This window comes from Clostridium magnum DSM 2767 (assembly GCF_001623875.1).
Classification (GTDB): Bacteria; Bacillota; Clostridia; order Clostridiales; family Clostridiaceae; genus Clostridium_AM; species Clostridium_AM magnum.
The window spans coordinates 230,687-288,357 of sequence record NZ_LWAE01000005.1; the positions used below are offsets into that span (position 1 = coordinate 230,687).

General features: G+C 32.4%; 45 protein-coding genes, 1 other RNA gene and 6 pseudogenes (1 of these 52 cut by a window edge). 39 read left to right on the forward strand and 13 right to left on the reverse strand.

Translation table 11 applies throughout. The features are described 5' to 3' along the window. On the forward strand, nucleotides 1-978 hold the 3' portion of the coding sequence (locus CLMAG_RS20070) for an aldo/keto reductase (protein WP_066626684.1). The gene continues 177 nt to the left of window position 1, outside the view; only the last 978 of its 1,155 coding nucleotides appear in the window; its start codon lies off the left edge, out of view; the stop codon is at nucleotides 976-978. Nucleotides 979-1,110: 132 nt separating this feature from the next. Here CLMAG_RS20070 and CLMAG_RS20075 read toward each other — a convergent pair whose 3' ends face one another. Then, nucleotides 1,111-1,992, reverse strand: coding sequence for a LysR family transcriptional regulator (locus CLMAG_RS20075; RefSeq protein WP_066626685.1), 882 nt, complete (start codon nucleotides 1,990-1,992; stop codon nucleotides 1,111-1,113). 117 nt (nucleotides 1,993-2,109) lie between these two features. On the opposite strand from CLMAG_RS20075, the gene CLMAG_RS20080 reads away from it, so the two are divergent. Genes CLMAG_RS20080 through CLMAG_RS20095 form a run of 4 tightly spaced genes read left to right on the forward strand, consistent with a single transcriptional unit; the run spans nucleotide 2,110 to nucleotide 8,078 of the window. Beyond that, nucleotides 2,110-3,234, forward strand: a complete 1,125-nt coding sequence (locus CLMAG_RS20080; protein ID WP_066626686.1) for a 2-methylaconitate cis-trans isomerase PrpF family protein — start codon at nucleotides 2,110-2,112, stop codon at nucleotides 3,232-3,234. Between the two features lie 18 nt (nucleotides 3,235-3,252). Next, nucleotides 3,253-5,517 (forward strand): hydratase, encoded by a 2,265-nt coding sequence (locus CLMAG_RS20085; protein ID WP_066626687.1) that lies wholly within the window; start codon nucleotides 3,253-3,255, stop codon nucleotides 5,515-5,517. A 19-nt stretch (nucleotides 5,518-5,536) separates the two neighbouring features. Further along, nucleotides 5,537-6,889, forward strand: a complete 1,353-nt coding sequence (locus CLMAG_RS20090; protein WP_066626688.1) for an MmgE/PrpD family protein — start codon at nucleotides 5,537-5,539, stop codon at nucleotides 6,887-6,889. A gap of 31 nt (nucleotides 6,890-6,920) precedes the next feature. Next, a complete protein-coding gene (locus tag CLMAG_RS20095) occupies nucleotides 6,921-8,078 on the forward strand; it encodes an isocitrate/isopropylmalate family dehydrogenase (protein ID WP_066626689.1) in 1,158 nt (385 codons plus the stop codon). Between the two features lie 128 nt (nucleotides 8,079-8,206). On the opposite strand, the pseudogene CLMAG_RS20100 reads toward CLMAG_RS20095, so the two are convergent. After that, nucleotides 8,207-10,959, reverse strand: a pseudogene (locus CLMAG_RS20100) (efflux RND transporter permease subunit). A 13-nt stretch (nucleotides 10,960-10,972) separates the two neighbouring features. Beyond that, nucleotides 10,973-12,187 carry an efflux RND transporter periplasmic adaptor subunit gene (locus CLMAG_RS20105; RefSeq protein ID WP_066626690.1) on the reverse strand — a complete coding sequence of 405 codons (1,215 nt, stop codon included), beginning with the start codon at nucleotides 12,185-12,187 and terminating at the stop codon, nucleotides 10,973-10,975. Nucleotides 12,188-12,346: 159 nt separating this feature from the next. On the opposite strand from CLMAG_RS20105, the gene CLMAG_RS20110 reads away from it, so the two are divergent. Next, a complete protein-coding gene (locus CLMAG_RS20110; protein WP_242873100.1) occupies nucleotides 12,347-12,994 on the forward strand; it encodes a TetR/AcrR family transcriptional regulator in 648 nt (215 codons plus the stop codon). Nucleotides 12,995-13,165: 171 nt separating this feature from the next. On the opposite strand, the gene CLMAG_RS35090 is transcribed toward CLMAG_RS20110, so the two are convergent. Next, nucleotides 13,166-13,396, reverse strand: a complete 231-nt coding sequence (locus CLMAG_RS35090; RefSeq protein WP_423231090.1) for a LysR family transcriptional regulator substrate-binding protein — start codon at nucleotides 13,394-13,396, stop codon at nucleotides 13,166-13,168. Nucleotides 13,397-13,649: 253 nt separating this feature from the next. Between CLMAG_RS35090 and CLMAG_RS20115 the strand changes: the two genes are divergently transcribed. From CLMAG_RS20115 to CLMAG_RS20145, 8 genes and pseudogenes are all read left to right on the forward strand, one after another. Next, nucleotides 13,650-15,062: an MFS transporter gene (locus tag CLMAG_RS20115; protein WP_066626692.1), complete on the forward strand. Its 1,413-nt coding sequence runs from the start codon at nucleotides 13,650-13,652 to the stop codon at nucleotides 15,060-15,062. A 76-nt stretch (nucleotides 15,063-15,138) separates the two neighbouring features. Then, the gene (locus CLMAG_RS20120) at nucleotides 15,139-18,138 is read left to right on the forward strand and encodes a helicase C-terminal domain-containing protein (RefSeq protein ID WP_066626694.1); all 3,000 of its coding nucleotides are present in this window, start codon (nucleotides 15,139-15,141) and stop codon (nucleotides 18,136-18,138) included. Nucleotides 18,139-18,477: 339 nt separating this feature from the next. Next, entirely contained in the window at nucleotides 18,478-19,311 is an 834-nt protein-coding gene (locus CLMAG_RS20125; protein WP_161487003.1) for an FRG domain-containing protein, read from the forward strand. Nucleotides 19,312-19,552: 241 nt separating this feature from the next. After that, nucleotides 19,553-19,765, forward strand: coding sequence for a hypothetical protein (locus tag CLMAG_RS20130; RefSeq protein WP_066626695.1), 213 nt, complete (start codon nucleotides 19,553-19,555; stop codon nucleotides 19,763-19,765). 119 nt (nucleotides 19,766-19,884) lie between these two features. Beyond that, the gene (locus CLMAG_RS20135; RefSeq protein WP_066626696.1) at nucleotides 19,885-20,373 is read left to right on the forward strand and encodes a cell wall-binding repeat-containing protein; all 489 of its coding nucleotides are present in this window, start codon (nucleotides 19,885-19,887) and stop codon (nucleotides 20,371-20,373) included. A gap of 55 nt (nucleotides 20,374-20,428) precedes the next feature. Beyond that, nucleotides 20,429-20,629: pseudogene (locus tag CLMAG_RS35100) on the forward strand (C39 family peptidase); the annotation flags it as partial. A gap of 341 nt (nucleotides 20,630-20,970) precedes the next feature. Continuing rightward, complete coding sequence (locus CLMAG_RS20140; protein ID WP_278331260.1) at nucleotides 20,971-21,618, forward strand: 3-oxoacyl-[acyl-carrier-protein] synthase III C-terminal domain-containing protein; 648 nt, start codon at nucleotides 20,971-20,973, stop codon at nucleotides 21,616-21,618. 363 nt (nucleotides 21,619-21,981) lie between these two features. Next, nucleotides 21,982-22,884, forward strand: a pseudogene (locus CLMAG_RS20145) (FtsZ/tubulin family protein); the annotation flags it as partial. A 157-nt stretch (nucleotides 22,885-23,041) separates the two neighbouring features. Here CLMAG_RS20145 and CLMAG_RS20150 read toward each other — a convergent pair. Further along, nucleotides 23,042-24,064: a PLP-dependent cysteine synthase family protein gene (locus CLMAG_RS20150; RefSeq protein WP_066626698.1), complete on the reverse strand. Its 1,023-nt coding sequence runs from the start codon at nucleotides 24,062-24,064 to the stop codon at nucleotides 23,042-23,044. A gap of 249 nt (nucleotides 24,065-24,313) precedes the next feature. On the opposite strand from CLMAG_RS20150, the gene CLMAG_RS20155 reads away from it, so the two are divergent. After that, nucleotides 24,314-24,574 (forward strand): hypothetical protein, encoded by a 261-nt coding sequence (locus CLMAG_RS20155; protein ID WP_066626700.1) that lies wholly within the window; start codon nucleotides 24,314-24,316, stop codon nucleotides 24,572-24,574. Nucleotides 24,575-24,676: 102 nt separating this feature from the next. On the opposite strand, the gene CLMAG_RS20160 is transcribed toward CLMAG_RS20155, so the two are convergent. Continuing rightward, the gene (locus tag CLMAG_RS20160; RefSeq protein WP_066626701.1) at nucleotides 24,677-25,411 is read right to left on the reverse strand and encodes a TIGR03915 family putative DNA repair protein; all 735 of its coding nucleotides are present in this window, start codon (nucleotides 25,409-25,411) and stop codon (nucleotides 24,677-24,679) included. A gap of 11 nt (nucleotides 25,412-25,422) precedes the next feature. Further along, entirely contained in the window at nucleotides 25,423-26,766 is a 1,344-nt protein-coding gene (locus CLMAG_RS20165; RefSeq protein WP_066626703.1) for a putative DNA modification/repair radical SAM protein, read from the reverse strand. A 261-nt stretch (nucleotides 26,767-27,027) separates the two neighbouring features. On the opposite strand from CLMAG_RS20165, the gene CLMAG_RS20170 reads away from it, so the two are divergent. Next, complete coding sequence (locus tag CLMAG_RS20170; protein WP_066626705.1) at nucleotides 27,028-27,492, forward strand: GreA/GreB family elongation factor; 465 nt, start codon at nucleotides 27,028-27,030, stop codon at nucleotides 27,490-27,492. 99 nt (nucleotides 27,493-27,591) lie between these two features. Then, nucleotides 27,592-27,948, forward strand: a pseudogene (locus CLMAG_RS20175) (family 4 glycosyl hydrolase); the annotation flags it as partial. 198 nt (nucleotides 27,949-28,146) lie between these two features. Here the strand turns inward: CLMAG_RS20175 and CLMAG_RS20180 are convergent. Then, nucleotides 28,147-29,880 (reverse strand): diguanylate cyclase, encoded by a 1,734-nt coding sequence (locus CLMAG_RS20180; RefSeq protein WP_161487004.1) that lies wholly within the window; start codon nucleotides 29,878-29,880, stop codon nucleotides 28,147-28,149. A gap of 28 nt (nucleotides 29,881-29,908) precedes the next feature. Then, on the reverse strand, nucleotides 29,909-30,118 hold the full coding sequence (locus CLMAG_RS20185; RefSeq protein WP_066626718.1) for a hypothetical protein: 210 nt from the start codon (nucleotides 30,116-30,118) through the stop codon (nucleotides 29,909-29,911). Between the two features lie 380 nt (nucleotides 30,119-30,498). Here CLMAG_RS20185 and CLMAG_RS20190 point away from each other — a divergent pair, with 380 nt between their 5' ends. Both CLMAG_RS20190 and CLMAG_RS20195 read left to right on the forward strand, forming a co-directional pair. Then, on the forward strand, nucleotides 30,499-30,966 hold the full coding sequence (locus CLMAG_RS20190; protein ID WP_066626720.1) for a DUF6323 family protein: 468 nt from the start codon (nucleotides 30,499-30,501) through the stop codon (nucleotides 30,964-30,966). Nucleotides 30,967-30,971: 5 nt separating this feature from the next. Further along, on the forward strand, nucleotides 30,972-32,324 hold the full coding sequence (locus CLMAG_RS20195; protein WP_066627053.1) for a DUF6179 domain-containing protein: 1,353 nt from the start codon (nucleotides 30,972-30,974) through the stop codon (nucleotides 32,322-32,324). An 84-nt stretch (nucleotides 32,325-32,408) separates the two neighbouring features. Here the strand turns inward: CLMAG_RS20195 and CLMAG_RS20200 are convergent, their stop codons facing one another. Then, a complete protein-coding gene (locus CLMAG_RS20200; protein ID WP_066626722.1) occupies nucleotides 32,409-33,647 on the reverse strand; it encodes a LysM peptidoglycan-binding domain-containing protein in 1,239 nt (412 codons plus the stop codon). Between the two features lie 389 nt (nucleotides 33,648-34,036). Beyond that, the gene (locus CLMAG_RS20205) at nucleotides 34,037-34,678 is read right to left on the reverse strand and encodes a cupin domain-containing protein (protein ID WP_066626723.1); all 642 of its coding nucleotides are present in this window, start codon (nucleotides 34,676-34,678) and stop codon (nucleotides 34,037-34,039) included. 133 nt (nucleotides 34,679-34,811) lie between these two features. Between CLMAG_RS20205 and CLMAG_RS20210 the strand changes: the two genes are divergently transcribed. The 13 genes and pseudogenes from CLMAG_RS20210 to CLMAG_RS20255 all read left to right on the forward strand — a co-directional run bounded on the left by CLMAG_RS20210 (nucleotide 34,812) and on the right by CLMAG_RS20255 (nucleotide 49,298). Next, complete coding sequence (locus CLMAG_RS20210) at nucleotides 34,812-35,483, forward strand: response regulator transcription factor (protein ID WP_066626725.1); 672 nt, start codon at nucleotides 34,812-34,814, stop codon at nucleotides 35,481-35,483. A gap of 1 nt (nucleotide 35,484) precedes the next feature. After that, nucleotides 35,485-36,498 carry a sensor histidine kinase gene (locus tag CLMAG_RS20215; RefSeq protein ID WP_066626727.1) on the forward strand — a complete coding sequence of 338 codons (1,014 nt, stop codon included), beginning with the start codon at nucleotides 35,485-35,487 and terminating at the stop codon, nucleotides 36,496-36,498. Between the two features lie 76 nt (nucleotides 36,499-36,574). Then, entirely contained in the window at nucleotides 36,575-36,733 is a 159-nt protein-coding gene (locus CLMAG_RS32590) for a hypothetical protein (RefSeq protein WP_161487005.1), read from the forward strand. Between the two features lie 328 nt (nucleotides 36,734-37,061). After that, nucleotides 37,062-37,208: a hypothetical protein gene (locus CLMAG_RS32595; protein ID WP_161487006.1), complete on the forward strand. Its 147-nt coding sequence runs from the start codon at nucleotides 37,062-37,064 to the stop codon at nucleotides 37,206-37,208. 148 nt (nucleotides 37,209-37,356) lie between these two features. Then, nucleotides 37,357-37,644 carry a 30S ribosomal protein S6 gene (rpsF, locus tag CLMAG_RS20220; protein ID WP_066626729.1) on the forward strand — a complete coding sequence of 96 codons (288 nt, stop codon included), beginning with the start codon at nucleotides 37,357-37,359 and terminating at the stop codon, nucleotides 37,642-37,644. 12 nt (nucleotides 37,645-37,656) lie between these two features. Further along, nucleotides 37,657-38,103: a single-stranded DNA-binding protein gene (locus CLMAG_RS20225; RefSeq protein ID WP_066626731.1), complete on the forward strand. Its 447-nt coding sequence runs from the start codon at nucleotides 37,657-37,659 to the stop codon at nucleotides 38,101-38,103. Nucleotides 38,104-38,122: 19 nt separating this feature from the next. Continuing rightward, on the forward strand, nucleotides 38,123-38,374 hold the full coding sequence (gene rpsR, locus CLMAG_RS20230) for a 30S ribosomal protein S18 (RefSeq protein WP_066626733.1): 252 nt from the start codon (nucleotides 38,123-38,125) through the stop codon (nucleotides 38,372-38,374). Nucleotides 38,375-38,699: 325 nt separating this feature from the next. Then, nucleotides 38,700-40,634 (forward strand): Cache 3/Cache 2 fusion domain-containing protein, encoded by a 1,935-nt coding sequence (locus tag CLMAG_RS20235; RefSeq protein WP_066626735.1) that lies wholly within the window; start codon nucleotides 38,700-38,702, stop codon nucleotides 40,632-40,634. A gap of 220 nt (nucleotides 40,635-40,854) precedes the next feature. Further along, a complete protein-coding gene (locus CLMAG_RS20240; protein ID WP_066626736.1) occupies nucleotides 40,855-41,901 on the forward strand; it encodes a C40 family peptidase in 1,047 nt (348 codons plus the stop codon). 256 nt (nucleotides 41,902-42,157) lie between these two features. After that, entirely contained in the window at nucleotides 42,158-43,855 is a 1,698-nt protein-coding gene (locus CLMAG_RS20245; RefSeq protein WP_066626737.1) for a DUF2207 domain-containing protein, read from the forward strand. Between the two features lie 81 nt (nucleotides 43,856-43,936). Beyond that, a pseudogene (polC, locus tag CLMAG_RS20250) lies at nucleotides 43,937-48,303 on the forward strand (DNA polymerase III subunit alpha). A gap of 286 nt (nucleotides 48,304-48,589) precedes the next feature. After that, a complete protein-coding gene (locus tag CLMAG_RS32600; protein WP_161487007.1) occupies nucleotides 48,590-48,754 on the forward strand; it encodes a hypothetical protein in 165 nt (54 codons plus the stop codon). A gap of 115 nt (nucleotides 48,755-48,869) precedes the next feature. After that, nucleotides 48,870-49,298 (forward strand): GatB/YqeY domain-containing protein, encoded by a 429-nt coding sequence (locus CLMAG_RS20255; protein ID WP_066626739.1) that lies wholly within the window; start codon nucleotides 48,870-48,872, stop codon nucleotides 49,296-49,298. 179 nt (nucleotides 49,299-49,477) lie between these two features. Here the strand turns inward: CLMAG_RS20255 and CLMAG_RS20260 are convergent, their stop codons facing one another. Both CLMAG_RS20260 and CLMAG_RS20265 read right to left on the reverse strand, forming a co-directional pair. Continuing rightward, nucleotides 49,478-51,031 (reverse strand): DUF5301 domain-containing protein, encoded by a 1,554-nt coding sequence (locus tag CLMAG_RS20260; RefSeq protein WP_341420689.1) that lies wholly within the window; start codon nucleotides 51,029-51,031, stop codon nucleotides 49,478-49,480. A 90-nt stretch (nucleotides 51,032-51,121) separates the two neighbouring features. Then, nucleotides 51,122-51,484, reverse strand: a complete 363-nt coding sequence (locus CLMAG_RS20265) for a BlaI/MecI/CopY family transcriptional regulator (protein ID WP_066626742.1) — start codon at nucleotides 51,482-51,484, stop codon at nucleotides 51,122-51,124. 499 nt (nucleotides 51,485-51,983) lie between these two features. On the opposite strand from CLMAG_RS20265, the pseudogene CLMAG_RS20270 reads away from it, so the two are divergent. From CLMAG_RS20270 to CLMAG_RS20300, 7 genes and pseudogenes are all read left to right on the forward strand, one after another. Continuing rightward, nucleotides 51,984-52,458: pseudogene (locus CLMAG_RS20270) on the forward strand (VOC family protein). A 254-nt stretch (nucleotides 52,459-52,712) separates the two neighbouring features. Beyond that, a complete protein-coding gene (locus tag CLMAG_RS20275) occupies nucleotides 52,713-53,240 on the forward strand; it encodes a VanZ family protein (RefSeq protein ID WP_066626744.1) in 528 nt (175 codons plus the stop codon). A gap of 187 nt (nucleotides 53,241-53,427) precedes the next feature. Then, on the forward strand, nucleotides 53,428-54,021 hold the full coding sequence (locus CLMAG_RS20280) for an alpha/beta hydrolase family protein (protein WP_242873089.1): 594 nt from the start codon (nucleotides 53,428-53,430) through the stop codon (nucleotides 54,019-54,021). Between the two features lie 127 nt (nucleotides 54,022-54,148). Then, entirely contained in the window at nucleotides 54,149-55,126 is a 978-nt protein-coding gene (locus tag CLMAG_RS20285; RefSeq protein ID WP_066626746.1) for an L-lactate dehydrogenase, read from the forward strand. Between the two features lie 145 nt (nucleotides 55,127-55,271). Continuing rightward, nucleotides 55,272-55,721, forward strand: coding sequence for a hypothetical protein (locus tag CLMAG_RS20290; RefSeq protein ID WP_066626748.1), 450 nt, complete (start codon nucleotides 55,272-55,274; stop codon nucleotides 55,719-55,721). Nucleotides 55,722-55,999: 278 nt separating this feature from the next. Further along, nucleotides 56,000-56,352: a transfer-messenger RNA gene (gene ssrA, locus CLMAG_RS20295) on the forward strand. A gap of 624 nt (nucleotides 56,353-56,976) precedes the next feature. Continuing rightward, entirely contained in the window at nucleotides 56,977-57,534 is a 558-nt protein-coding gene (locus tag CLMAG_RS20300) for a lysozyme inhibitor LprI family protein (protein ID WP_066626750.1), read from the forward strand. The last annotated feature ends 137 nt before the right edge of the window (nucleotides 57,535-57,671 follow it).

The window sequence follows — 57,671 nt, forward strand, 5'->3', positions numbered from 1 at the left end:
GGAAAAGCGTTAGGTAAATATCCTCGAAGCAGTTTTGTTATTGAAGGACACCTATGTACTACCTGGGATGGAGAACAATATCGACGTACCAGGAATATCAATGAAGTTGTCAGTGCATATGAAGACTTTTTAACAAGAATGCAGTTAGATTATGTTGATGTAGGGATGATTCACTATGTCGATGATGATAAAGACTTTGATAACATTTTTAATGGAGACATAATTAAATATGCAAAAGAGTTAAAAGAAAAAGGGGTTATTAAGTCCTTAGGAATATCAACCCATAACACAGATATCGCTTTTAGAGCAGTGGAAACAGGAATAATTGATGTGATTTTATTTAGTATCAATGCTGCTTATGATATGTTACCGGCCACTGAAGATGTATACGAACTGTTTGAAGAAAGTACTTTTAAAGACAGGACTTATGAAGGTATTGATCCAAATCGTGATAGGTTATATCAAACCTGTGAAAATGCAGGTGTTGCTTTAACGGTTATGAAAGGCTATGCTGCTGGAGTATTATTAAGTGACAAACAATCGCCCTTCGAAAAAGCACTGACTCCGGTACAATGTTTACATTACTGTTTAACCAGGCCGGCAGTTGCCTCCGTAATGGTTGGAGTATCTAATATGGATCAAATACTTGCAGCAACCGCCTATTCTACTGCAAGTAATAAAGAAAAAGATTATAGTGAAGTTCTTGCAAATGCTCCAAGAAGTTTATTTAACGGACATTGCATGTATTGTGGCCATTGTGCCCCATGTTCGAAAAAGATAGATATTGCATCAGTAAACAAATATTTGGATTTAGCATCAATTCAAGAAGATGTTCCTGAAACATTAAAAAATCATTATGATTTATTGGGACATAACGCAAGTGAATGTATAGAATGTGGGTCATGTATGAAAAACTGTCCATTTGGTGTGGATGTTATTAATAAAATGAAACAGGCAGTTAAACTATTTGGTAATTAAACCACTACAAAAGAATCCCGCCTTTTCTTTTGGCACCTTTTAGGTACTGGAGAAAAGGGGGATTTTTTCACTAGTTGATTTGTAATAAGAATTGAAATAAATAAGTGTAAATAAATTTGAATTTATCCAAATCTACCTACTCTTATTTTTGTTCCGAAACTTTTTACCATCTTTTAAATATTGTATAAACAATTTGACTTGAGGTAATGAATAATAGGAGCTCCTATACAAAATATAAGTACTGCGGGTAAAAGGCGTACCATCTGCAAAATATAGATCCTCCACATATCCGTCAAAGTCGTCTAAACAAACTTTTGGTAGAATAGCCCATCCTAATCCGTGCTTAGCCATTTCTAAACAAGTACCAATATTATCAATAGAAAGCTTAGTATTATCAGTGGATAGGCCATTTTCAGTAAGCCAAGTTTGAATTTTTCCTTGTAAAATACTGTCGCTACGTCTTCCTATATATGAATAGGAGTTAAGAGGGCGTCTGGCGTATTCATTACTGCATACCAAACACATTGGCTCTGTATCTAGTAGTATTGATTTATCATTCCAGTTAAATTCCCCACGTACAACAGCAATAGAGATTTCATCATTTTCAAGTCTGTGATATAAATTCCTACTTTGGTCAGTTATTATATTAACATCAACATTTGGAAATGCTTCTGTATAACTTTTTAAAACTTTAGGTAATTGATATTGTGAATAATTTAAGGAAATTCCAGCACTTAAAGTTCCTCCGATAAAATCATGATTAGAGTCTACTTGCTGGCGCATTTGCTTTAGTGTACTTGCTACATTTCTAATATAAGGTATGATACTTTCACCTAAGGGAGTGAATAAAACTCCTTTCTTAGAACGAAGAAGCAATTCAGTACCTAAGTCATGTTCTATTTTTTTAATTCTTTTTGTTAAGGCTGGTTGAGTGATAAATAGTTTCTCAGCAGTTTTCGTAATATTTTTTAACTGATATAGAGTTAGAATCAATTCGTAATCTTTCTCATCCATAGTTAGCATCCTCTATCCATTACTTTTAGTTATGATTATTGATGAAATTATAGCATTATACATTATGATATTCAAGATATATACTAAAAACATACAAATGATTAAGGAGGACATATTATGTATATGAAAAAATATCCATGCGTATATATGCGTGGCGGAACAAGCAAAGGAATTTTTTTTCATGAAAAGGATTTACCGGAGGATAAAACTTTATGGGATGAAATATTTTTAAAGGTAATGGGTACACCAGATGTAAAGCAAATTGATGGTATGGGAGGAACGGTATCATCAACTAGTAAAATTGCAGTAATATCTCCATCAAGTCGAGAAGATGCAGATGTTGATTATAACTTCTTCCAGGTGGATATTGTTATACCACGAGTAGATAATAGCTCAAACTGTGGCAACCTTTCTTCTGCAGTAGGACCTTTTGCAATTGATGAAGGATTGGTACAAGCCGTAGAGCCAATTACTGTAGTAAGGGTGTTAAATACTAATACAAATAAAATTATTGAAGAGCATGTTAGAGTAAAAGATGGAAGAGCAATGGTTCATGGGGATGAAGAGATAAAGGGTGTTCCAGGAACTGGGTCCAGAATTGATATGTATTTTGAGAAACCAGCTGGATCAAAAACAGGAAAGCTATTCCCAACAGGCAATAAAAAGGATATTTTTGATGTTCCAAATTATGGCTCTATTGAAGTAACCTTTATAGATTGTGCAAATCCAGTTGTATGTTTTAGGGCAGAGGATATAGGAATCCAAGGTACAGAGCTTGTTGAACTAAATAATAATAAAGATGTTATGGAACATATTGAGCGCATCAGGGGTATGGCAGCTGAAAGAGCTGGCTTTGTAGAGAATTGGGAAGATGCAAGAAAAACCTCTACATCCATTCCGAAGGTAGCTATTATATCAAAACCACAGGATTATGTTGATATGGATGGAAATGAAGTAAAAGCTGAGGATATGGATATGTGCGTAAGGGCAATTTCAGTTGGAAAATTGCACAAGGCTTGCCCAATGACGGTTGCTGTTGCTATAGGTTCAGCATCTAAAATAGAAGGAACTATTATAAATGATATAGTTAAGCCTGATAAAGACCAAGATATTATTGCGTTTGGTCACGCAAGTGGTGTTACTAAAGTAGATGTGAAATTAGATGGAGAAGAAGTAATAAAGGGAGGCGTAACCAGAACCGCTAGAAGAATTATGGATGGTTATGTATACGTAAGAGACTAATGAAAAGGGGGATGAATTATGATTAAACTACATGAAGGAAGAACATATGTTATTAATAACGAAAAAATTGCAAAGCTTGACGAACAAGTACGTATAACTCCAGATGAAGCAGTAAAAAATACTATGACTTATGCCATTTTGGAAAAGCATAATACTTCAGGAAATATGAAAAACTTACAGTTAAAATTCGATTCAATGGGGGTGTATGATAACACATATGTAGGTATATTACAAACAGCTAGAGCAAGTGGATTAAAGGAGTTTGATATACCCTGCGTATTCACTAACTGTCATAACTGTTTATGTGCTGTTGGAGGTACTATTAATGCGGATGTGCATAAGTATGCTTTATCAGCATGTCAAAAGTACGGTGGTATTTATGTTCCACCACACCAAGCCGTTATTCATCAATATATGAGAGAAATGATAGTTAAATCAGGAGATATGTCAATTGTTTCTGATTCTCATACAAGATACGGAACACAAGGTTCATTGTCAATTGGCGAAGGTGGCCCTGAATTAGTAAAGCAAATGATTGGTAAAGGATATGCTCTAGATTATCCAAAAGTAATTGCTGTATTTTTTAAGGGACAACCTAAGTCTTATGTAGGTCCAATGGATGTTGCTCTAAATATAATTAAAGCAGTATTTAAAAATGGATTTGTTAAAAACAAAGTATTAGAATTTGTTGGACCTGGTGTAGAAGGTCTATCTATGGACTTTAGAAATGGTATTGATACTATGACTACAGAAAGCACATGTCTATCTTCCATCTGGACAACAGATGAGAAAGTAGCAGAATACTTCACTATTCATGGCAGACCCGATGCATATAAGAAAATGAAACCTGGGAGTGTTGCTCTGTATGATGGAGTTATAGAAGTAGATTTAGATAAAGTTGTTCCATCAATTGCATTACCATTCCACCCAAGTAATGTTTATGCTATAGATGATGTAATTGCAAATCCTAAAGACATATTTGCAGAAGTCGAGAAGGAAGCAAGAAGAGTATTTGAAAATAACAACATTGAACTAAATCTAATGGACAAAATCAGTAAAGATGGAATTAAAGTTGATCAGGGTGTTGTTGCAGGATGTTGTGCTGGATCATTTGAAAATATCTATCTAATGAATAAAATTGCAGAAAAATCACAAAAGAGATTAGGTGATTTTGGACTTAATGTTTACCCTGCTAGTCAGCCAATTATGTATGAATTAAATAAAGTAGGTGCTTTGAATAGCTTAATTGAAAAAGGAACTAGAATAAAAACTGCTTTCTGTGGTCCATGCTTTGGTGCTGGAGATACTCCAGGTAATAATGACTTCAGTATTAGACATACTACAAGAAATTTCCCTAATAGAGAAGGATCAAATCCAGCTACAGGTCAAATTGCATCAGTTGCGCTTATGGACGCACGTTCTATTGCAGCAACAGCATTTAACGGCGGTATTTTAACATCAGCAAAAGATTATTCCTTTGATGTAGAAGTCCCAAAATATGAGTTTAATGATAAAGTGTATAAAAATGTTGTATATAATGGATTTGGAAATCCAAAACCAGAGGTTGAAATGGTTTATGGTCCTGATATCAAGGATTGGCCAGAAATGGAAGCATTAACAGATAACTTATTGCTTAAGGTTGCCAGTGTAATTAGAGATGAAGTAACAACAACAGATGAACTAATTCCATCAGGTGAAACTGCTTCTTATAGATCAAACCCATATAAGATTTCAGAATTTACATTAATCAGAAAAGATCCAAATTATGTTGGAAAGGCAAAAGCTACTCAAGTTTATGAAAAAGCAAGAATTGCAAATGATGTAGAAAAGGCTGCAGAGTATTATGAAGTATTAAAGACGCTTGGAAATGAAACTCCTGTAGAACAATTAATGAAAACAACAGGTATCGGTTCAATTCTTTATGCAAAACGTCCAGGGGATGGTTCTGCCCGTGAATATGCTGCAAGCTGCCAAAAGGTATTAGGAGGACTCGCTAATATATGCATTGAATATGCTACAAAACGTTACAGAAGCAACTGCATTAACTGGGGTATGTTACCATTTACTTATGATGATGATAATATTGATTTAATGGTAGATGATTATCTTTATTTGCCAAATATCAGAAGCTTAGTAGCTGAGGGTGCTACTGAAGTAGAAGGCATCATTATAAGAAATGGTGAAACAAGAAACATTGTTCTTAAATTAGAAAATGTATCAGAAGCAGAAAGAGAAGTTTTACTTGCTGGAAGCTTAATTAATTTCTATAAGGATGAATTCTAATTAAAAAGGAAGTGAAACTATGAGTGATTTGCGTAAATTAGCTAGATTTTTAAGCAATTTACAGTGGAAGGACCTCCCAGAAAGAGTTGTGGAGACAGCTAAGCTTTGCGTATTAGATTTAATAGGAGTGTCTATTGGTGCAAGGAAAGATGAACTAGTAAAAAATGTTGCTTCTTCTTATAAAAGCAGGACAAAAGCTGAAGATTGCAGTGTATGGGGAATGGGAGAGAAATTCCCCCTCTCTACAGCTGTCATGCTAAATGCTATGCTGGCACATACCTTAGAGTTAGATGACGTCCATACTGAATCAAAATGTCATATTGGGGCTAGCGTAATTCCTGCCGCCTGGTCTACTGCAGAATACTTAGGAAGAACAGGAAAAGAGTTTTTATTAGCAGTAGTTTGTGGTTATGAGACTGCAGCCAGGATAGGAATGGCATTAGATGCATCCAGTCACAGGAACAAAGGCTGGCATGCAACAGCTACCTGTGGCGTCTTTGGCGCTGCTGCAGCCTGTGCTAAATTGCTTAAACTAGATGAAGAGCAGACAATATCTGCTCTAGGAATGGCAGGAACTCAGGCAAGTGGGCTGTGGGCTTTTCTTGGAGATGGAGCAAATTGCAAGGTTCTGCACGTTGGTAGAGCTGCTTCAAATGGTTTAGAATCTGCATTTCTAGCAAAGGCAGGCATGACAGGTCCAGAGCATATTTTAGATGCGAAGGATGGAGGACTGCTTGCAGCTATGTCTGATGAATATGATGTGTCAAAGGTTTCACAAGGATTAGGTGAAAAATACAAGATTCTATCATTAGATAATAAACCATATCCCTGTTGCAGAAGCTCACATTGTGCCATTGATAGTGCTCTGAATATACTAAATAAGGATAATATTAGATATGAGGAAATTGAAAGAATAGAAATAGGGACATATCTTGTGGGCTATAAACAATGTGCTGTTAGTGAAGGTTGTTTAAATCCGAAAATACCATTAGATGCTAAGTTCTCAACTCCTTATGCAGTAGCTGTTGCATTTTTATATGGAAAAGTTACTATGAAGGAATTTGAACAGGCTATAATTAATGACTCTAAGGTTCAAGACTTACTTCATAGAGTGGAGGTTAAGGAGGATGAAAGATTTACTAAAGTCTATCCTAAACACTGGGGTTGTGAAATGACTGTTTATTGTAAAGATGGGAAGGTTGTAAAAGCTACTACTAAAGATCCTTCAGGAAGTGTTCATAATCCATTAACTACTGATAAGGTTAAGGAGAAAGCAAGTTCTATTATAGAAGAGCATTACCCGGAGGAGAAGGAAAAAATACTTGAAAGTATTTTACAATTGGAAAGAGCCAATGAAATGCCAAAGTTTTAGAAGTAAATATAAAAAATAAGGAGTGGCATGAATGAAAGATATATCATCTACTTTAAAGAATTTTTCAGAACTTATTGAAAGTGAGGTTAAACGTATTGAAAGAATGAAAGAAGCAGAGGAGTTCACAAATTTCAAGGAATTAGAGAAAATCATAATTGGAATTGCACCTGGGGATGGTATTGGTCCAATTATTATAGAGCAGGCAAGACGAGTATTAAATCTACTTTTAGAAGAAGAAATAAAAGCAGGTAAAGTTGAGTTAAGAGAAATCGAAGGACTTACTATCGAAAATAGAGCTGCAAAGCTGCAGTCTGTTCCAGAAGAGGTGCTTGCTGAAATAAAGAAGTGTCATGTCCTATTAAAAGGACCAACTACAACTCCAAGAGCTACAGACCCATGGCCAAATCTTCCAAGTGCAAATGCAACCTTAAGAAGAGAGTTAGATTTATTTGCTAATGTAAGACCAATGAGTATGCCAGAGAAAGGAATCGATTGGACTTTCTACAGAGAGAATATCGAGGGAGCATATATCTGGGGAAGTAAGGGGATTCAAGTTGACGAAAATCTTGCTATAGATTTTGTTGTTGAAACAGCCATCGGCTCAGAGAGAATTGCAAGAGCTGCCTTCGAGTTTGCAAAGAACAATGGAAAGACTAATGTTACCGTTGTAACTAAAGCTAATATTGTAAAACTTACAGACGGTAATCTTATTAAGGCCTGCAAAAAGGTAGCTGAAGAGTATCCAGAAATAACTCTAGAAGAGAGATTTGTAGATGTAACAGCAGCAAAGCTTTCAGACATGGAATTTAGTAAGGATCTTCAAGTATTTGTATTACCTAATCTTTATGGAGATATTATTACAGATATTGCAGCAGAGCTTCAAGGGGGGCTTGGAACTGCTGGAGCAGCTAATATCGGAGCTAAATACGCTATATTCGAAGCTATACATGGTTCAGCACCTTTCCTTATAAATAATAATAGAGGAGAGTATGCTGATCCAAGCAGTGTTCTTAGAGGAACTGCAATGCTTTTATCTCATATTGGATATCAAGCACAGTCTGAAAAACTCACAAGAACTCTAGATATTTGCGGAATAGAAGAAAGAAAAATTGTCATCACAAGTCAAAGAGAAAATGCATCAACTGCAGAGTATGGTGACTATGTTATTGAAACAATAAAGAAATTATAAATAAAGCAACAGGAAAGCTAAGTGGAGGGCTAAGAGTGCTTAGTTTCCTGTTACTTTTATATTATTTTAGGGTTTAAGGGCTTATTAATATGAGATCGACATACTTAGCATCTTTATTATAATAAAACTTAAATATTCACAGTATTCTTTTTTACAAATTTCTGCTCTAACTTAGTATTTATTAAAGAATATATTACTGGAACAACAATAAAAGTAAGGAAGGTAGCAGTCAAAAGTCCAAACATTATGGTTACAGACATAGGACCAAACAATGCACTCTTAGAAAATGCAAGAGGTATAAGTCCTGTAATAGTTGCTGTTGAACTTAGTATTATTGGTCTAAATCTTTGACTCACAGCATGTAAGCAAGCTTCATCAATAGAAAGACCTTCTTTTCTACCATCAATTATATACTCTATAAGCAAGATAGCATTTCTAATAACTACTCCAATCAAACTTATTATACCCATTACTGCAGTTAAGGATAAAGGCATTCTAAATATTAGAAGTCCCATAGCTACACCCATTAGGGATAGGGGGAGGGAGCACATTATTATAAGTGGCTGAATAAAGGAGTTAAATTGAACAAATAAAAGTAGATAAATTATTATTATAGTAAAGGCTCCGGCTACCGCAAGGCTAGTAAAGTTCTTTTGTATCTGATGTCTTTCTCCATCATAAAGAACATTTACGCCATTTAAGTCCATTTTACTTATCTTTTCACTTAGTACATTTTCTATCTCTACTGAGTTGAATCCTGTTTTTATATCACTATATACTGTTACAGTCTTATCTTTCTTGTAGTGTTTAATTTGATCCAATTCAGAAACAAGACTAATAGATGCTACCTGTGACAGTAGTACCTTATTATTAGTAACACTTGATTTGATTTGCAGGTTCTGAAGATCTTTTACAGAGGCAATATTAGTTTTTACCAATATGTCATACTCACTTCCATTTTTTCTGTATACGGAGCTAGTATAGCCTTTTAATGCAATATTTATCTGTTTTAAAATATCAGATTTTAACAAACCAAGCTGTGATGCCTTTGAATCATCTATATTTACTTCGTATTCATAGGTTTTTTTTGCTGCATCATCTCTTACATTCAGAGTTCCAGGTATAGTTTTTAGCTGTTGTTGTATTTTTTTTTAATATATTTTCTACTTGCTTTACCAAGCTAGATGTATTATTTATATCCTCAACTTTTTCATTAGAGATATCAATATAGATCAAATCCTTATCAGCATGTGGAAAGAACTGCATACCTAAGGTTTTTATTAATCCCATAGATATTACAAAAACTCCTATGGCTGACATTATGATAGTTTTTTTGTTCTTAAGACCATAAGTCAAAAGCCTGTGGAACATTTTACGAACTTTACTTTCCTTATTAGTATTTTTACTTTTTCTAAAAGCTAAAGAGGACATAGCTGGTGTTACAAATAGTGCTGATAAATAGGAGCAGGTTACACAGATCATTACTACCTGTGGCAAGGTTCTTAAGAATTCTCCAACTGCTCCTGGTATTGTTAGCAGTGGTGAAAAAGCACATACAATAATTAATGTAGAGGTAAATACAGGTACAAACAATTTTTTTATACCCTTAAAGGCAGATTCGTCTCCACTCATACCATTATCGATACCTACCTGTATAACATCTCCAATTACAATAGCGTCATCCACCAGTATTCCAAGTGCTATAATAAGTGCTGTTGTAGACGTCTGCTGCACCTTGATTCCAAGCACATACATAACTAGAAAGGACATAGCTATAGAAATTGGAATAACTGGCCGATACTACCATAGAGTTTCTAAGTCCCATTCCTAAAAGCACCGTTATAACTACCAGAATTACACCTTCCCTCAGGTTTTTCATAAAGAAGGAAACTGAATTACTTACTTCTTTAGGTTGAAAGGTAACTTCATCTATAGTTAAATCGCTAGGCAATTGCTTTTTTAAGGTGTCTAATTTTTTTCTTACATCATCACCAATTAAAACTATATTTTTGTTGTCCTGAAAATAACCTGCTAGCAATACTGTACTAGTTCCATCATTAGTGAATTTGTAATTGGTATCATCGTCATAGTCCATGTACACCTTTGCTATATCTTTAATTCTCACAGTTTCTCCAGTGGTTGTAGAAACTCCAATGATAGTGTTTTCTATGTCCGGCAGCGAAGTAAAGGTACCTGGTGTTGTTACTTTTATTTTTCCAGTACCCAAATTCAAGGAACCAGAAGGAATATCTATATTTTGAGCCTTAAGTACGCTGCATACATCTTCTATAGAGATGGTGTACTTATTTATCTTATTCCACTGAACTTCTACTTTTACTTGCTTATCCTGCTTTCCGTTTATATCAAATCTAGAAATACCATCAACGGTGCCTAACTCTTTTTTTATATCCTCTGCATAGGTTCCTAGCTGCTCATTGGAGTAGTTTTTGCCAGATATACTTATGAGCATACCAGCTGTTTCTGCAAGCTTGGTATCTATCTCACTATCCTGACAGCCCTCTTGAAGCTCGGATTTTAAATCTCTTACTTTATCCCTTAAATCCCTCCAAGCTTTATCGTTGTTGGCATCATTATTTAGGTAAAGAATAACTATTGAAGCACTATTTTTAGAGAAAGATTCAACATAATCATAGCCGTCTATCTCTTCTACTTTATCTTCAATTTTTTTAGTAACCAATTCTTCTATATCGCTGGAAGAAGCTCCAGGGTAAATGGTAGTTATCATGGCTACAGGAGGTGATAAGTCTGGGCTTTCTTGTTTAGGAATAATATGATAACAATAGAACCCACCAATAATAGCTATGACTACTAAGAACAATGTTATTTTCTTATTTTCTATGGCTGCTTTAATTAATCCCATAATAAGTTCTCCTTTACTTATTAATAACCTGATAGCCAGCTTTTATATTTTTCATGCCTTCGATAACAATTTTATCTCCAGACTTTAAACCTTCTACAGCAACCTTATCTTCATAAGCTTCTCCTAAGGTTATGTTCTTTCTAACAGCATGTCTATTTTCTGATACATAAACATAATCCTCACCGTCATTTAAGATACAGCTAATAGGAATCCAGATGCTGTTCTTTTCGCCAACATTAATATAAACCTTTGCTGTTTGGCCTATAAGAAATTTACTATCATCTATAGTTTTAGAAAGTTGAATTTCTGCTCTATAAGTTCCCGCCTGCTTATCCGCCATCTGAACTATATTTTTTATTTCTCCTTCTCCCTGAAAATCATCAATTTTAACCTGAGCATTTGTTCCTAGCTGCACTTTTTTCACATCCTCTTCTGATAAACCTACTGTAATAACTTGATTTTCACTTCTAAATAAAATCACAGGGTTACCAGCTGCCTGCATTTCACCTTCTCTGCAAAGCACATCTACTACATAACCCTCACTATCTGCAACCATTGAGGAATCCTGAAGTAGATTCATTTTTGAATCATAATTTGCTTTAGCTGTATTTAGTTGAGCTAAAAGGACCTGTTTATCTTCTTCTCTAGATCCATTTTGCAGCTGTTGTAGGGTTTGTTTTGCGTTGTTTAATGCATTTTCACTGCTATCTGTCTGTAATTTTAAACTATCAAGTTGCTGCTTTGAAATTGCATCGGTCTCATATAGTTTAAGGTTTTTTTCATATAAATCTTTGTTGTAGTTATAGTTATCTTCTGCATTCTTTACTGCTATCTCAGCTTTGTTAATATCCTCCTGCTGAGCACCATTTACTGCTTTATTATATTGAGCAGAGGCAGCATCCATTTGTGACTTAGAAGCCTCCATTGCAAAATTCAAGTCACTTTTATCAAGATCTACTAGAGAATCTCCCTTCTTTACATGCTGACCTTTAGAAACATATATATTTGAAACTTTGGCAGAGCTCTTGAAAGAAAGCTTTTTTACCTCACTACCGCCAGTTATCCCCTGATATTCTAAAGAGATAGGATAGTTTTCATTTTTAGCCTCTAGGGTTTTCACCGGATAACTTTTAACATCAGATTTTTGGGAAGCAGATTTTCCACCGCATCCACCTGGCATAAGTGCACTTATAAATATAGAACAAATAGATAGAAATTTTTTCTCCATATTAAACCACCTAGTAGCGAATGAATTGTCGCGACCAACTAGTCGCTTATAAATAATAAATTACCATTTTTAATACTCACTGTCAATAGACAAATAATTTACTTGATTAATCCTTAAGTTTATAGTTATAATTCATATGTAAAACTTCACTAAATGGAGGTGTTATGGTTGCCTAATAAAACTTTTTTAAATTTATCTAAAGAAAGACAGGAAGAGATTATAGAAATATGTGTTGAGGAGTTTTCTACTCACGACTATGATTCAGCTTCTTTAAATAGAATTATAGAGAAACTAGGGATTGCAAAAGGAAGTTTTTATAGATATTTTGATAACAAAACAGATTTATATGAGTTTCTTGTTGATTATGTCTTGGATAAGAAAATAAATTACATAAAGGATTTTTATGAATATGATAGTGGTAAATGCGATATGGATATTCCAAGAAAGATTGTATATCGTTTGATTGAGTTTGATTTTATATATTTCAATTACAGCAGTTTTATTCTTTCCTTTATGAATAACAAAAATTTAAATGAATGTGAAATTAGAAAAGGAAAACCTGCCCATTGTATTATTGTTGATCTTCAGAATAAAGGATTAATTAGAAAGGACATTGATATTGATCTTATCGAATTTAGACTATTTAGGAATCTAGTTCTTTTGAGAGATTTTATCATTAGAAAATTGAATATGTCAACTGAAGAGTTATCTCAAGGGGAGACTACCTATAGAAAATATGAAAAGCCTATAAGCGTTATTGTTGAACAATACTGCGATATGCTAGCAAATGGATTAAAAACAAAATAGCACTTTTATGTAAAAATATCATCTAATACAACTTCTAGATTTAAGGTTTAAATTATAAATATCAGCTAACAAAAGTGTAAATAGATTTGTATAAATTCAAATCTATTTACACTTATTTTTGTATATAACTCTGTAGCCTGAATAAAAAATTATTATTGGGATACTAAAACTCTATCGAGAAGCTAATTTGGCACAACTTAAAAAATGTTTTGCTGAAACTGACAATTCAACATTATTCCTATAGCAAAGGCTTATCTCACTAGAAATAGTGGGAGAGATGTCTACAATTGAAATATTAGGATTAGATAAATAAGCTGCCAGTTTTTTCATAAGCAGAGAAATACCCATCCCTTTGGCAACTAGATCAATAATATTTTCTAATTCATCTGAACCAGCTTGAATTACATTTAGAGTTAAGCTAGGATTGTTTTTTTAAAATCTTGCTAAAATATCAGTTATATTATATGGTGCCAAGGCCGGTTTGGAATAAATTATACCTAAATTTCAATTGTTTGTAAATAATTAACGAGTTATAATTTAATTATTCCGTTAGAAAGAATAAGAAAGGATCGTAAAAATTGTATATATTTTATGGGACAGAAATAGATTTATAGAAAGTGATTCTTTAAAAGAAAATTAACAAAGAGGTGACTTTATGGAGAATGATATAAATAAAAAAGTGGTAATGATAACTATAATGCTTGGGAGTTTTTTAACACCCTTTATGGGTTCTTCAGTGGTTGTAGCGCTTCCTTCAATAGGAAAAGAGTTTGCACTTAATGAAGGATTGATAAACTGGATAGCCACTTCCTTTATATTAACAACAGCTGTATTTGTTGTACCCTGCGGTAAATTTGCAGATATATATGGAAGAAAGAAGATTCTTTTTTATGGTCTTTTTATTTTTACATTATCTTCAGTTTTGTGTGGTTTATCTATTAATGCATTTATGCTGATTTCCTTCAGAGCGCTTCAGGGTGTAGGGGGAGCAATGATAAGTGCTACAGTTATTGCTATAATTACTTCTGTATACTCGTCTGGGGAAAGGGGAAAGGCTATTGGTATAAACGTTGCAGCAATCTACACTGGTTTATCTATAGGCCCTGTAGTTGGCGGCATTGTAACACAACATTTTGGATGGAGAATATTATTTTTTATGATGATTCCACTAGGGTTAATAGTAATCATTCTTCTTTCTAGACTGAAACAGGAATGGTCAGAAGCTAAAGGAGAAAGGATGGACTATAAAGGTTCATTAATATATGGAGTAGGTCTTTTATGTCTTATGTGCGGACTTTCTTTTATACGAAACAACTGGTATGGTATAGGTTTAATAATAGTTGGCTGTGTAATCTTAATTATTTTTGGCATTTATGAAACTAAAATTATCAATCCAATTCTTGATATATCACTATTTAAAAAAAGCAGAATATTAATGTTTTCCTCTATAGCAGCTCTGATAAATTACAGTGCAACCTATGCAGTAAGTTTTCTTTTAAGTTTATACCTTCAATATGTAAAAGGCTTTAATCCTGAGCATGCAGGTCTGATACTTGTTGTTCAACCAGTTATTCAAGCACTTTTTTCTCCTCTTTCAGGAAAGCTTTCAGATAGAGTAGAAGCTCAAAAGGTTGCATCTTTTGGAATGGGATTATCTACAGTGGGATTACTTGTTTTATGCTTTCTAAAAGTTGGTACAAACATTTCTATAGTCCTTATTACTTTAGTGGTATTGGGCTTTGGCTTTGCACTATTTTCATCTCCAAATACAAATGCAGTGATGAACTCCGTTGAAAAAAGATATTATGGTGTAGCCTCAGGCATACTAGGTGCAGCGCGAACTATTGGTCAAACTGTTAGCATGGGAATTACATCACTTATTTTGACACTCTTTTTGGGAAATACAGCAATCAGTAGTTCAAATAATCCAAGGTTTATTCACGGGTTTACAGTGTCATTTGTTGTTTTTACAATAATGTGTTTTTTAGGCATATTTGCTTCCCTTGCAAGAGGTAAGGTTGAAGGTAAAGTGAAACTTGAATCAGATAGGGGTTCAACGCCAAGTTAGACAGGTTAAATTGCAGAATTATATATGTTATAATACCTTTAGAATTTATACTAATGTTAAATTACAAGGAGAATATATGAAACCCTACAGTATACTAAATAACGTAGTTTTTTTAGATATAGAGACCAATAGTATTGATAATAAAAGCGACAATATTATAAAGATCTGTGCTGTTAAAATAAAAGATAATGTTATTACAAAATTCAGCACCTTAGTTAATCCAAACAGATTGGTAGCACTAAGTATTTCTGAGCTTTTCAGAGGAATTACTCAAAAGGAACTAGACAGAGCACCACAGTTAAAAGATGTTGTGAAAAAACTATTATTTTTTACTGAAGATTTCCCACTAGTCTACCATGATGAGGCCTTTTTAGAGGGTTTTCTTAAGGTAGATAATGAATTTTTAGACTTAATAGAATTTTTTGCTATACTTTTTCCCGATCTTAGGTCGTTTAATCTTGAATATTTGCTAAAGAAGTTTCTGCTTAATTACAAGGAAGAAAATAGCAAAGTGCTTAGTTATGCAGAAGATATAATAGAGATGGTTAATTATGCAATCAGCAGATTTTATTATGAAAATGGGTATTCGCTGCCTATGAGCATTACAGAACTGGAAGCTTGGAGCTGGTATAAGCATCTTACAAAGGTAAATATGGATTATGTAAAATGCTTCATAGAAGATAAGTCTATTGAACCTGAAAAGAAAATTGTTGAACCATATCCTGTTTTTGCACTTAAGGATTATGAAAAACTTTTTGATCAGAAAGAAATTTGGAGAAGAAACGGAAGGAGCTATAGCTTAAGGCCACAGCAGAGAGATGCATCAAAATTTATACGAGAGGGACTAGAAAAAGGAAAAATTACAATAATGGAGGCACCAACAGGACTAGGAAAAAGCATGGCTTATTTGCTTCCTGCTTCTATATATACATATATTAATGAAGAAAAAATTATTATATCTACTAACACAAAAGGATTGCAAAATCAGCTGGTAGAGAAGGATATCCCTAATCTTTTGGAAGCATTAAATCTAAAAAGAGATGCAAGCTATACCTTGATAAAAGGGAAAAGTAATTATCTATGTTTCGATAGGTTTAGAGATATAGAATATCCCGAAAACATGAAAACTCTTATGGGATATGTCTATTTAAAAAGACTGATAACGGAAAAGGGAATTGGGGACGTAGAAGAAATAAATCCAATCTTGATAGAAAAATTCAACTTAAACTCCTTAATAAATCAGTGTAATTGCGATTCAGAACTTTGCGACTTGGGAGTTTGTAAGTATAAAGATCAGTGCTATTATGCATCAAAGGTTGAGGCATTAAAGGAATCCCAACTTATTGTTGTAAATCATTCCTTATTATTAAAGTGGCCCTATAAAAGTATTGCTCCTCTTGAAAATATCGTGGTGGACGAAGCCCATAACCTCACTCGGGAAGCCTATGATGCTTTTGAAAGTACTCTGATTTCTCATGAGTTTGAAAGGCATCTAAAAGAGATATATAATAGCGCAGAAAAAAGTGGATATCTATATTATTTGTCAAGAAGGACTAAAAAGGATACTTTGCCCTTAAGTGAAGTAGAATCATGGATAGAGCAGAGCATTAATCAAACTGCAAATATTAAAGCTGCCTTTGAAAGCTATGTTTCTACAAGTGGCATAAGCAAAGATTACAATATCAAGGAGCACTTAAATAAAAATAACCCTAAGATGGCAAGCATAATAAAATATTTAGAGTACCTTAAAGAGAATTTAGGCAGCTTAAACATAGATTTAGAGAAGGCTATCTCGGTTTTAAAGGATATATCTACTCTTGAAAAAGACAAACGGCTTAAAATATTGATAGAAAAAGTGGAAGCTATAAATAGCTATAGTAGACTATTAGAGGATGTAATAATTCAAAGCGAGGAAGGTTATTGCTATTACTTTGAAGTAGATAAATTCTTTAAGTGGTGGAAGATATCCAGTATCCCTTTAGATGTATCAGGTGCTTTTTATGAAAAAGTTCTAAGTGGTGCTAAGAGTTGTCTTTTTATATCAGCAACTTTAAGTGCGGATAAGGGATACAATAGTTTAAAAAACACCTTGGGAATAAATATTGCAAAGTCACAAAATAAAGAAATAGTAGAGATTCCTCCTATAAAACCTGTCTTTGACTACAAAGGTAAAAGTGCAATCTATGCTATAGAGAATATTGATCCTAATAATACAGATACTTTTTCAGAAGAAATGAAAAAGTTTGTTATAGAGCTTTTAGCTAATGTTGATGGTAATATTATTATTCTTTTTACCAGTAGAAAAAGGCTTCAAACCTTTAAAGAAGAGGCCTTAGAAGATTTAAAAACTTTAGGCGTAAGAGTTGTGGACGGGAAGAAGGATATAGAAAAATTAAGATCTAGGGAGGAAAGATACATTCTGCTAGGGTCAAAGGGATATTTTGAAGGAATAGATATTCCAGGGGACACCATGACTACAGTGATTTTAGATAAGGTACCTAATATCAATAGTAAGGAGCCCTTTTATAAGTCTTTAATAGAAAATCAAGTTGAAAGTGGGAAAAACTATTGGCAGGCCTATGCTAATGTTAACTTCCCAATAGTATCCATAGATTTAAAGCAGATTTACGGAAGAATTATAAGAACTAAATATGACTATGGTTCTCTATTTATAATGAGTAAATTTGATGGTAATAATTCCACAGTAAAAAAGCTTGAAAATCAGCTTCATGGAGTTCCTGTTATAAGAAAAGATGGATATGAAATGTTTAGAGATTTAAAGATGAGGGTAACAAGGTGGAAACAGATAAACCTTTATAAGATAATGAAGGAAGTTAAGGATTCTCTAAAGAAAGCTATCTCAGAAAAAAAGAGACTTCAGAACCCAATGACATTTAAGGAAATTGAGGAATTTATAAATGAATTTATGTCTATAGAGTATAGTAAAAGAAATTTGAAGTATGATGCAAATATTTATTTGACTAGTGGAGTAAATATTTATATTAATGGTGAAATATTAAAATTAGAAGGAGCGAATAGGATCAAAATAACTCAGTACTTTAAAGATATTATTTAGATTAGGGGTTAAATCGGCATTCATGCTTAATAAATAGACAGTTGGACTTAAGAAACATATAGTGGTCAACTGTCTATATTTGTCTTGTAAGTGTTATTGACAACAAAATATAAAATTTGTAATTCCTTCATAATTATGAAATTTAAACATAATAGAGAAGCTATACTATGTAGAAGCATAAGTAAAAGTGTGGTAAAATATTACTTGTAATAAATGGCTATAAAATAATGTTTACTTAATTTATATAGAGAGTGATACATATAAATGATAATTTATTTTTGAGCTGAAATTACAATATCAATAAGGATTATTAATAAGAAAAATCAAGGAGGCGTAAAATTGAGTATAAAAGAACATAGAATTGAAAGCTTTTCTGATTATCTAGAATTTTGTTTTGCATCATCATTGCAAACTGAAATAAATAGACATCGGTCAAATTATATTTTTAGAGGTGTTGTTGATTCGACATTTGATTTAGTACCAGGTCTTTTTAGAAATTGTAAAGACAGGCCTTGTTTAGAAACAGGGTTATTAAGAAATTTTCAGAAATATATGGAGTTACCTCAAGAATCAAGAAACTTTGATATATGGGATACTATGGTCATAGGTCAGCATCATGGGCTTCCAACTCGTCTTTTGGATTGGACATATTCACCTTTAGTTGCATTACATTTTGCCACTGATGATATAAGTAAAATGGATTGCGATGGAGCAGTATTCTTAGTAAATGTTGTAGAGGCAAATAAGAAAACTCCATCATCATTCACTAAAATATTAGAAAAAGAGCAAAAATGTCTTTTTACTATAGATGATATAAAAAAAATAACTGAAAGTGAGTCAAGTTATGAAAAAAAATTAAAAAAATTTGATGAGCTTTTAAGCAAAAACATACTCTTCTTTCAACCACCATCTGTAGATAGTAGAATTGTAAATCAATATGCATTTTTTTCGATTGCACCATTGGAGATAAATGATATTGGAGTTGTTTTAAAAAATAGTGAATTAGAATGCTATAAAGTTATTATTCCCCAAAAACTCAAATGGGAATTTAGAGATAAACTTGATCAAATGAATATTACTGAACGAGTGGTTTATCCAGGATTAGATGGGCTAGCTAAGTGGCTGGCGAGATTTTACAATACAAGTAATTTACCTAAAGAAAATAGATGTTAAATCTAAAATTGAGATTATAAAATTCATTTGGTGACATAGACCTTAAGCTTGAATGCCTTCTCCTATTGTTATAAAAATTTATGAATTCGTTTACTTATTCAGGACTTAACTCACTGCTTACAGGTGGCTTAAATATTGTAGATGCAGTAAGTATCGGAGATATATTTTTAAAAATAAGTTATAAAATAATAAAATTTGTCGAATCATAATTTTATAAATAAAATAGAAAGGAGGTAGCTGCATGGAAGAATACCTAATAAAGCCTGAGGAATTAGTAGATGTCCTTGAAGAAGATGGTGAAATAAGTATCTATAATGGAGAAAAAGAATTTTTTATTCAAACTGTGGATGACAAAGAGGGTTATTCCTATGTAAGCAGTACAAACCAGGAGTTTGGCAGTAGCAGAGAAGCTGCGGAATGGGCAATTAGCGAGCTTCATAAAAGTAATATGTAGAACTTAATCAAAGAGTAAGATTCAACAGCCTAACAGGGCTGTTTTTTTATGAATAGTTAGTCAATATTCACATATTGCAACAAATATAAAAGTTATAGTGAGCTATAGGGAGGACAAAAATGAAAATTAAATTATTAATGATAACCTGTGTTTTAGGGACTAGTTTATTGGTTCCAAGGAGTATATCTGCAAAAAGCAACATTATTATTAATAGGTTGGCAGGACAAGATAGATATGAGACTTCTGTTAATGTAGCAAAGGAATTAGGCACTTCTAAAGGGATCTTTGTTGTAAATGGAGAGCATTATAAAGACGCACTTTCATCAGCTTCGATTGCAGTATTAAGTGATAACGTTGTTAATGTTATTACAGGAAATACTAGTGCATCAGATAATACAGTTCCTTCTAATGCTGAAACAAATGTTATTGCAGGAAATCTTTTTATCCACTCAACCTCAAGTGATTTTATTACTAATGCTGCTGGATTGGATGGTGTTGAAATTTCTAACAACATAGGTGATGGAGCGGTAGTACTTAAATCAGATACAGTAAAGGGTGTTTATACATCTAATATAATTAATTTAAGAATCCTCTTGGGGTGTATATGATTATAAATATGATGGCTTTGGTAATTGGCCATTCAATACCGCTTATGCTTCAAGCTTTGGATATAGGGCCTATGTAGATTATTCAACCATAGAAGGCTTAAAGAGAGAAATTTATAATGGACATCCTGTTGCAGTTAGTGTTCAATATAAAAATAATGAAAATGTAAAGGCAAACTTACCTGTTATAGACTGTGCTCCAATCGAATCAACTTATGGTCATCTAATTGTCGTATGCGGCTTTACAAAGGAAAATTGAGATGAGTACATAATAATCAATGATCCAGCTGCGTCTAATAATGAGGGAGTTAGAGTAAAGTATAAACTGGATCAATTTAAAGAAGCCTGGGCAAAATCTGGCAACATAGCTTATATTATTCATGAAAAGGAGAATGGAACTAGCCATGGAGCTCCTGTTAAGCTTGAAGCTGAGCTCCAAACAACAATAGACAAATTTAATATTATGCTATAGTTTATTACAAAAAGATAGTTTAGATGTACTACATATGGTATTAAAATTAAGATTTTTGGGCAGGCATAAGTTAATAGTTATGTTAAGAAGTTAAAGAATTATGGAGGTAAAAATGGGTAATAGATTGGATTCAATCCGGTTGTGCAGGATTTATATATGCTTTAAGTGTAGCTGACTCTCTAATCACAGCTAGACATTGTAATAAAATCCTAGTTATATCATCAGAGGCAGTTTCTAAAATAATAGATTACTCAGATAGAAATACCTGTATACTCTTTGGTGACGCAGCAGTGGCTACACTTATTGAAAGAAGTAATAAAAAGGGTAGTTTCATGGCATCTTATTTTACTACTGATGGAAAACTGGCACATAATATTTCATGCAGCAACTTGTCACAAAGTATTAATGGTAGAGCACTTAGTAAGGAAAGGTTATTCCAACAGGAAGGCAGATTTTTATATGAATATGTTGTTAAAAATGTTCCTGATGGTGTATGTAGTCTATTAAAGAAAGCTGATTTAACTTTGGAGGACGTTGCTTGGTTTGTTCCTCACAGTGCTAATCTGCGTATGATAGAATCAATTTGTAAAAGACTTGACTATCCTATAGAGAAAACCCTAGTAAGTAATGAGTTTTATGGAAACACATCATCAGCAACAATTCCTCTTGCTATGTATATGGCTTTAGAAGAGTCGAAAATTAATCCTGGTGATAAAATGGTGTTATATGGATTTGGTAGCGGATTGACTCATGGTGGAGTTGTAATTGAGTGGTAAAAGTAAATAATTATTTAGATTCGTGCCTTCTCATTTTTCTTTTTTAAATAAACTAATTTAGATTAGTATATTAAGAAATTTGTTAGAGATAATATATTTATATTGTTTAAGAAGGGAGGCGATCTTTAGTGTCTAAGAAGGACAACGCAAAAAATCACACGAACCAAAAGAATCCAAATGCAGGTTCACATAAATCTCGTTCAGATAACGGGGGCAAGAAGAACAAATGAAGTGAAAACTTGAATCAGATGGAGTTTCAAACTCCACCTGATTATTAGTTGAACGAATCCAGGGACGTAGCCGCTCTTTACTTCCACTTTGAAGAAGATGGGAGTATTAGAGCGGGTAGTAATCGGATAAATAAACGTATATGTATATCCGGGAACAGATGGTTCAGGAAGAGATAGAAACAAATCTAAGGAAATGATAAAGGATAATGTCAATTCTATAGGAACGCTATTAAGCAAATATCCTTTAACGGAAGTAGTTGTAGTATTCACAACCATGGCTGGAGGAACAGGTTCTGGAGCAATAAAAACCTTTATACAAATAGTAAAAAAGGTACTACCAAATGCTAAAGTAAATGTAGTGGCTATTTTACCTAGCTTAAAGGAAGATGAGTTATCATTTAAAAATACTATAGAATGTTGGAATGATATAAATAGCATAATGGATTTAATAAATGACGTTAAATTTGTAGATAATAATAAGAGAAACACATACAAAGAAATTAATAATGAAGTGATTGAAAGTTTAGATTTAGCGTATAACATAATAGGTATCCATGCCGATGGTAGCATTGATAATAAAGATTCATTCAGGATAAATACAGCAGAAGGATCTGGGCTTATTTTAAAGCTATATGATGGCTTAAAAGATGGTAAAACTGCTATTGACTTAGCTATAAAAAATAGTGTTTTTGTTCAACCAGATGTATATGATTGTGATTATCTGGGGATCAATTTAAAAGTTGGCGGGTATGATCCGTATGAAGTGACTAAATTATTTGAAGTATATAAAAGTACATATATAACATATAATAACAAGAATAACATAGTAGTTCTTGGAGGATGTGAAACTCCAACACAATCAATAAGCTTAATAAAAATGGCTTTAGAGGATAAGAATAAAAGAAAATTATCAAGAAATAAAAAAAGAAGTGTTATTATTGATTTAAATACAGATAATAATGAAAAGGAAGATGAATTAGACATACTCAATAACAGTGAATTTAATGATTTATTTGAAGATAATTATAATCTTTAGGTTTATTATTGATTTTTAAAATGTGGAAATATAATAAAGATAACTTAGAAATAAAATTATTAATATTTCTATACTAAAATAAAAACCTATATTATCAGTGATTCTCTGTATCACTGATGATATAGGTTTTTAACTAGTAACTTTTGTTGCAAACAAGTTATTTGATAGCTTTAAATCCTATGAGCTCAACATCCTGCGCCATGTGATCAGGCTTTATAGGTTGCTCTTCCATTAGATCTGTAGATAAATATTTTTTATTGTCGTCAGCGAACACTGTAACAACAACTGCATCTTTGTTTTTCAGAATATCCTGGGTTTTTAGAGCACCTAGGAAATTTGCACCAGAGGAAATGCCAACCCCCATACCAAAAATTCTAGAGAGCTTTCTAGACATATTGATGGCGTCACTGTCGTCAACCATTATAATGTCGTCAAGCTGATCCAACTTAACAATTTCGGGAATAAACTCATCGCCGATTCCTGCAATTCTATGAGCACCAACTGTCTTTCCACCTGAAGCCATTGTTGGAGAATTTGCTGGATCAAGAGGGAATGCCTTGCAGTTCGGGTAGATTTCTTGAAGGGCTTTCCTGATACCCATAATGGTTCCACCGGTGCCCACACCGGCAACAATACCATCTGGTATCTTTATAAATTTAGCAATCTGATTTAAAATCTCTTGGCCAGTTGTTTGGTAGTGAGCATCCACATTTAGAGGATTGGAGAACTGGTGGGGAAGGAATGCGCCTTCTTCCAAGCCCATTTTATCTGCCAATGCAATAGAACCGGTGAAGCCTCCCTCTTCCTTAGAAACAGAGCGAATGGTTGCTCCAAGGCTCTGTAGCAGATTTACACGCTCCTTGCTCATCCAATCTGGCATAAAGATTGTGACAGGATTTTCAAGGTAGGCACCAATTGCAGCAAAAGCAATACCTGTATTGCCGCTGGTTGCCTCGGCAATGGGATCACCTTCTTTTATGATATCTGCTTCATATGCCTGTCTCATGATATGATAGGCAATTCTATCTTTGATACTTCCGGAGTAGTTGTAATATTCCGCTTTGGTGTAGATCTTTCTATTTTCACCCTTGTACTTAAGAGAGATTTCAAGCAGTGGTGTATTACCAATCATTGCGGCTAGTCCCTCAAATTTTTCCAGCATTTTTTTATTCATACCCATTGTTTATTACCTCCGGTTATTATTATATGCTAGAAGTTGTTAAAGTGAGTTTGTCCGATGACTACCCGCTCTAATACTCCCTCTTCTTCTCAAAGATGGAGTAAAGAGCGGCTACGCCTTGGATTCGTTCAACTAGGAATCAGGTGGGGTTGAAACCCCATCTGATTCAAGTTTCCACTTCATTGAATAAATATACTTGAAGTTACATAATATAAATGATAAAAAGCAAATTAAAGAGGTGGTATTAATATGATTAATTCAAAGCAAGAGATATTAAATAATATTCAACAGTATAAAGAGTTAATGGCAATGGATAAAGCAACAGAAGAAATTCTTGAAGAACTAGATACACAATGGAGTTATAATCCCTTTAATGGTTGCTATATTTTTAAGACATTAGAAGGATGTTTATGTATTCCTACTGAATTTGATAATGGTATAGGGGAGTATTTAGTATTAGATAAAGCGTACATAGAGAGAAACAAGGATATAGAACAGTCGTTATTTTAAAAATCGGAAGAAAATCTGCTTTCTTCCGAAAATATTTGTCAGTTAAAGAAGTTAAAACGTTACATCAGTAGAAATTATTATTAACTTTAGCTTCTTCTTTTGTTATCTGAGCTCTGTGAGATGAGCCCAATATCTCTTAGGCATAGAACGGTTACGCAACTTATGATTTTCTCGTTCTTTTATATTAACTGAATTATAAAAAGTTTTCCAAAGAGTTTCGAATTCACCATCAGATGAGGCAAAGACTTTGGAATCTTCTTTCTTTAAGTCAGTTATAATGGCTGATTCCTTGTTATATATAATTGCAATCTCCCTTTTTAGATCATGAATTATAAAGTTTTGGTCAGAAAATCTTTTCGTAAAATGATTAAGTATTAAAGGTAGAATGTTATGATCAGGTTCTATAGAGGCATAAAAGCTTAATGGGGCCACTTCTTTAAATCTTACAAATCCATTGAATCTATGAGCTTCTCCAAAAACCTTTCTAGTGTATGTATCAACTAAAATTATTATATCATTATTCTTAGCTAAATTAATATTTACACCATAATTATAGCAAAGCTTAAGGTATTTCAAAGCAAGAGAATCAGAGCCTGGAATATCACTAAGATATAAGTAATAAACATTTCTTAAAACTTCATTATTAAGTTTCTCCGCAATGCTTTTATAAACTCTATCAAATTTATCATATTCCGTTGAAATATCTGAAACCTCATTGAGAAATGATGGAACATAATCTTTCGATTTTGTTATTATACAATCTTCTTTGCAGCTATAAGAATAAAAAATAGCGGTAAGTAAGCCTTCAAAAGTATTATCATACAAATATTCTTTCAAAATAAAACCCCCTATAGTTCACCTGTAATTGAGGTGGATTTATCACTTAGTAAGAGCAATTTATTATTTAAAGGGCCTTTAGAAATAATTAAATTACTAATATTATTATCAAAAAAGCTTAATTGCTCTCCGTCTTCATCTATGGAATTTAGGTCAAATTTTGGGGTAAGAGCTTCTCTAATACGCTTATCATCAAAGGCTACAGTTCCGTAATATTTGCCTTTGCAAGTTATGAAATATTGAGCTCTTTTTATAACTATGCCAAGCTTTTTTAGATCAAAAAAGTCTAATGAATTAATTCTACGAGCACTTACTATTTTTTTAGCACCACGTATTCCTATACCTGGGATTCTTATAAGAGTGTTATAGGGAGCTTTATTTATTTCAATAGGAAATAGATGAATATTATTTAAAGCATAGGTTGTTTTTGGATCAAAATTAATATCAAAATTAGGATTCTTTTCATTTAGTAATTCATCTGCTTTGAACCCATAAATTCTTAGTAGCCAATCACCTTGATATAATCTATGTTCCCTGAGAGTAGGGGGAGTTTTAAGGTCAGGCAGATTCGTGCCGCTGTTAACAGGAATATATGCTGAATAGTAAACTCTTCTTAAATCAAATTTATTATATAAGTTTTCTGTTAGGTTTAGAATATTAAAATCACTTTCCTTTGTAGCTCCAACAATAAGCTGAGTACTTTGACCACCAGGCACAAATATAGGTGAATTTTTATATTTTTTACGTTCATACTTATTAGTAATAATATTATTTTTAATATTATTCATGGGCTTAAAAATATCTTCTTTACTTTTTTCAGGTGCTAATAGTTTAAGAGATTTGGATGAAGGAAGCTCTATATTTACACTCATTCTGTCTACAAGTGAACCAGCTTTTTTTATAAGGTCTTCATCTGCTCCGGGAATTGCTTTTAGATGAATATAACCTCTAAAGTTGTGTTCGTTTCTTAATTTGTGGACAACTGTTGTAAGGAGTTCCATGGTGAAATTGGTATTCTTAATAATAGAAGAACTTAAAAATAGTCCTTCTATATAATTCCTTCGATAAAAATTCATAGTTATATTCACAACTTCATCAGCAGTAAAAGAAGCTCTCTCAATATCATTAGATCTTCTATTAATACAGTAGGAACAATCATATATGCAATAATTTGTTAAAAGTATTTTAAGTAGGGATATACATCTTCCATCTGGAGTAAAGCTGTGACATATACCACTTGGAGCAACTGAACCAATATTCCCTTTCTTTGAACTCCTATTTGAACCAGAAGATGAACAAGATACATCATATTTAGCTGCACCAGCTAAAATTCGTAACTTTTCAGATATTTCCATATTTTATCACCAATCTTTGTATTTTCATCAGATGAGGTTGAAAACACATCTGATTTAAGTTTCACTTAATGAGTTAAGTATAACTCATTATTTGCTAAAGAACAAGTGTTCTGTAGAAAAAGTTAGATTATGAAACTAAATTAGTAAAAAACATGGGGATTTTAATCCATAAAAATAACAGGATTGAATAAAGTAATTTGTATTTTTTTTTTAATATTATATAATATTAACATAATATGTCTCGGGGAGGTTTAGCCTTGTATGAAGAATATACTAACAGAAGAAAATATCAATAAACTTAAAGAAGAATTAGAATATAGAATGACAGTAAAAAGAGCTGAAATAGCAAGAGAAAAATTAGTAGCAGCTGCACATGGCGATAGGTCAGAAAATGCAGAATATAAAGAAGCTTGTAGAAATTATAGAGAAAATGATAATAGAATTCAATACTTATTAAGTATGATTTCAACTGCAACTATAATAGATGATAAAAGTGTAGATAAATCAGTGATAGGAATTAACAGTAAGTTTAGAATTAAATTTGTAGAGGATGAAGATGAAGCGATTGTATCATTAGTAACTACTATGGATTCAGACCCGGAAAATATGCTTATAAGTGTAGAATCAAATTTAGGAAAAGCGTTACTAGATAAAAAAGCTGGAGATATAGTTGAAGTTAATGCCCCAAGTGAAAAATATACAGTTGAAATACTAGAAATATTATAAGAGTTTATAAGTTTTATTTTAAAAGCATAGATATATCTTTAAATGCTGTTTATTAGACCAATAGTTTGAACTTTAGGTGAAAGATCTTTATGATTAAGTGTAGATTTAGCAACGGCATTAGCAAATAATACAAAAGAAATATTTTTAATTATTACTGAAAATAATGGGATTATTGAAAATTTAGATTATAAGATGATGGTAGAAGTGACCTGCCGAGTGGGAAGCAATGGAATAGAAACATTGACAGTAGGCAGTGTACCAACATTCTATAAGGGCTTGATGGAAAATCAATATGCCTACGGGAAGCTGACTGTGGATACTTGCTTAGAAGGAAGTTATAAAAAAGCATTACAGGCACTTGTATTGAATCGTACTGTTGTAAACACTGATGAGGCAAAGGACTTATTGGCGGATTTGATGGAAATTAATAAAAATTATTGGAATGAATTGAAATAAAGTGTCAGTGAAATAAATACTTGACATAGGTTAGATTTAAAATCAAATTAAATCTACATTTACAATACAATGTAGTATCAAGGGAAACTCTGCTTGATGGACAAAACCCAGAGGATTATATATAGCCACAAGATACTTAAAACATATCCTGTGGCTATATTTATTTAACAGTAGTAATACTTGTAGACAGAAGAATATTCAGCTGGTGGAACAATTATTTTTGATTATAGTCTTAGCATCATAAAGCATAGTATCAGCTTGGTGAATTAGCTCCTCAAAGGTAGTATTTACAGTAGGTAGACAGATCGAATAACCCATACTAATTGATAGCTCATAAGGTTTGTTTGAACTTGAATTATGCTTATGAAAGTTAATGTTAACACGTTCTATAATTTTTTTTGCTTCTTCCTCTGATGCTTTGTTAACTGAAATGGCAATAAATTCATCTCCGCTCATACGTGCAACTATATCATCTTTTCCAAAGGTGTTTTTAAGAAGATGAGCTGTGCTTCTAATTGCTTCATCACCTTCCTTGTGGCCAAAAGAATCATTTATAGTTTTCAATTTATTTAAATCTCCAAAGAATAATGTAGACCTACCGCCAGTAATCAATGCAGCTTTAAACAGGTTACCACCTTGTTCATAAAAGCCTCGTCTATTTAGGATTCCTGTTAATTCATCTATGTATACAGCTTTGTTTTCTTCAACAAGTTTCTCGATTTTGACGAATGCATCGGAAAACTTTGCTGCAAGCATATAAGACTGGGAAAATATAAAAATAAAAAATCCAAAGGGTATAAGGGAATTTGTATGCAATAATCCAGCGTGCAAAATCATATCATGGAATGCGGTGATTAGGAAAACAATAAATCCAAATAAAATCATTAAAGCTCCCTGCTTTTTCTTAATAACAGCTTTAATAGTAATGAATAAAATATAAATGAAAAGCACTAAAGTCCATATTTCGTAATATATTAAAAAGGTCTCGTAAAACTCTATATTTGTAAATATTGTTACCAAGCTAATAAGCAGTGACACAATTTTCATCAAACGTACCATTTTAAATGAAAATTCCTCAGTGAAAAGTTCTTTGAAAAACATAACTATAAATGGAATCCCAATATATACTGTTAAGTAGGCTATTTTATTAAACAGGTTAAATGGAATGTTTGGAAAAACATCAAATATAATTCTTTCACCTACTAGCACATTTCTTAGAGCAACTATTAAACAAAATACTCCAAAATACAAAGGAGCTTTGTATTTTCGTCTTTTGTAATATAATGCAAAGTGATAAATTCCCATGATAAAAAGACATCCAATAATAAATGCATCTGACGCTACATTTACGATATATGCTCTTTTTATTTGAGTATCAGTACCTAAAAAAACACTTTGAATCTTGCCGGTTACATTATTAAAGTTTGACGTTTGAATGACAAGCTCTATTTCCCTATTGTCATTCTTAAAAAAAGCAATTTGATGCTCAAAACTTTCGATTGCAGTATTGGCATCTTTACCTACTGTTCCGGAAGAAGCTACTAGTTGTCCGTTAACCCATATTTTAGATGCTGAAAGTATGGATTGAGTTTTTATTCCATAAAGACTATCATCATTCCCTTTCGTTTTAATTACAAGTCGCATTGTACCGTAGCCGAATTTAGGTAATTTATTGTTGTTTACAGTATTAACGAATGAATTAGGAACTTTAAAAAAATCCAATGGTTTCTTATTGTTGTTTTTAAAATCCTTAGGTTCTAGTAGTTCTCCCCGGTATAATTCCCATTGTCCATCTAGTTTAGCAAGTCCATCTTTTTGAAAGTTCCAATTACTTAAATCAATTATTCCTTGTGAAGCTTTTGGTGCGATACTTTTTTTACCTTCACACCCGCACAGAAAAAGTATTGTTAGGATTAGTAATAAAATAATCATATTTTGTTTTTTTCTAAGTAAGTTATTTTTATAAAACATCAATCAACGGTCTTTCTAAAAGTTTTTCCTTATTTATTAATAGATCTTCTGATTTTATTACCATCCCAACATTAAACAACTGACTTGCGGTGAAAAATTCATCAATTTTGCTGATTATAAGCATCCCATGAAAAAGAGCAAGATATTCTGTTTTTAATGTATCTTTAGTTTCGTCGTAAAGAACGGTGCTATGTTCCATAAGATACCACCCCCATCTGGTTTGCCGAATTTTATAATTTATCTATAATATTTTCACTATTGCATATTGATTGGCATTTGTCAAGGTAACTGGTTCGTTGTGGTTAAGGTAGAGTTAGGTAATATGAAGAACACTTTTCTTAGCTTTTTACGATAAATGAAAATGTTATGAATGGTTTTTGTATAAAAGAAATAACAGATTATTAATTTGACTAATAAAAAAAGAGTATCTTCCTTGGTGAAGATGCTCTTTTAGCTTATATAAAATACATTGACAATAAAAGTCATAAATGCTACAATACATAATTATAGAGTATGTCAAATTAATCATAACACATTGAAATCAAAAAGTCAATACTTTTTTGAAAGGAAGTTTTAAAGGTGAAAAAATCTATTGATTTATTTAAAAGTAACTTACTAGAGAAACAAGTTTTTAATGAAATATTTCAGTGTAATGAATTTACAAGTGAATATGGATTAAAGCTTTCCGAGGAAGATGTTAAGGAAATTATTAACACAAGAAATGTGGCGCTAGAAAAAAGCGGAAGGATAGAGTTTAATGGTCAAATTATAAACAAAATTATTAGAGCCTTTTGTGATTCACCCTATATATCACAATATAATTACAGTGATACAATAAATGAACTTGTGGAGATTTTTTATAATTATAAGAATGAAACTCTAGATTATATTGGTGATGATGAATTAATAGAAATTATGAAAAAGAATTTTGATAACTACTGCCAAGGATCATTGGAACTTTTAGAAGGAAAAGTATTATATAAAATTGCTGATAATATAAGGAATGGATTTAAGGATTATACAAATCTTGATAATGAAAAGGACTGATGGATATGGGAGAGACTAATGCTATTCAAAAATATGGCTATTTTATAGGGGATAATTTTAGTGAGGAAGATTTTTTAAAGAATTTTTTAGCAAGCTGTTACGAGAAGAAGCTGCTGGATGACATTACTTTAGGAAAAATATATTATGAAAGAATGGAACTTTTAAAGGTGAAATTGAGATATTACACAAAAGATGAGAGTAGTTCAGTTATGGTAGAGACCGCTGAAAGTATTTCACAGTGTATTGATTATACTATAGGGATTTATTTGAAAACCTTTGACAATATAGAATTTATAATAGAGGAACTAAAGCATACCAGCTTATCGGATATGCTAAAAATAGGGCAGGATTTAATTAATAAAAAAATATTACACAGTAAAAGGCTGTTTCATAAAATCAATGAAAGTAGGCTTAAAGTTGATAATTACTCATATAACGATACTATAGACTATGGCATTCTATTATTTTTTAAAGAATATGATGATTTTTTTGCAGCTCATGAAACTCCAGGATCAATAGATTACCAGCTCTGTATTGATAATATGAACTATATAGGTATTGAGTATATATATAATTATTTAGAGACATTAAGCTTAGAAAATGAGTTTTGTAATAACTTTGACATTAGTGAAGTTAATAAGTTATTAAAGGCTTATGATAAAAAGTGTGAATTGTTACTGATAAATATATTTGAATTACTATTAATTAACTCGCTAGGTGTAGTCGTATGCGGAAAAGATTTAAATAACCTTAATATTAGTTGTTTGGATAGGGAGTATATAAAAAATAGATTAGGAAAATTATCTTTAGAAGAATTACAAAAGGAATTACTAAAATGTTCAAAAATATGCTGCGAAATTTTAGGTGTTAAAAATGAATCCTTGATAACTTATATTAAAAAGTCTACATTAGAAGTAAGTTCATTGATAAATGAAAGCATAAAACTAAATAAACTAGAAACGGTGTTTATATCCTTTAATGAAGGCAGTGTCCATAAAATAATTGAGTATACTGATGGTGAAAAGATGACAAACTCTGAATTTAAAAAGCTAAGTGAAGAAATTCGAGACTGCTCTTTAGTAGAAGACAAAATTGAATTAATTAAAAATAACATTAAGAGTCTAGAAGATTTAGCTGATATATTAAGTGCTGATTGTTTATTTGAAGATGAATATAGTAACTATTTCAAAAGCTTATCTAAAATGGAAATTATTCTTTTATCAAAATATATATATGAGAGAAGTTTTGAAAATGAATATGAAAAAGGATGGTATTATGAATTTGATAAGTTCATTTTGAGTTTAAGTGAAGAGGAACAGTTAGCAATAAGAGAATCTAAAGAAAGAATACAGTTCTAAATAAAAGAGAACAGGTATTGGCCTGCTCTTTTTTTAGATATATGATTCATTTATATATGATTTAGATATCAGTTACTTATAATTTTATTGACCATTAGCCTTTAAGACGTTGGCTTGGTGCTTTGCGTCTAATACTGGATTAGCATGTCCCAAGGAATTATAGAAGTATAAATCAGTATGACCATCAAATCCATTATCAGGAATAGTTTCAACTCCATGAGGCATAGCTGTTAGACTGACTGCCATTTGGTAGTTTACTCCACCTTTTGTGAAATATAGAACCATTGGCCTCTTGTGTGTATTATTCCAAGACCAATATCCATAGATAGACTTCATAACATTAGTATCAGCAAGTGTTAACGGTTCCACGTCACTGTGATTTGATCCAGCCATGTAATTTACTTTGAAGGTTTTACCAGTGCCTAAATCCTTTAAAGTACCTTCTGTACCAACTGTCCAAAGTCTCATTGCATTTTCCCAAGTGTATATATCGCCAAAATTATTATTTACTCTCGCTTTCATCATGGCAATACCTACGGGTTTAACAATTTGAGTTGAATTCACTGGAATAGTTAATATTTGTGTAGGTACTACAAAATCTGATACGAGCATATTTGACTTCATTATAGCTTCTACTGATGTATTATATCTTTTTGCTATAGTCCAAAGGTTATCTCCAACAACTACCTTATAGTTTACCGTTTCAACTACTGGTACTGCAGGAGTTGGTGTTTTTACCTCTGTCTGTGACATTGTACCGTTAATTAATAATACTTGTCCTAATTTTAATGTAGTTGAAGTCAAATTGTTAAGCTTTACAATGTTGTCTACGGTAGTATTATATTTTCTTGATATAAGCCATAATGTATCACCAGAAACTACAGTATGAGTAATGTTTTGAGCCACTTGAGTTTTTTCTACTGGGGGTGTAGGAGCTTCTACTGAAGCAGGGGGGATTATACCTTCGATTAGTAGTTCTTGTCCTATTTTTAAAGTGCTTGTTGTCAAGTTGTTTTGCTTCATTATGATATCAGTAGTGGTTCCATATTGTCTTGATATGATCCATAGGGTATCGCCAGCTACTACTGTGTGAACAAGATTTAGTTTTAAAGTTTGTCCTATCTTTAAAATATCTGAAGTTAGGCCGTTCCATTTTTTTAGGTTATCAATAGTAACATTATATTTTTTTGATATTCCCCAAAGAGAATCTCCTGCCACTACTGTATAAGTATTATTTAAAGTTTGTGCATGAGTTATATAAGGTAGAAATAAACCTGTTCCTATTACTGAAGCTAAAATCAAAGTTAATATCTTCTTTTTCATTGTCACTTCCCCCATTAATTTAATATTTTAAAGAACTTATCTATTTTTGAAAATTAAGAATATTGACTTACAAGTGAAATCAATTAATCGATTTCCTATTGTTTATACCTATCTTAACAGAGAAATTTGACTTTGGATAGTTGAGTTTCAATAGAAAAAAAGGAAGTTTAATCCTCTTGTTAAGCCTTGCACTAGAAGGTATACCTAGTATTAGTTAATATACTTTATTGCTAAGCTTGAGAAGGAAGAAAATCAGTTTAGTAATATTTATAAGTTTTTCCTTAAATCATTGACTTATTTCTTCTTGCAGTAAAAAATAGCTTTTTATAACAATTTAATTTTGTCATAGAAAGCTATTTTTAAAGACTTCATTCACAGTACGTTTGATATCAGTGGTGGTCCTCTTCAGCAGCTTGTGCAATTGCTTTAGTTTCATGAACTGTACCACTTGGATGCTGAGGTGGTGCATAGATAGAGTACAATTTAAGTGGTTTATTACCGGTGTTAACTATATTGTGCCATTTACCAGCAGGTATGATGATTGCAAAATCATCATAGACTTTTCTTTGAAAATTCAAGTTATCCTTCCTATCACCCATTTTAACAAGTCCTTGACCTTCTTCAATACGTAAAAATTGATCAACGTCTGGATGAAGTTCTAAACCTATATCTTCTCCAACCTTGATGCTCATCAAAGTAAGCTGCAAATGCTTTCCTGTCCATAAAGTGGTACGAAAAGCATTATTTTGCTTAGTAACCTCATCAATGTTAACTACAAAGGGTTCTGGTCCATAATCTTTTAAGTGAATTATACGATGATCTTCTGCAGGTTGTAAAGAATCATACCTTGAATTATTCTCCACTTTATCAGTAAAAGGAGTATATTGATTGGTAATGTATGGGGTATACATTGGTGGATTAATATAGTAAGGACATGGATAAGCTTCCCAAGTATTATACATCATGTCCGGGTCATAATTTGGTGTGTTACGGAAATAAGGACATGGGTAAAGTTCATAAGAATTACACATATTGATCATTCCTCTCATAGATTTACAGAATTATTATATGTTCTATGTTTAGATAATGTGCTTCTATTTACTAAAAGTATGATATACTAATTAGGAAAGAAAATCCTAGAAAGGTATCTAGTGGTAGTAAATTATGTACAGAATTTTAATTGTTGAAGATGATATAGTGATTGCAAAGTCAATGAAAAATTGTCTATGTCAATGGAATTATGAAACTGAATATATAGTTGATTTTAAAGATGTTATTGCTGAACTTGTTCAGTTTGATCCACATCTTGTCCTTTTGGATATATCTTTACCATTTTTTAATGGCTATCATTGGTGCAGCCAAATTCGCAAAATATCAAAGGTTCCCATTATTTTTATTTCTTCTATGTCTGATAATATGAACATTATTATGGCCGTAAATATGGGCGGGGATGACTTTATTGCTAAGCCCTTTGATTTAAATATTCTTGTGGCAAAGGTGCAGGCACTACTAAGAAGGACATATTCCTTTGGGGGGAAGATGGACGTAATTGAGCATAAGGGTGTGGTATTAAGCCTTAGCAATGCAACCCTTGAATACAAAGATACTAAAGTGGAGCTTACAAAAAATGAATTTAAGATTCTTCAGATCTTGCTTGAGAATATTGGTAAAGTAACCTCCAGGGATGCTATTATGACAAGGCTGTGGGAAAGTGACAGCTATATAGATGATAATACTTTAACCGTTAATGTCACTCGTCTAAGAAAAAAACTTTCGGATATTGGTATTTGCGATTTTGTTAAAACAAAAAAGGGTATAGGGTATATGGTGGAATAATATGAAAGAAAAATCTTTTTTGTGGATTGTATTATGGTATGTTAAAGATCACAGGAAAACAATAATAATGGATAGTATTTTTCTTGCTATTTTTAGTGTGGTTTTTTCTCTATATTCTCTACAACTTGAGCCGATTGTATATGCATCTTTTTTATCAGCCTGTGCAGCGGCTATCTTCATAGTTTATGATTTTATGAAGTATTGTAAAAAGCATAGTGAATTATATATTCTTAAAAAACAAGTCAGCACAGGGTTAGAGGAAATGCCCTCGACTAATAACTTGATTGAAGCTGACTACCAAAATATTTTGCATGCACTTTATAATCAAAAGACAGAATTGATTTCAAAGGTAGATGCTAAGCAGACAGAGATGATAGATTATTATACACTTTGGGCACATCAGATTAAGACACCAATTGCAGCAATGAGATTACTGTTACAAGGTAATCACACTGAAGAAAATAAGGAACTGCTGGCGCAAACCTTTAAAATTGAACAATATGTTGAAATGGTGTTAGGTTATTTAAGGATCGATAGTGCATCATCGGATCTGATGCTTCAAAACTGTAGCTTGTTAGAGATTATAAGACAGAGTATTAGAAAATACGCCCATATGTTTATTAGAAAAAATATAACTCTTGAGTTAAAAGAAATGGATTGTACTGTACTCACAGATGAAAAGTGGCTGGCATTTGTAATTGAACAAATACTATCTAATGCTTTAAAGTATACGAATAGTGGAAAAATATTAATATATATGGAAGATGAGAAAAAAAGGGTTCTTGTAATTGAGGACACGGGAATTGGTATTGCTAGAGAGGATTTGCCGAGAGTGTTTGAAAAAGGCTTTACCGGTTATAATGGACGTATGGATAAAAAGGCAACAGGAATTGGTCTTTATCTTTGTAAAAAGATACTTGATAAGCTTTCGCATAGAATAACTATTACCTCTAAGGTTAACGTTGGAACAAAAGTGAAAATTAACCTTTGTTCTATAAAAACTATGATTGAATAAATTAAATTTAAAATATCAAATAATAGAAAGAGAAAGATAAAAAAATGTTGGAAATCTATAAAAGGGAGTGAATAGCATGAACGCTAAGTATTGGTTAATATACGAACCTAAATTCATACCTTCAAGAAGAATAACAAAATCTTTTAACAGCATGGAGGGGATGGATAAATGGACTAAAGAAAATAAAATCAATATAACTGTAATTGATAGAACTAAATCTATAGAAAGCCAATAATAAAATCAATATTTGTAAAGATATTTCAAATGTATAAAAATTATACAATCTTACAAATCTGTAAGGCTAAAAGAAGAAATGTAAGCTAAAGTTATGGCTAGGCATTTCTTTTTTTTCTTATAATCATAGTATAGTCAAAGTGAGATGAGGAGGAGAAAACATGAAGTTACTAGAAGTAAATAATTTAATTTTCAACAGCGAAGAAGCATGATAAAGACAGTATTATCATTGAGGACAAAACCTTCAAGGTTAAACAAGAATTAGATAAACCTATATTGGGATTAGAAAATGAGATGATGGATATAGTAGACTTGTTTTTGCATTTCCTATGATTACAAAGCTACTTGCTATTTTCAATTTAACAAATGTGTCCTTATTTATGCTTTCTACTGTAGTAACAATCTTTGTTTTTGCAGCAATTTATGCAATTGTATTTTCTTTAACTGCAAGAGTGTGTTATAAAATTGTTGAATGAATTAGACAAGAAATGAGGTTTTTTCTGAAGAACAACATATTTAAAATAAAAATATATTGTTTTATAATCAAATTAGTGATAAAATACAATCTTGTAGTCCCTGCTGTGTAAAACACAGCCGTTAGTCCAAGGGGAGGAGGTGAATTTAATGAGAAAGTATGAAACTATATTTATATTACACCCATCATTAGACGAAGAGGCTTTTAAAGCTAACGTTGAAAAGTTTAAGGGAGTAATAGAAAATGGTGGAGGAGTAATAGAAAACGTTGATTTATGGGGTAAGAGAAAACTTGCTTATGAAATAAATAAAGTTGGCGAAGGATATTATACTCTAATACACTTTACTGCTGGTCCTGAATTACCAAAAGAGTTAGACAGAGTATTCAGAATAACAGATACTGTTGTAAGACACATAATAGTTAAAGATGAAAAATAGGTGGTGTTTTAATTGAATAAAGTTGTTTTAATTGGAAGATTAACCAAGGATCCTGAGTTGAAATTTACGCCAGGAACTGGTACAGCTGTTGCCACCTTTACTGTAGCCGTTGATAGAAAATTTTCTAAAGATGGACAGAAAGAAGCCGATTTTATTCCTATAGTTGTATGGGGAAAACAGGCTGAATCTACAGCAAATTATACAGGTAAGGGAAAACTTATCGGTATTAGCGGTAGAATTCAAACAAGAAGTTATGATGCTAAAGACGGTACCAAGAGATACGTTACTGAAATTGTTGCAGAAGAAGTCCAATTCCTTGAATGGGGAAGTGGAAATAAAGTTGCAGGATCATCATTTAACGATAATACGTCTGGAGAATTTGGAACAACTCAAGGTTTTAATCAAGGAACATATGGAGAGGATATAACTCCAGTAGATGATGGAGATATCCCATTCTAAAAGGTAAGGAGGGAGAAGCATGGCATATAGAGAAGGCGGAAGAAATTCAGCTAAGATGAGAAGAGCTAAAAGAAAAGTTTGTTCTTTTTGTATGGATAAAGCTGAATTTATAGATTACAAAGATATAAATAAATTAAGAAAATATGTTACTGAAAAAGGAAAAATTCTTCCAAGAAGAATTTCCGGAGCTTGCGCTAAGCATCAAAGATTAGTTACTGATGCTATAAAAAGAGCAAGAAACATAGCATTATTACCATTTACAACAGATTAAATCAAAAGCTGTAGAATAAACGTTGGATATTCTTCAGCTTTTTTTTATTTTATGTAGATAAGGGGAGTAACAAAAATGTGCTCCACAATTGATTACTTAATATATGTACTTTTTAAATAACTTTTCTGTTAACTTTAAAGATTGTCATTGACAGTTAACAAGTCTAGGATCGTTGCCTTTTGTTAAAATATAAACAATGAAAAGTTGTCACTAATATGATATAATTAGCTGATATATCCAAGTCAAATAATAGAGAAGTACTGGCGATATTTCGTTTTAATTTAGATTTAATGGACATAAATGACTAAGGAGAAGTGGTTTTTTAATGAGAGTAAAACATAAACTTATCATCAGCTATTTGGGTTTAATTGTATTTGCCGTAAGTGTATTAGGTTTTTTGATTGCTAAAAAATCCAATAATGCGGTCTTAAATGAGGTAAATGAAAAAAGTCAGTGCTTAACAGAGTCAATTAGTACAACTCTTAGTGTAAGAAATGATCTACTTACAGAAAAATCTTACGGGGACTTAAACTTTGCCAATACTTTATTAAATAATTTGGTTGATTTAAAGGTAGAGTATAATGAAAATATAAAGGTTGGAGAGTTTAATTTGCCTGTTTTATATGCAGGAAAGCAAAGGTTATCTTTAGATGATACGGTAGTTGATGAACTTAAAAAGTCTACAGGTACCGCTGCAACTATATTTCTATTGCATAATGATAAGCTAGTAAGAGTTTCTACCACAATTTTTAAAGATGACAAAAGGGTAGTAGGTACATATATATCTAATGATTCTGCTTCTTATAAAAAAATAATTAATAATGAAGAATATATCGGTAATATTGTAATAGAAGGTATTGGCTATCTAACAAGAATGAAACCATTACTGGATAAAGACAAAAAAATTATAGGCGCAATAGGCATAGGAAATAAAATCCTTAACAATTATTTAGAGGAAACGCTAAGTAATTTCAAATTAGGGAAAACCGGATATGCATATATACTAGATTCAGAAGGCAATGTGATAACCCATCCCTTCGAAAAAGGAAAGAATGTAAAGGAATATGATTTTGTTCAAAAAATGCATTCAAATAAGAATGGAACTATTGAATACACTTACAATGGAGTTAAAAAGATAGGTTATTATCAATACTTTGAACCTTGGCATTGGTATATAGTTACTACAGCTAATTATGATGAGCTAAATTCTTCATCCAAATCAATTTTGACAACGGCAATAGTTACTGGAATAATAGTAATTCTTTTTGGTGGAATCATAGCATTATTCTTGGCGAATACTTTAGTTAGACCTATTAATAGGTTGAAATCCTGTATGGAGATAGCTGGGAAAGGTGATTTGACAGTACGCTGCGACATAGATAGTAAGGATGAGATAGGAATACTGGCAAATAGTTTTAATAACATGTTGGCAGAAAATAAGAGATTGCTGGAAGAAACGGTACAATATGATAAGTTAAAAACAGAATTTATTGCCAATATGTCTCATGAATTAAGGACACCATTAAATATTATATTTTCATCAGCTCAGTTATTTAATGTACTTATAAGTAAAGGTGAAGACCTAAACACTGATAAAATAAAAAGTTATACAGGCAGTATAAGGCAAAATTGCTACAGACTATTAAGATTAGTAAATAACTTAATTGATATGACCAAAATTGATTCTGGTTTTATGAAGTTAGATTTGAGCAATCAAAATATAGTACAGGTTGCAGAGGAAATAACCCAGTCAACTGCTCAATATGTGCAACAAATGTCGAGAACGATAATTTTTGATACAGATCAAGAGGAAAAAGTTATGGCTTTTGATGCAGAAAAGCTAGAGAGGATTTTGCTTAATCTAATTTCCAATGCTACTAAATTTACTAAACCGGGAGATAAGATTAAAGTTACTTTATACGATAAAGATGACCATGTTATTATTTCTGTAAAGGATACAGGAAGAGGAATTCCAGAAGAAAAGCTATCACAGATTTTCCAAAGATTTAAACAAGTAGATCCTTTGTTAAGTAGAAGTCATGAAGGCAGTGGTATAGGATTATCTATAGTTAAAGCCTTAGTTGAGATGCATGAAGGAACAATAGAAGTAAAGAGTAAGTACGAAGAAGGCACAGAGTTTATAATAAGTCTTCCTGTTAAGGTAGTTTCAGAGGATCAGGATACGAAAGTTAAAAGCGAGTTTACAAACCAATCTAATGTTGAAAATATAAATATAGAATTCTCAGATATTTATAGATAAGAATATTCTAAGCATGAAGTGGAAACTTGAATCAGATGGGAGTATTAGAGCGGGTAGTCATCGGACAAAATGGAATAAATTGTGGGGTTATATATTTTCAGGTATTTTGGTAAAATATTATTGTGGATATTATGTCAATTTACCAAAGTATATTATTTAATATAAATATGTTAATTTATACATTTATGTTAAATAAGTATTAAAGTAAGGAGAGGGAGTATTGAATAAAAAGTTAAAGCAGCTTTTAGTGGTATTAGCGTTTACAGCAACATTTAACAATGTGGCTTTTGCACAGCCAGTATCAAATAGCAGTAATTCATATTCAAAGATCCAAGAACTTGAAAGAAATATAGAAAACTTGGACAACCAAATAGAAGGTATAATGAGTAAAATTGCTGACAATAAAAAGCAAATACAAGTAAAAGAAAAAGATATCGAGAATTCAGAGAAGGAATTGAAAACAGCTGAAAGTGATATGAACAAACAAAAGGAATTGTTTAAGAGTAGAATGAGAGCACTTTATATAAATGGTTCTAGTGGGTATTTAGGTATGCTTTTAGATTCTAACGGATTGGGAGACTTTATTTCAAGAGCAGATACTGTTAGTAGGATTATAAGTTTTGATACTAAGGTTATCTCAAAGTATAAAACAAAACAAAAAGAAATTGCTGATAAAGTAGACAAGCTAAAAACAGAAAATAAAAATTTATTAGCATTAAAATCTGAAAATGAGAATAAATTAAATGAACTTAATAAAAATAAAAATGATCAAAAAAAGCTAATAGACCAAGCTAAGCAAGACCAAAGACAGTATGCATCAGCTGAGCAAGCATCAGTAAGTGCTGCTGCAAATCAGGTGGCTAGTATAAGAAGTGCAGCACCTAAGATAACCTTATCTAGGGGCAGCTCACCTATAAGTAGTGATAACGTTGTGGCATATGCTTCAAATTTTTTAGGCACACCTTATTTATGGGGTGGAACTACACCGAATGGATTTGATTGTTCTGGTTTTACTCAGTATGTATACAGACACTTTGGCATTTCTGTGGGAAGAACTACCTATGACCAGATAAAGGATGGAGTTGCTGTATCAAGAGATCAGCTACAGCCTGGAGATTTAGTTTTCTATGGTAAAGGCGGTAATCCTACTCACATGGGAATATACGTTGGTAATGGTGCCTACATACATGCTCCTCGTACAGGGGATGTTGTTAAGATTTCCCCAGTAGATAGAGGTGATTATATAACAGCTCGTAGAGTTAAATAATATATCCACCAATTTATAATAATGACATAGTAAATTTAATAAAAGATGAAACTTGGTTATAGATACTAGGTTTCATCTTTTATTATGTTTTAAGTAGCAATTATTATAAATTAGATGGATTTTAAAAAGTTAGTTTACAGGCAAGTATTTTTATTACAAAGAAAACTAAAGGTATATACTTCACCTTGAACATTTATGGTAAAATGGCAATATAGTACTATTTATATATAATTAAACATGTAAGGAGGCAATTATTTTGAGAAAAATTTTACTAATATTTCTCCTATTAATATTTTTTATAGCCCCTGTAGATGTAAAGGCAGAGAATAACAGTTATACAATAGATAAGTTAAACATATCAGCTAAAATTACTGAAAAAGGTGATATTGAAGTTGTTGAAGAGGTAACATATAACTTTCATGGAAGTTATAATGGTGTATACAGAAATCTTGCTAAGGAGGGCAGTGCCGGGCATAAGATAGATCAAGTATATATAAAGGACCAAAATAATAATTTAATTTCACTACCTTCTGCTGATGATTCCGTAAATAATACCTATCAAATTATTAATTCTAATGAAAATACACAGATAAAAGTATTTTCAAAAAGTACTGATGAAATTAAAACTTTAGTATTCAGATATACAATTCTTGATGCGGCAAAAAAGTACAGTGATTTTGGACAACTTAACTGGAGATTTTATAAAGTTGAAAATAATAGGAATGTTAAAGAGGTAACCTTGAATTTATCCTTAAAAGATTCTAAGTTTAATCTTGATAAATTTAAATATTGGTTATATGTAGATGGGGAAGAGTTTAAAACAAACTATGATGATAACAGTATTAATGTAACAGGAAATAATCTTACTTCTCTTTTAGGCATAAAAATCAATTTTCAATCGGACTTTTTAAAGCTACCTACAAACTCCATTGAAAATATGGAAAGTAACTCTTCTAATAATAATTTAGATAACAACAATAGCACAAATAGTTTACAAAAGAATGGGCAGAATAATTCCTCTGCGAATAATTTAGATTACTCAGGTGCAGTAATTATTAGTGTTTTATTAGCTTCTATATTTATTTTTATTTATAAAAGAAGTACTAAAAAATTTAAAAAGGCTCTTGAAGAATATAGAAGTAAATATATTTTCTTTAAAGGAGATACCTTAGATACTGCTCCAAGTGATCTACCACCAGCTTTGGTTAACTATCTATATAATGAAAAGGATATTTCTAATGCTGCTATACCTTCTACATTGTTTTATTTATGCAAAAAAGGTTATTATTGCTTTGAAAAAACAGATAGTGGGAAGGATTTACGTTTTATAAGAACTACTAACACTAGTAGCCACGCCTATTATCATTTAAAATATTTTATAAACTGGTTCGTTCAATATGAAGAGAACGGGGCCTTTACCCTTAAATCGATACAAGAAAAAGTAAGTTCCAGAGGTGAAGCCCTTGGATTTAAAAACCAATTATTTGATTGGAAGAGCATAGTAAAGGAAGATGCCGAAGGTCTAAATTTCTATATTGATATAGAGGGGAAAACTGTTCTAAGTAATGTGTTCTATAATGAAAGACTTAAATGGCTTGCATATAGAAAATACCTTCTCAGCAGCTTTATAAATAACAATCACTCCACATATTCCTTGGATATTAATGAAGCTTTAATTTATGCTTCAGCTTTAGAAATGGAAGAACTTCATTCAGAAGTTTTCACTAAAAAGTCATCCAGTGCTTTTTACAATTCTGAATATGAGGATTCGAAGGACAATTCTGCTTTTCTTATGAATCTTTATATGTGGGATACTATTGATGATACGATAAAACATAATTCTATAGACCGCTCCAATAATAACTTTGGAGGGGGGAGTGATGGTGGCTTTGGTGGTTTTTCTGGGGGTGGAGACAGCTCTGGTGGAGGTGGTGGTGACTCCGGAGCTTTCTAATGCAAGATAAATCCTAATGACAAAGTATAAACTTATCTATATAATAGTAAGGTACTAAAAATTTTTGGGAGAAGGTTGAGCATGAAAAGAATAAATGAAATTTTTAGTGATTATGAAGCAGGGGCAAACATAAATACTGCCGTTGTAGAATCGGTAGTGTTAAATAAAAAAACTAAAACCCTGGAACTGAAAATCAGCTCAGATAAATATATTGAATTAAGAGAATTTGAAGGCCTTAATAAGTTTATAAGAGAAAGATTTGCATTAAAAGATTCTAGAATCGCTGTAAAGTATGCTGAGGGAACATACAAAAAGCCCATAGAAGAGGAATTGGAAAATATTATATCTTCCTTGGCAGACAAATATCCTGCCTTAAAAGCAGTGGTAAATAATAGCGAATACGAAGTGGCTGAAAACATCATAAATTTTAATTTTAATATGGCTGTATCAGGCTTTTTAAAATCCATGGATTATGATAAAAAAATCTATGATGCCATAAAAAACTTGTACGGTACAGCATATAAAATAAATTTTGTTGATAATGTAAGCAGTGAAGAATTTATGAGGATGCAAGATGAAACACTTGCAAAAGAATTGCTCATTGTTCAAAAGGAAATTAAGTCAGCACCAAGCAATAATACCCCTAAGTTAACTAAAGAAACTTCAGAAAAGAAGCCTCAGTGGAAAACAGAAAAGAAACAAGAAGGAAAGGCAGAAACCGCCGATAAAAAAGATGATCCATTCTTAATATTAGGCAGAAGTTCTAAAATTAAGGAACCTGTAATAAAAATTACTGATATTACACCTGATGAGGGAAGGATTGCTTTAGAGGGTGAAATATCTAATATGGAAGCAAAGGAATTAAGAAGCGGAAAAACATTAGTTTCCTTTGATTTATATGACGGTTCAAGCTCAATGACCTGTAAGGCCTTCTTAAAACCTGGTGAAGAGGGTGAGGTAACATCTAAACTTAAAAAGGCAAAGGGTGTTAGACTTGCGGGAAATGCAGGTTATAGCCAGTTTTCAGGAGAAGTTGAGCTGATTGCCAATACTATAATAGAAACAGAAGGCATAAAGAAGGTTAAGAGGCAGGATAACTCAGAGGTGAAGAGAGTAGAGCTGCATATGCATACCCAAATGAGTCAGATGGATGCTATGACTAGTGCTACTGATTTGATCAAGAGAGCCATGAGCTGGGGCATGAAAGCTATTGCCATAACGGACCATGGAGTGGTGCAGTCATTTCCTGAGGCTCATAAGCTCCTAGGAAGAGATAACCCTGACATGAAGGTTATATATGGAGTGGAAGCCTATTTGGCACCAGATAAAAAACCTTCTGTAACAAACCCTAAAGGGCAGAGTATTGATACCACTTATTGTGTACTGGATTTAGAAACCACAGGCTTTTCACCAGTGACAGAAAAAATTACTGAAATAGGAATCATGAAACTTAAAGATGGAAAGGTAATAGAAGAGTTCAGCTGCTTTGTAAATCCTGAAAAGCTAATTCCAGCAAGGGTTGTGGAGGTTACCAATATAACCGATGATATGGTAAGGGATGCAGAAACTATTGATAAGGTATTTCCTAAAATGCTAGATTTCATTGAGGGAAGTGTCTTGGTTGCCCATAATGCTGCATTTGATATAAACTTCTTAAAGCATAATGCTAGAGTCTTAGACTATGACTTCGATTTCACATATGTGGATACATTGACTTTAGCACAGGAAGTTTTCCCGGAGTTTAAAACCTATAAATTAGGAAGAATTGCTAAAAATCTTGGCATAAAAGTGGAGGTTGCACATAGAGCCTTAGATGACGTAGATACCACCGTTAAGGTCTTTAAGGTAATGATTGAAAAGCTAAAGGAAAGAGGTGCAAAAACCCTTGAAGATATAGATATATATGGTTCTGATGAGGTAGCTAAGAAAGAGGCGTATAAAAAGCTTAAAACCTATCATGCAACAATTTTGGCAAAGGATTATGTTGGCTTAAAGAATTTATATAGGTTGGTATCTTACTCCAGTTTAGATTATTTTTATAAAAAGCCTCGTATATTAAAGAGCATGTTTAAAAAATATTCTGAGGGTTTAATTATTGGTAGTGCCTGTAGTGAGGGAGAGTTGTATCAGTCAATTCTCCTAGGAAAATCTGATGAGGAAATTGAAGCAATTGTAGAGGAATATGATTATTTAGAAATCCAACCACTGGGAAATAATCAGTATTTAGTAAGACAGGAGCAGGTACCAAATAGAGAATATCTAAAAGAAATCAACAAAAAAATTGTAGCCTTAGGAGAAAAGCTAAATAAGCCAGTAGTGGCAGCAGGAGATGTTCATTTTATGGATCCTGAGGATGAGATATATAGACGTATACTGGAAGCAGGACAGGGATTTAAGGATGCAGATGAGCAAGCTCCATTATATTTAAGAACCACTGAGGAGATGCTAAAGGAATTCTCCTATTTAGGAGAGGAAAAGGCCTATGAGGTGGTAGTAACAAACACAAATATGATAGCAGAAATGTGTGAGCAGATCAGTCCTATTTCACCGGAAAAAGCCACACCACATATAGAGGGCTGTGAGCAGACCATTAAAGATATTACCTATGGAAAGGCCCATGAGCTATATGGAGACCCCCTTCCTGAAATTATTCAGTCTAGACTGGACAGAGAGCTGGATTCTATTATAAAAAATGGTTTCTCGGTGATGTACATTATAGCTCAGAAGCTTGTATGGAAATCAAATGAGGATGGTTATCTGGTAGGATCTAGAGGATCTGTTGGTTCTTCTGTTGTTGCATATATGACCGGTATAACGGAAGTAAATGCTCTGCCGCCACATTACAGGTGCCCTAAATGCAAGTATTCAGACTTTGCAGATTACGGCATCAAACTGGGCTTTGACTTGCCTGATAAGGCTTGCCCTGTTTGTGGAGAAAACTTAGCTAAGGACGGCATAGATATTCCTTTCGAAACCTTCCTGGGCTTCAATGGAGATAAAGAGCCGGATATAGACTTAAACTTCTCAGGAGAGTATCAGGCAAAGGCCCATAAATATACAGAGGTTATCTTTGGAAAGGGCACAACCTTTAAGGCGGGGACTATAGGTACCATTGCAGAAAAAACAGCCTTCGGATACGTAAAAAAATATTTTGATGAAAAAAATCTTACAGTAAACAAGGCAGAAATCCTCAGAATCTCAAAGGGCTGCACAGGTATAAAGAGAACCTCAGGGCAGCACCCTGGTGGAATAATAGTAGTGCCTAAGGGAAGAGAAATTTTTGAATTTTGTCCTGTACAGCACCCTGCGGATGATCCAAATTCAGATATTATAACAACACATTTTGACTATCACTCCATTGACCAGAACTTATTGAAGCTTGATATACTAGGTCACGACGATCCAACAGTAATAAGAATGCTGCAGGATTTGACGGGAGTAGATCCTCAAACCATACCTATGGATGATAAGGACACCATGTCTATATTTTCATCCACGGAAGCTTTGGAAGTAACACCGCAGCAGATAAATTCAAGGGTAGGAACCTTTGGTATTCCTGAGTTTGGTACTAAATTCGTAAGGGGAATGCTCTTAGATACAATGCCCAAAACCTTCATGGATTTAATATGTATATCAGGACTTTCCCACGGTACCGATGTATGGCTTGGAAATGCTAAGGACTTGATTGATCAAAAAATAGTTACCAGCATAAGTGAAGCAGTATGTACCAGAGATGATATCATGGTTTATCTTATCAAAAAAGGTCTGCCTCCAAACTCAGCCTTTAAGATAATGGAGTTGGTGCGTAAGGGAAAGGCATTAAAAGACCCGAAATTTCCGGAGTATGAGGCTTTAATGAGGGAGTATGAGGTGCCAGAGTGGTACATAGGTTCCTGTAAAAAGATAAAATACATGTTCCCTAAGGCCCATGCTGCTGCATACGTAATGATGGCCTTCAGAATAGCCTGGTTTAAGGTTCACATACCTAAAGCCTACTATACAGCATATTTTACTATTAGAGCAAAGGCCTTTGATGCAGAATTTATGATATTCGGCAAGGAAAAGGTTAAAGAAAAGATGAAGGAAATTGAAATGATGGGAAACCAAGCTGGACCTAAGGATAAAGATATGTATGATGACTTAGAATTGGTTTTGGAAATGTATGAGAGAGGCATTAGATTTCTACCTATTGATTTATATAAATCTCATGCAACCAAGTTCCAGATAGAGGAGGATGGCATAAGGCCGCTATAAACAGTATATCTGGTATGGGAAATGTGGCAGCAGAAGGTATATTTAGCGCTGCACAAGAAAAGCCTTTTGGCTCCATAGAAGATGTTAGGAAACGATCTAAGATTGGAAATGCTGCTATAGATTTACTCAAAAAGTTTGGTTGCCTAAAAGGTCTCCCAGAAAGTGATCAAGTGTGCTTTTTTGATGTAATTTAAGCAAAGAGCCCCAATCTATGATTTGGTGCGAATCGCTTACTCCTCTGACATTAGGAAGAGGAGTTCGTATAAAATGGGAGTATTAGAGCGGGGGAGTCATCGGATAAAAAGAAAGTTCCTATTGTAAGAAAGTGTAACATTTGTTGCACTTTCTTATTTTTTTATAGTAGTAACTTATTGATATTAACAGATTCTTTTTAATGGAAAATGTTAAAAAAACGGATCACAGAAAGTTTATATTGATGTTAATGGAGTTCCCGTTTACGATAAAGATGGAAATTTTGAAATGAGTATAATGGTTGTCCGTAACATAACAGAATTAATACAATTATACAATAAAATTAAAGAACAACAGGAATTGCTTTATAAATCAGAAAGAAACCAAAGAGAGACTCTTTTAAGTAAGTTCAAATATCCTATGAAAAAACATTACTTGAGATTGAGAATATAAAAAATGTTAAAAAGAATTTTGACCTTATTTAAAATAATAGTATAATATAAGATAGGGAAATTATTCTAGAGAAAAGAGGTGACCAGTTAGTAGCAAAGTTTACTAACTAAAGATTATGTTAAAGGAATTAATAAAAAAAGACGAAATAGCAGCAATGAAGGCAAAGGATAAGGCAAGAGTAAATGTTTTAAGAATGGTAAATGCTGATATTAAATCCTTTGAAGTTAATGAAAGGGAAACTATTTCTGACGAAGGTGTTATAAAAATAATAGAAAAGAACATAAAACAAACAAAAGAAGCATTAGAATATGCTAAACAAGCAAACAGCGAAGAAAAAATAGCAGAAGGAAATTTTGCTCTTGAAGTCTTAACTCCATATCTTCCAAAACAGTTAGAAGAAAATGAAGTAGAGACAATGATAAAAGAAATTATAACTAATGGAAATTATACAGCAGCAGATATGGGAAAAATAATGAAAGAAATTATGCCAAAGGTTGCTGGTAAATTTGATAGATCAAAAATCAATCCTATGGTAAAAAATTAGTAGGATAGTATGAATTACTGAGAGGTGTCTGGTTATTTTTACCTAGGCACCTTTTAGCATCTATTGAGAAACCGGAGTATTTTGAAATATTAATAATGATTAAAAAGGTTTGTATTAAAAAGTTACTGACATGGAATTTTCGTCAGTAATTTTTTGCTTGTAATTTTTAAGTGTTTTTCTCATTTGCTCATAACGACTGAAGGAGATAATATTTGATGAAGTTTTCTATAGGTCTCTTCTGTAATCTCACTTACGAACTGATAAGGTTTTTCAACATAGTATTTTCCACTTTTATTATAGATATAGTAAACTTCGTTGTTAGCTTTTACTTTTTCATAATTGGTTACTGATGGAACATCATTTACACTTTGGATATTTGTTTTTTTACCACTGTTCAACAGAGGATAAATGGAGTCATAGGTTATAAATTTACCCATAATTTCTTTATATAAAGTGGTGAATTTTTCAGCAGTATCGGAACTCTTCCATAGATCTTTAGCCATAGTGTTAGTTGCCCAAGTTCTAGTTCGCTGAATTATACGCTGATTATTACCATCACTTAAAATAAAATTTATCTGTTCCACATTTCCGATCAAAGCAAATATTATAGCAGCGTTTTGATCAAAAAAGCTCTGTTCATCTGTTTGTAAAATAGATCTTTGAACTTCAGTTGTTGTTTCGTAAGTTATTTCCACTCTGTAAGGTTCCTTATCTGTAAAAAGCGCTACTTTTCTATAATTCAAGGTCTTTGGTACAGGAAGTTCCTTTGCAATGCTTGCTACCTTGCTGTTATTACCCACATAAGGTGTTCGGTATTCATATATATTTTTTGAAAAGTCCGTTGTGTCTGCTACAACACTTGCTGGATTTGTTATGAGAGCAGTGCTAAAACATACAACGGCAATTGTTGATACTAAAATCACCCAGAAAACAGGCCTTTTGTAATTAAGTACATTCTTAATTCTTATCTTTGTATTATTTTCCCCAAAGGCAATAGGACTTGCTTTTATTAATTTTTTATTTGCCGATAGAGACAGTAGTGAAGTACTGTAATCTTTTTTTATATCTGTACCTAGTTCCTTCAACACTCGTTCATCACAGGACATTTCCATATCCTTGCTCATAAGTACAAAACTAAGCCATACAAGGGGATTGAACCAGTGAATACATAATGCAAGAAAAGCAAAGGGTTTTATAAGATAATCAAACCGTTTGATATGAATTTGCTCATGTTTTATAATATAGCTTTGTTCTGATTCTTTAAGTGCTGAGGGAAGATAGATTTTAGGCCTTATAAATCCAAGCACAAAAGGAGAAGAAATATATTCGCTCTTAAAAATATTCTCCTTTATAATTATGGCAGTATGAAGTCTATGCTTCAATATGAGATAAAATATTATACTGTAAAGTATTAGTAAAATAACGCCTAAAGCCCAAATCCATGAGAAAATCAATAAAGCTATATCTATGGAATTGATACTTGAATATGCATTTGATATTGAAGTAGGTAGGGAAGTGGTTGCCGCCGAACTTGATTCATACATTCCAGTGTTAACTTGATGTTCCGTCATAATTCCAATGTTTGAAGGGATATAGGTTATTTTACTTGAATCTGAATCTATCATATGAAGAAGGCTAAAGGTAGAGGAAAAAGAAAAAGGACAGACAAGACGAAAAATTACAGCCACCCAGAGACAGTAGGAAAAAATTTTAGGAACTTTTTTAAAAAACAGTCGTGCAGTAAGAACAAAAAAATCACATAACTTGCTGTGATGCTCATATTGATTACATCGTTAAATAAACTCTTTAAGAAAAGTCCCATTTTAATCCTCCTTATAGCTGTCAATTAGCTTCTTCAGCTCATCAGCCTCTTGACTGCTTAATTTTTTATTATTCATAAATGCTGCAATAAATTTAGGTAGTGAGCCTCTAAAGGTTCGATTGATAAATTGCTCGCTTTCAAATTTCTGAACTTGCTCTTGTTTTACAAGTGAGGTAACTGTTGCATTTTCATTCTTTAATATTCCACGATCACATAATTTTTTTAAAACAGTATAGGTAGTGGATTTTTTCCAGCCAAGAACTTCGCTGCAAATCTTTACAAGGTCGCCGGATCCAAGGGGTTCGTTTTCCCAAACAATAGTTGCAAAATGATATTCACTTTCACAAAGCTTAAACTGATCCATGATATATCTCCTTTCGGTCTATAGTAATAGACTAGTTATATTTTAAGTCTATCATGATAGACCAAGTGTGTCAATTATATAATAACATATGCTCGTGTATAAACCATAATATACCTACTAAAGCTTAGAAGGAGAAAATCAAATCAATATACAATAGTTTTTTGCCAATTTAAAGAAATGGACAAAATATGTATTTTGTAGAAAAATCTGGGAGTGGTAAAATAATGCAAATGATATTAATTTTTTGTGGATTTACTTGTATGATTATGAATAACATAGAATGGTGTGGTGAATCATGGTATAATTTGATATATAAGGTTGATATTTAATAGAAAATTAAGTATACATAATGTATAGGCTTTTTATTGTACAAGTGGAAAATGAAAGGATTTGGTGGTAAATGGTTGAAGATGAATATATTATTAGACTAATAAAATCGGCAGTAGCTCTTTTTGCAGGAAAAGATTAATTATGGTGAATTGTTAACGGAGGCATTTGCATGAAATTTAAATTAGCATTATTAGCAGTAAAAGATGTTAATGTTTCAAAGCAGTTCTATAAGGAACTTTTTAATCAAGAAGTTATTCTTGACTTAGAACGAAATGTAACATTTAGTGGTGGATTTGCAATACAAGAGGATTTTGCATGGCTTACAGATGTGCCTGTTAATTCTGTTATAGAGAAATCTAATAATATGGAACTGTATTTTGAAGTGGATTATTTTGGAAAATTATACAAAAATGAGAATTTATAAAAATATAGAATATGTACATCAGCCAAAGAAGCATGAATGGCAACAACGAGTTGTTCGTATTTATGATCCAGACCATCACATTATAGAGATAGGAGAGTCTATGGCAGTTATAGCAAAACGTTATCTTGCTGAGGGCTATTCTATAGAGGAAACTTCAAAAATTATTCAGCATCCAATTGAATTTGTTGAAATGATAAACAATGAACATCATACTAAGTGAAACATATGATGTTCTACTTAGGTGAGGAGTTTATAATGAGAAAGAATAATAGAGATGTGAAATTAGAAGAAAAGGTTACTCTTAAATATCCGCATTACATATGTTAATGCGGATATTTATTTACATAATCAATTTGGATTTATCTAAATAATACTAAGGTGTGACGTAACTATAATTTACGACTAGCTACAGATTATTTATAAACCGAACGCCAGAGAATAAGCAGTGATGAAATGAAGAAAGGAGGCATTATTATGAATAAACGAGAACGAATTAAAACAGTCTTTTTATATGGTGTTTTCATTTGTTACATACTTTTTTTAATTAAAATATTGTTGTTATCAAGAATTTCGCATTCGGAGCTTAGGTCAATCAATCTCATTCCTTTTTATAGTATAACGGAATATATATCTGGCAAGACTGCGAATTTAAAAAAATTTGCTTTTAGTAATTTAGTTGGCAATATCGTTATTTTTATTCCCCTTGGTACATATTTGCCATTACTCAAAAAAGATAAAAGAGTAATCACTAATCTGTTGTTTATATTTATAGTGAGTTTATTGGTTGAAATCATTCAGGGGCTTTTAGGCATCGGAGCATCGGACATTGATGACATAATTTTAAATTGTTTGGGTGGATGGGTTGGTATTTTAGGGTATAAGTTTTTATTGTTATTATTACGAGATGAGAAAAAAGTACGTACTGCAATCACAATACTATCTGCTATAGTAGGATTACCTGTTCTATTATATTTATTATTCATGGTGAGATTGAGGCTCTGAATATCTTTATTTCATATACAAGAAGATACCTTACACAAAAATAACGTAGAAATTAAGCATAATCTACAGTAAGTTTCTTACACAATATTTATAGATTGCCTAGATATCATAAAAATATAATAGCTAGAGCATATTCTTATATTCTTCACTAATTATTATAAAACATCTTGCAAAAAATGGCTTTATTGTGGCGATGGTAGAGCATTATGGAAACAACAGGAATAATAATGAATTGAAAAACACCGAAGAAAATCTTATCCTGCGACCAAAACATATCAGCCTAACAATTGACAAACTTCTTTCACATAGTTTTTTTGGCAAACATATTATAGATGAAAAGGTAGCTGTCATAGGGCATTCAATGGGTAGGTACGCGGCTCTCGCATTGGCAGGTGGTATTCCAAGAACAAGAGAAGGTAAAAAAATAGAAACTACACCTGACCAAAGAATTAAAGCAATAGTTTTACTTGCGCCTGGAGCAGGCTGGTTCATGAATGGTTTGGATAATGTAACAATCCCTATCCTTATGTTAACAGCGGAACATGACCCAATCACTCCTGCTTGGAATGCCGAAACTGTATTAAAGAGCATTCCGGATGAATCACTGATTACTTTCAGGCAAATTGCAAATGCCGGTCATTTTTCTTTTCTTAGTCCCTTTCCGGAGTCAATGAGAAATCTGAAGTTCCTACCATCAACTGACCCGGAAGGATTTGAGAGAGAAAAATTCCACGTCCAATTACCAAAAGAGATACTTGCTTATCTTAATAAAAAATTATAATTAAATATTACGGTAGTCTGTGTTGACGTGGCACAGACTTTTTTTAACCACTACTTTTTATAAAATAATAATTTTAGTAAAAGTAAGTATAATATAGGATTAAGTAGATAAAATTGAGGTGGAAAATATGAAAATCAAAGGTACTAAAATATCCATAATAGGAGCCGGATATGTAGGCTCTACTACAGCTTTTACTCTAATGGAATCTGGTCTCGCTTCAGAAATAGTGATTGTAGATATTGATAAAAACAAGGCTGAAGGAGAAGCAATGGACTTATCACATGGTGTGTCTTTTGTAAGCCCTGTAGATATTAGAGCCGGTGATTATAAAGATACTACAGATTCAGCTATAATAATTATTACTGCTGGGGCTGCTCGAAAGCCAGGGGAGACAAGGTTAGATATGATTAATAAAAATTATGTTATTTTTAAGTCTGTAATCCCTGAAATCGTAAAATACAATCCTAATTCAATACTTTTAGTTGTATCGAATCCTGTAGATATACTATCTTACATAACTTATAAGCTTTCGGGCTTTCCACCAGAAAGAGTTATTGGCTCAGGCACTGTATTGGATACTTCAAGACTTAGATATATTCTTAGCAAAGATTTTGGTGTAGATGCAAGGAATATACACACTTATATCATGGGTGAGCACGGTGATTCTGAAATAGCTACTTGGAGTTTGACATCTGTGGCAGGCATGCAATTAAATGAATATTGTAATGTTGTGTGTATGAACTGTAATGATTCCTATAGAAAAAAGACTGTAGAAGATGTTAGAAATGCTGCTTATAAAGTTATTGATAGAAAAGGATCAACTTATTATGCTATTGCTCTTGCTATAAGAAAAATTGTAGAAGCAATTTTAAGAGATGAAAATTCTATTTTAACAGTATCCAGTTTACTTAAAGGGGAGTATGGTATAAGTGATATTTATATGGGAATACCTTCTATAGTTGGCTCTGATGGAGTAAAAAAGGTGCTGGAAATCTCTTTGAATCAAGAAGAAGCTTTTGCATTAAAAACGTCTGCAGAAACACTAAAATCAACATTAATCAATTCAAAAATTGATTTTACAAAAGGATATTCACCAGAATCATAATAACATTTTAGTCCTTTACTCATTCCTGATATCGCAGGCAAAAACATTGCTAACCCATTTGCTAGACACTTGGAATATAATTTGATAAAAGAAGGAATACTCCTTTTAACGCAGCGATTATTATGTTAAAAGGAGGGCGTGTAGGATGATAATTAAAGGTGCTATTGCATCTCCGGTACCAGAGATTAGTGGATATCTAAAAGATAAAATTGAAATGGTGTTTACTTATGCATTAAGTGAACACGAGGCAAAAGTATTATATATTGGATTGGAAAAATTAAGTACACAGATAGAAGAAGAAAAAGTAGCAAACATGCCTGAAATCAGCTGTATATTTACTAAGGATGGAGAAATTAGTATGGCTATAGATTCAGAAGATCTATTAGCAGTAAATACTAATAGATTGTGTATATATGCTATAGAGAGATGGAGAGAAATCGGAGGAAGTGATATTCTTATATTAATGGTTTTTTTAGAAGAATTATGCCACGTAATTTGGAATATAACAGATGAAATTAAAGTAAAATATAAAGTTTTTGATATCTTAAAAAGAATATGGCCAGATTTTAAAATTGAAGATATATATAAACTATAGGAATAAAAAGGCAATAATCGTTGAAGATATAATAATGTGTAGAAATCTAGGGGAGAGGCAGTAACTATCTTGTATAAACACTATAATGAAAATTACTGTAAAATATTATACCTTAAAAATCCTATTGATAGTATCTATGTTATGTTGTATTATAATAACTGTCAGAGAGATAAAAGTTCTCAAAAATGATAGTTTTTAATAGTATAATTTAACAAAGTAGAATGCGTTTATATATGTACAACATACACTCATCACCCAAGTGTTATGAGTTACAACAAGGGGGCGTATTGGCTTCGACGGGGGTAGGTTGTATCTGGGAAGCGAGTCGAGGGAACCTGTGGACCCGCGTTAAAAAACTATGGGATTAAAGATAAACGCAAACGATAATTTTGCATTAGCAGCTTAGTCTGCTACGTTCTACCTTAGAGTACCGCGGCTTAGGATAGGGCGCCGATAGCGGTGAAACGAGCCTGTGTAAGCTTTGCCACAGGAACGGGATTTATGAAGCTACTGAAACTAGAAGCGTGTCCTTGGGCGTCTGGTAGAGGGAATGTTAAAATAAGGACTGCACTCGGAGATGCTCAGGTATTACGACTTTCGGACAGGGGTTCGACACCCCTCGCCTCCACCATACATAAACAATAGAAAGTCCTTCATTTCAAGGGCTTTTGCTGTTTTTTGGCTGTAGTTTATATGGTGATTAGGCTAAATTATTTCATTAAAGGTAACTTACACCGCCTACAAACCAAATCAGCCAAATCGGTATTTTGGAAGGCCGGGAAAAATTCATGTTGTAGGATATGTCCACGTTACTAAAGGGACCGGTGCTGGTGTGCAGATTCGAATTTTATAGATAGATTATCAATTCTCGAAACCTTCCTGTTATTATCCATGTATGATGTAACCTTCTTTATAAAAATTCATAATTAGCCTATTCGTCTATCTGCTATATTTAATTCTTATTAAGTATTGTTAAATGTGATCCAAAAGCATACATTAATTCTATTTTCAGTATAATTATATTTTGTATCCAGCAACTTGTTTTTTATAGTTTCTGTAATTATGTTATACGAAAAAATATAAATTTACATGAATATTTGTAAAGGATAAGTTTCTTTAGTGTGGCTTCGAATTCAATGGTATAATTATGTAAAGGCTATAAGATATTAAAGTATTGCACTACATTTGTAAAATACTGTAGCTTATCTAAAATTGTTAGATTGAATAAAAAATTCATTCTTGGAGGAAGAGAAAAATGAAAAAAAGTATAGGAATTATAATTTTAGTTTTAGCGCTAAGTCTAGTTGGATGCCAAAGTAGTGTTGGAAAAAATGGAAATAACGAACCGTCAAAGACGGTAACAGATGATAATTCAAAATCTAAAGAGGAAGTTAATACTAATGCTCAAGAGAAAACCAATACAAAAACTGACCAGCCAAGTAATAAGCTGGATGAAGAAAGTAAGAAGAAAGAATATAGAACTAAATTAGATAACATTGAATTAGGCTTTAAAGATTTTGACAGTACTGAAAAATCAACAAAAGATATGAGAGATCACGCAAATGAAAGATATAAACAATGGGATGCTGCTTTGAACGAAATCTATGGTGTATTAAAAGGGCAGCTATCAGCTAGTGACATGAAAAATTTACAAAATGAAGAAATTCAATGGATAAAGAAGAGAGATGCTAAGGCTAAAGAGGATTCAGCTGAAATGAAAGGAGGAACAATGGAACCTGTATTGTATACTGGCTCATTAGCCCAATCAACAAAAGAAAGATGCTATGAATTGGTGGATAAATATATGAAATAATAAAGATACAATTGTGAAAAACCACTGATATCAAAATTTAATTGCTCAATATAATATTTATAACTAAAATGTATCAAAATATATGTTTAGCCTAATTATCTCGGAAAAAAAGTCCAAGTATATTGAAAAATGTCACA

Coding starts and splice junctions, on each gene's coding strand:
- CLMAG_RS20075 (WP_066626685.1), bottom strand. CDS start 1,992: ATGGATGAGAAAGATTACGAATTGATTCTAACTCTATATCAGTTAAAA.
- CLMAG_RS20080 (WP_066626686.1), top strand. CDS start 2,110: ATGTATATGAAAAAATATCCATGCGTATATATGCGTGGCGGAACAAGC.
- CLMAG_RS20085 (WP_066626687.1), top strand. CDS start 3,253: ATGATTAAACTACATGAAGGAAGAACATATGTTATTAATAACGAAAAA.
- CLMAG_RS20090 (WP_066626688.1), top strand. CDS start 5,537: ATGAGTGATTTGCGTAAATTAGCTAGATTTTTAAGCAATTTACAGTGG.
- CLMAG_RS20095 (WP_066626689.1), top strand. CDS start 6,921: ATGAAAGATATATCATCTACTTTAAAGAATTTTTCAGAACTTATTGAA.
- CLMAG_RS20105 (WP_066626690.1), bottom strand. CDS start 12,187: ATGGAGAAAAAATTTCTATCTATTTGTTCTATATTTATAAGTGCACTT.
- CLMAG_RS20115 (WP_066626692.1), top strand. CDS start 13,650: ATGGAGAATGATATAAATAAAAAAGTGGTAATGATAACTATAATGCTT.
- CLMAG_RS20120 (WP_066626694.1), top strand. CDS start 15,139: ATGAAACCCTACAGTATACTAAATAACGTAGTTTTTTTAGATATAGAG.
- CLMAG_RS20130 (WP_066626695.1), top strand. CDS start 19,553: ATGGAAGAATACCTAATAAAGCCTGAGGAATTAGTAGATGTCCTTGAA.
- CLMAG_RS20135 (WP_066626696.1), top strand. CDS start 19,885: ATGAAAATTAAATTATTAATGATAACCTGTGTTTTAGGGACTAGTTTA.
- CLMAG_RS20150 (WP_066626698.1), bottom strand. CDS start 24,064: ATGGGTATGAATAAAAAAATGCTGGAAAAATTTGAGGGACTAGCCGCA.
- CLMAG_RS20155 (WP_066626700.1), top strand. CDS start 24,314: ATGATTAATTCAAAGCAAGAGATATTAAATAATATTCAACAGTATAAA.
- CLMAG_RS20165 (WP_066626703.1), bottom strand. CDS start 26,766: ATGGAAATATCTGAAAAGTTACGAATTTTAGCTGGTGCAGCTAAATAT.
- CLMAG_RS20170 (WP_066626705.1), top strand. CDS start 27,028: ATGAAGAATATACTAACAGAAGAAAATATCAATAAACTTAAAGAAGAA.
- CLMAG_RS20180 (WP_161487004.1), bottom strand. CDS start 29,880: ATGATTATTTTATTACTAATCCTAACAATACTTTTTCTGTGCGGGTGT.
- CLMAG_RS20185 (WP_066626718.1), bottom strand. CDS start 30,118: ATGGAACATAGCACCGTTCTTTACGACGAAACTAAAGATACATTAAAA.
- CLMAG_RS20195 (WP_066627053.1), top strand. CDS start 30,972: ATGGGAGAGACTAATGCTATTCAAAAATATGGCTATTTTATAGGGGAT.
- CLMAG_RS20200 (WP_066626722.1), bottom strand. CDS start 33,647: ATGAAAAAGAAGATATTAACTTTGATTTTAGCTTCAGTAATAGGAACA.
- CLMAG_RS20205 (WP_066626723.1), bottom strand. CDS start 34,678: ATGTGTAATTCTTATGAACTTTACCCATGTCCTTATTTCCGTAACACA.
- CLMAG_RS20210 (WP_066626725.1), top strand. CDS start 34,812: ATGTACAGAATTTTAATTGTTGAAGATGATATAGTGATTGCAAAGTCA.
- CLMAG_RS20215 (WP_066626727.1), top strand. CDS start 35,485: ATGAAAGAAAAATCTTTTTTGTGGATTGTATTATGGTATGTTAAAGAT.
- CLMAG_RS32590 (WP_161487005.1), top strand. CDS start 36,575: ATGAACGCTAAGTATTGGTTAATATACGAACCTAAATTCATACCTTCA.
- CLMAG_RS32595 (WP_161487006.1), top strand. CDS start 37,062: ATGATTACAAAGCTACTTGCTATTTTCAATTTAACAAATGTGTCCTTA.
- rpsF (WP_066626729.1), top strand. CDS start 37,357: ATGAGAAAGTATGAAACTATATTTATATTACACCCATCATTAGACGAA.
- rpsR (WP_066626733.1), top strand. CDS start 38,123: ATGGCATATAGAGAAGGCGGAAGAAATTCAGCTAAGATGAGAAGAGCT.
- CLMAG_RS20235 (WP_066626735.1), top strand. CDS start 38,700: ATGAGAGTAAAACATAAACTTATCATCAGCTATTTGGGTTTAATTGTA.
- CLMAG_RS32600 (WP_161487007.1), top strand. CDS start 48,590: ATGAGTATAATGGTTGTCCGTAACATAACAGAATTAATACAATTATAC.
- CLMAG_RS20255 (WP_066626739.1), top strand. CDS start 48,870: ATGTTAAAGGAATTAATAAAAAAAGACGAAATAGCAGCAATGAAGGCA.
- CLMAG_RS20265 (WP_066626742.1), bottom strand. CDS start 51,484: ATGGATCAGTTTAAGCTTTGTGAAAGTGAATATCATTTTGCAACTATT.
- CLMAG_RS20275 (WP_066626744.1), top strand. CDS start 52,713: ATGAATAAACGAGAACGAATTAAAACAGTCTTTTTATATGGTGTTTTC.
- CLMAG_RS20285 (WP_066626746.1), top strand. CDS start 54,149: ATGAAAATCAAAGGTACTAAAATATCCATAATAGGAGCCGGATATGTA.
- CLMAG_RS20290 (WP_066626748.1), top strand. CDS start 55,272: ATGATAATTAAAGGTGCTATTGCATCTCCGGTACCAGAGATTAGTGGA.
- CLMAG_RS20300 (WP_066626750.1), top strand. CDS start 56,977: ATGAAAAAAAGTATAGGAATTATAATTTTAGTTTTAGCGCTAAGTCTA.